The sequence below is a fragment of the Halobellus sp. EA9 genome (assembly GCF_051195055.1).
In the GTDB taxonomy this organism is placed as follows: Archaea; Halobacteriota; Halobacteria; order Halobacteriales; family Haloferacaceae; genus Haloquadratum; species Haloquadratum rubicundus.
Map to the genome: position 1 here is coordinate 57672 of NZ_JBNTJW010000009.1, position 55311 is coordinate 112982.

At 58.5% G+C, this 55311-nt stretch carries 61 protein-coding genes and 1 pseudogene (2 of these 62 running past the window's edge); 11 read left to right on the forward strand and 51 right to left on the reverse strand.

What is annotated here, in order from left to right; translation table 11 throughout:
- The 14 genes and pseudogenes from ACQUQ0_RS12565 to ACQUQ0_RS12630 form a co-directional block, all read right to left on the reverse strand.
- Nucleotides 1-58, reverse strand: partial view of a hypothetical protein gene (locus ACQUQ0_RS12565; RefSeq protein ID WP_435185498.1) — the 5' end (the start) only. It extends 1103 nt beyond the left edge of the window; 58 of the gene's 1161 nt are visible here — the first part of the coding sequence; the start codon lies at nt 56-58; the stop codon falls past the left edge of the window.
- A gap of 170 nt (nt 59-228) precedes the next feature.
- Nucleotides 229-765: a hypothetical protein gene (locus ACQUQ0_RS12570; protein ID WP_435185499.1), complete on the reverse strand. Its 537-nt coding sequence runs from the start codon at nt 763-765 to the stop codon at nt 229-231.
- Nucleotides 762-917, reverse strand: coding sequence for a hypothetical protein (locus ACQUQ0_RS12575; RefSeq protein ID WP_435185501.1), 156 nt, complete (start codon nt 915-917; stop codon nt 762-764). The genes ACQUQ0_RS12570 and ACQUQ0_RS12575 overlap by 4 nt, the downstream gene beginning before the upstream one ends.
- Nucleotides 917-1468, reverse strand: a pseudogene (locus tag ACQUQ0_RS12580) (DUF6166 domain-containing protein); the annotation flags it as partial. The pseudogene ACQUQ0_RS12580 and the gene ACQUQ0_RS12575, both read right to left, overlap by 1 nt.
- A gap of 145 nt (nt 1469-1613) precedes the next feature.
- Entirely contained in the window at nt 1614-2027 is a 414-nt protein-coding gene (locus ACQUQ0_RS12585) for a putative toxin-antitoxin system toxin component, PIN family (protein WP_042661788.1), read from the reverse strand.
- Nucleotides 2024-2287 (reverse strand): AbrB/MazE/SpoVT family DNA-binding domain-containing protein, encoded by a 264-nt coding sequence (locus ACQUQ0_RS12590; protein ID WP_435066195.1) that lies wholly within the window; start codon nt 2285-2287, stop codon nt 2024-2026. Before ACQUQ0_RS12590 ends, ACQUQ0_RS12585 begins: the two co-directional genes overlap by 4 nt.
- A gap of 100 nt (nt 2288-2387) precedes the next feature.
- Nucleotides 2388-2753 (reverse strand): DUF7568 family protein, encoded by a 366-nt coding sequence (locus ACQUQ0_RS12595; RefSeq protein WP_435185502.1) that lies wholly within the window; start codon nt 2751-2753, stop codon nt 2388-2390.
- A 2-nt stretch (nt 2754-2755) separates the two neighbouring features.
- A complete protein-coding gene (locus ACQUQ0_RS12600; protein ID WP_435185504.1) occupies nt 2756-3055 on the reverse strand; it encodes a hypothetical protein in 300 nt (99 codons plus the stop codon).
- Nucleotides 3056-3108: 53 nt separating this feature from the next.
- Entirely contained in the window at nt 3109-3330 is a 222-nt protein-coding gene (locus ACQUQ0_RS12605; RefSeq protein WP_435185506.1) for a hypothetical protein, read from the reverse strand.
- Nucleotides 3331-3379: 49 nt separating this feature from the next.
- Complete coding sequence (locus tag ACQUQ0_RS12610) at nt 3380-3658, reverse strand: DUF7389 domain-containing protein (RefSeq protein ID WP_435185507.1); 279 nt, start codon at nt 3656-3658, stop codon at nt 3380-3382.
- Between the two features lie 22 nt (nt 3659-3680).
- Nucleotides 3681-4082, reverse strand: coding sequence for a DUF6166 domain-containing protein (locus tag ACQUQ0_RS12615; protein WP_435185509.1), 402 nt, complete (start codon nt 4080-4082; stop codon nt 3681-3683).
- A 79-nt stretch (nt 4083-4161) separates the two neighbouring features.
- Nucleotides 4162-4557, reverse strand: coding sequence for a DUF7567 family protein (locus ACQUQ0_RS12620; RefSeq protein WP_435185511.1), 396 nt, complete (start codon nt 4555-4557; stop codon nt 4162-4164).
- A gap of 78 nt (nt 4558-4635) precedes the next feature.
- Nucleotides 4636-5001 (reverse strand): DUF7568 family protein, encoded by a 366-nt coding sequence (locus tag ACQUQ0_RS12625; RefSeq protein ID WP_435185512.1) that lies wholly within the window; start codon nt 4999-5001, stop codon nt 4636-4638.
- A gap of 3 nt (nt 5002-5004) precedes the next feature.
- Nucleotides 5005-5496, reverse strand: coding sequence for a hypothetical protein (locus ACQUQ0_RS12630; protein ID WP_435185658.1), 492 nt, complete (start codon nt 5494-5496; stop codon nt 5005-5007).
- A 214-nt stretch (nt 5497-5710) separates the two neighbouring features.
- On the opposite strand from ACQUQ0_RS12630, the gene ACQUQ0_RS12635 reads away from it, so the two are divergent.
- The 4 genes from ACQUQ0_RS12635 to ACQUQ0_RS12650 are packed head-to-tail and all read left to right on the forward strand — an operon-like array spanning nt 5711 to nt 10100.
- Complete coding sequence (locus tag ACQUQ0_RS12635) at nt 5711-6556, forward strand: hypothetical protein (protein ID WP_435185515.1); 846 nt, start codon at nt 5711-5713, stop codon at nt 6554-6556.
- Nucleotides 6557-6568: 12 nt separating this feature from the next.
- Nucleotides 6569-7123 (forward strand): hypothetical protein, encoded by a 555-nt coding sequence (locus tag ACQUQ0_RS12640; RefSeq protein WP_435185516.1) that lies wholly within the window; start codon nt 6569-6571, stop codon nt 7121-7123.
- A 6-nt stretch (nt 7124-7129) separates the two neighbouring features.
- Nucleotides 7130-8038 (forward strand): hypothetical protein, encoded by a 909-nt coding sequence (locus ACQUQ0_RS12645; RefSeq protein ID WP_435185517.1) that lies wholly within the window; start codon nt 7130-7132, stop codon nt 8036-8038.
- Entirely contained in the window at nt 8031-10100 is a 2070-nt protein-coding gene (locus ACQUQ0_RS12650; RefSeq protein ID WP_435185519.1) for a hypothetical protein, read from the forward strand. The genes ACQUQ0_RS12645 and ACQUQ0_RS12650 overlap by 8 nt, the downstream gene beginning before the upstream one ends.
- Here the strand turns inward: ACQUQ0_RS12650 and ACQUQ0_RS12655 are convergent.
- The 7 genes from ACQUQ0_RS12655 to ACQUQ0_RS12685 all read right to left on the reverse strand — a co-directional run bounded on the left by ACQUQ0_RS12655 (nt 10097) and on the right by ACQUQ0_RS12685 (nt 15179).
- The gene (locus ACQUQ0_RS12655) at nt 10097-10522 is read right to left on the reverse strand and encodes a hypothetical protein (protein ID WP_435185520.1); all 426 of its coding nucleotides are present in this window, start codon (nt 10520-10522) and stop codon (nt 10097-10099) included. The two genes, ACQUQ0_RS12650 and ACQUQ0_RS12655, sit on opposite strands and share 4 nt — an antisense overlap.
- 74 nt (nt 10523-10596) lie before the next feature.
- Complete coding sequence (locus tag ACQUQ0_RS12660; protein WP_435185523.1) at nt 10597-11259, reverse strand: DUF6735 family protein; 663 nt, start codon at nt 11257-11259, stop codon at nt 10597-10599.
- A 68-nt stretch (nt 11260-11327) separates the two neighbouring features.
- Nucleotides 11328-11708 carry a hypothetical protein gene (locus ACQUQ0_RS12665; RefSeq protein ID WP_435185525.1) on the reverse strand — a complete coding sequence of 127 codons (381 nt, stop codon included), beginning with the start codon at nt 11706-11708 and terminating at the stop codon, nt 11328-11330.
- A 106-nt stretch (nt 11709-11814) separates the two neighbouring features.
- Complete coding sequence (locus ACQUQ0_RS12670; RefSeq protein WP_435185527.1) at nt 11815-12003, reverse strand: hypothetical protein; 189 nt, start codon at nt 12001-12003, stop codon at nt 11815-11817.
- Nucleotides 12004-12143: 140 nt separating this feature from the next.
- Entirely contained in the window at nt 12144-13031 is an 888-nt protein-coding gene (locus tag ACQUQ0_RS12675) for a hypothetical protein (protein ID WP_435185529.1), read from the reverse strand.
- Between the two features lie 100 nt (nt 13032-13131).
- Nucleotides 13132-14058 (reverse strand): transcription initiation factor IIB, encoded by a 927-nt coding sequence (locus ACQUQ0_RS12680; RefSeq protein WP_435185531.1) that lies wholly within the window; start codon nt 14056-14058, stop codon nt 13132-13134.
- 224 nt (nt 14059-14282) lie between these two features.
- Entirely contained in the window at nt 14283-15179 is an 897-nt protein-coding gene (locus ACQUQ0_RS12685; protein ID WP_435185533.1) for a DNA-binding protein, read from the reverse strand.
- 950 nt (nt 15180-16129) lie between these two features.
- On the opposite strand from ACQUQ0_RS12685, the gene ACQUQ0_RS12690 reads away from it, so the two are divergent.
- Complete coding sequence (locus tag ACQUQ0_RS12690; protein WP_435185660.1) at nt 16130-17461, forward strand: PQQ-binding-like beta-propeller repeat protein; 1332 nt, start codon at nt 16130-16132, stop codon at nt 17459-17461.
- 381 nt (nt 17462-17842) lie between these two features.
- Here ACQUQ0_RS12690 and ACQUQ0_RS12695 read toward each other — a convergent pair whose 3' ends face one another.
- The 20 genes from ACQUQ0_RS12695 to xseA all read right to left on the reverse strand — a co-directional run bounded on the left by ACQUQ0_RS12695 (nt 17843) and on the right by xseA (nt 39185).
- Nucleotides 17843-18598, reverse strand: coding sequence for a hypothetical protein (locus ACQUQ0_RS12695; protein ID WP_435185535.1), 756 nt, complete (start codon nt 18596-18598; stop codon nt 17843-17845).
- Between the two features lie 135 nt (nt 18599-18733).
- A complete protein-coding gene (locus ACQUQ0_RS12700; RefSeq protein ID WP_435185536.1) occupies nt 18734-19582 on the reverse strand; it encodes a DUF7260 family protein in 849 nt (282 codons plus the stop codon).
- 370 nt (nt 19583-19952) lie between these two features.
- Nucleotides 19953-20483: a hypothetical protein gene (locus tag ACQUQ0_RS12705; protein ID WP_435185538.1), complete on the reverse strand. Its 531-nt coding sequence runs from the start codon at nt 20481-20483 to the stop codon at nt 19953-19955.
- A 9-nt stretch (nt 20484-20492) separates the two neighbouring features.
- Nucleotides 20493-21200 carry a DUF7437 domain-containing protein gene (locus ACQUQ0_RS12710; protein WP_435185539.1) on the reverse strand — a complete coding sequence of 236 codons (708 nt, stop codon included), beginning with the start codon at nt 21198-21200 and terminating at the stop codon, nt 20493-20495.
- Nucleotides 21201-21316: 116 nt separating this feature from the next.
- On the reverse strand, nt 21317-21640 hold the full coding sequence (locus ACQUQ0_RS12715; RefSeq protein ID WP_435185541.1) for a DUF7558 family protein: 324 nt from the start codon (nt 21638-21640) through the stop codon (nt 21317-21319).
- Nucleotides 21640-21930 carry a hypothetical protein gene (locus tag ACQUQ0_RS12720; protein WP_435185543.1) on the reverse strand — a complete coding sequence of 97 codons (291 nt, stop codon included), beginning with the start codon at nt 21928-21930 and terminating at the stop codon, nt 21640-21642. Before ACQUQ0_RS12720 ends, ACQUQ0_RS12715 begins: the two co-directional genes overlap by 1 nt.
- Before the next feature lie 73 nt (nt 21931-22003).
- Nucleotides 22004-22549 carry a hypothetical protein gene (locus tag ACQUQ0_RS12725; RefSeq protein ID WP_435185545.1) on the reverse strand — a complete coding sequence of 182 codons (546 nt, stop codon included), beginning with the start codon at nt 22547-22549 and terminating at the stop codon, nt 22004-22006.
- A gap of 181 nt (nt 22550-22730) precedes the next feature.
- On the reverse strand, nt 22731-23171 hold the full coding sequence (locus ACQUQ0_RS12730; protein ID WP_435185547.1) for a hypothetical protein: 441 nt from the start codon (nt 23169-23171) through the stop codon (nt 22731-22733).
- Between the two features lie 541 nt (nt 23172-23712).
- On the reverse strand, nt 23713-25224 hold the full coding sequence (locus ACQUQ0_RS12735; RefSeq protein ID WP_435185548.1) for a primase-associated protein: 1512 nt from the start codon (nt 25222-25224) through the stop codon (nt 23713-23715).
- Entirely contained in the window at nt 25221-26105 is an 885-nt protein-coding gene (locus ACQUQ0_RS12740) for a DNA primase (RefSeq protein ID WP_435185549.1), read from the reverse strand. Before ACQUQ0_RS12740 ends, ACQUQ0_RS12735 begins: the two co-directional genes overlap by 4 nt.
- The gene (locus ACQUQ0_RS12745) at nt 26102-29929 is read right to left on the reverse strand and encodes an ATP-binding protein (protein WP_435185550.1); all 3828 of its coding nucleotides are present in this window, start codon (nt 29927-29929) and stop codon (nt 26102-26104) included. The genes ACQUQ0_RS12740 and ACQUQ0_RS12745 overlap by 4 nt, the downstream gene beginning before the upstream one ends.
- Nucleotides 29922-32153, reverse strand: a complete 2232-nt coding sequence (locus tag ACQUQ0_RS12750) for a VirB4 family type IV secretion system protein (protein WP_435185551.1) — start codon at nt 32151-32153, stop codon at nt 29922-29924. Before ACQUQ0_RS12750 ends, ACQUQ0_RS12745 begins: the two co-directional genes overlap by 8 nt.
- On the reverse strand, nt 32146-33267 hold the full coding sequence (locus ACQUQ0_RS12755) for a hypothetical protein (protein ID WP_435185553.1): 1122 nt from the start codon (nt 33265-33267) through the stop codon (nt 32146-32148). The genes ACQUQ0_RS12750 and ACQUQ0_RS12755 overlap by 8 nt, the downstream gene beginning before the upstream one ends.
- A 2-nt stretch (nt 33268-33269) precedes the next feature.
- Nucleotides 33270-34385 (reverse strand): hypothetical protein, encoded by a 1116-nt coding sequence (locus tag ACQUQ0_RS12760; protein ID WP_435185555.1) that lies wholly within the window; start codon nt 34383-34385, stop codon nt 33270-33272.
- A 2-nt stretch (nt 34386-34387) separates the two neighbouring features.
- On the reverse strand, nt 34388-35224 hold the full coding sequence (locus tag ACQUQ0_RS12765) for a hypothetical protein (protein ID WP_435185557.1): 837 nt from the start codon (nt 35222-35224) through the stop codon (nt 34388-34390).
- 3 nt (nt 35225-35227) lie between these two features.
- Nucleotides 35228-36964, reverse strand: coding sequence for a hypothetical protein (locus ACQUQ0_RS12770; RefSeq protein ID WP_435185559.1), 1737 nt, complete (start codon nt 36962-36964; stop codon nt 35228-35230).
- A gap of 29 nt (nt 36965-36993) precedes the next feature.
- Complete coding sequence (locus ACQUQ0_RS12775; RefSeq protein WP_435185561.1) at nt 36994-37413, reverse strand: hypothetical protein; 420 nt, start codon at nt 37411-37413, stop codon at nt 36994-36996.
- A 5-nt stretch (nt 37414-37418) separates the two neighbouring features.
- Nucleotides 37419-37697: a hypothetical protein gene (locus tag ACQUQ0_RS12780; RefSeq protein WP_435185562.1), complete on the reverse strand. Its 279-nt coding sequence runs from the start codon at nt 37695-37697 to the stop codon at nt 37419-37421.
- A gap of 250 nt (nt 37698-37947) precedes the next feature.
- Nucleotides 37948-38130 (reverse strand): exodeoxyribonuclease VII small subunit, encoded by a 183-nt coding sequence (gene xseB / locus ACQUQ0_RS12785; protein ID WP_435185563.1) that lies wholly within the window; start codon nt 38128-38130, stop codon nt 37948-37950.
- 2 nt (nt 38131-38132) lie between these two features.
- Complete coding sequence (gene xseA / locus ACQUQ0_RS12790) at nt 38133-39185, reverse strand: exodeoxyribonuclease VII large subunit (protein WP_435185565.1); 1053 nt, start codon at nt 39183-39185, stop codon at nt 38133-38135.
- Between the two features lie 288 nt (nt 39186-39473).
- On the opposite strand from xseA, the gene ACQUQ0_RS12795 reads away from it, so the two are divergent.
- Nucleotides 39474-40139, forward strand: coding sequence for a helix-turn-helix domain-containing protein (locus ACQUQ0_RS12795; protein ID WP_435185566.1), 666 nt, complete (start codon nt 39474-39476; stop codon nt 40137-40139).
- A 647-nt stretch (nt 40140-40786) separates the two neighbouring features.
- Here the strand turns inward: ACQUQ0_RS12795 and ACQUQ0_RS12800 are convergent.
- The 7 genes from ACQUQ0_RS12800 to ACQUQ0_RS12830 form a co-directional block, all read right to left on the reverse strand.
- On the reverse strand, nt 40787-41461 hold the full coding sequence (locus ACQUQ0_RS12800; protein ID WP_435185567.1) for an ABC transporter permease: 675 nt from the start codon (nt 41459-41461) through the stop codon (nt 40787-40789).
- Nucleotides 41462-41463: 2 nt separating this feature from the next.
- Complete coding sequence (locus ACQUQ0_RS12805) at nt 41464-42471, reverse strand: ABC transporter ATP-binding protein (RefSeq protein WP_435185569.1); 1008 nt, start codon at nt 42469-42471, stop codon at nt 41464-41466.
- The gene (locus tag ACQUQ0_RS12810) at nt 42468-43151 is read right to left on the reverse strand and encodes an ABC transporter permease (protein ID WP_435185571.1); all 684 of its coding nucleotides are present in this window, start codon (nt 43149-43151) and stop codon (nt 42468-42470) included. Before ACQUQ0_RS12810 ends, ACQUQ0_RS12805 begins: the two co-directional genes overlap by 4 nt.
- A gap of 1 nt (nt 43152) precedes the next feature.
- Nucleotides 43153-44145, reverse strand: a complete 993-nt coding sequence (locus ACQUQ0_RS12815) for a glycine betaine ABC transporter substrate-binding protein (protein ID WP_435185573.1) — start codon at nt 44143-44145, stop codon at nt 43153-43155.
- Between the two features lie 276 nt (nt 44146-44421).
- On the reverse strand, nt 44422-45195 hold the full coding sequence (locus ACQUQ0_RS12820; RefSeq protein WP_435185574.1) for an SDR family oxidoreductase: 774 nt from the start codon (nt 45193-45195) through the stop codon (nt 44422-44424).
- 158 nt (nt 45196-45353) lie between these two features.
- On the reverse strand, nt 45354-46262 hold the full coding sequence (locus ACQUQ0_RS12825) for a type I 3-dehydroquinate dehydratase (RefSeq protein WP_435185576.1): 909 nt from the start codon (nt 46260-46262) through the stop codon (nt 45354-45356).
- A 596-nt stretch (nt 46263-46858) separates the two neighbouring features.
- Entirely contained in the window at nt 46859-47623 is a 765-nt protein-coding gene (locus ACQUQ0_RS12830) for an IclR family transcriptional regulator (protein ID WP_435185578.1), read from the reverse strand.
- Between the two features lie 196 nt (nt 47624-47819).
- Between ACQUQ0_RS12830 and ACQUQ0_RS12835 the strand changes: the two genes are divergently transcribed.
- From ACQUQ0_RS12835 to ACQUQ0_RS12850, 4 genes are all read left to right on the forward strand, one after another.
- Nucleotides 47820-48659 carry a fumarylacetoacetate hydrolase family protein gene (locus tag ACQUQ0_RS12835; RefSeq protein ID WP_435185580.1) on the forward strand — a complete coding sequence of 280 codons (840 nt, stop codon included), beginning with the start codon at nt 47820-47822 and terminating at the stop codon, nt 48657-48659.
- Between the two features lie 106 nt (nt 48660-48765).
- On the forward strand, nt 48766-49731 hold the full coding sequence (locus ACQUQ0_RS12840; protein ID WP_435185582.1) for a C-terminal binding protein: 966 nt from the start codon (nt 48766-48768) through the stop codon (nt 49729-49731).
- 176 nt (nt 49732-49907) lie between these two features.
- Complete coding sequence (locus tag ACQUQ0_RS12845) at nt 49908-51050, forward strand: aromatic ring-hydroxylating oxygenase subunit alpha (RefSeq protein ID WP_435185584.1); 1143 nt, start codon at nt 49908-49910, stop codon at nt 51048-51050.
- Between the two features lie 123 nt (nt 51051-51173).
- Complete coding sequence (locus tag ACQUQ0_RS12850) at nt 51174-51416, forward strand: hypothetical protein (RefSeq protein WP_435185586.1); 243 nt, start codon at nt 51174-51176, stop codon at nt 51414-51416.
- 73 nt (nt 51417-51489) lie between these two features.
- On the opposite strand, the gene ACQUQ0_RS12855 is transcribed toward ACQUQ0_RS12850, so the two are convergent.
- A complete protein-coding gene (locus tag ACQUQ0_RS12855; RefSeq protein WP_435185588.1) occupies nt 51490-52272 on the reverse strand; it encodes an SDR family NAD(P)-dependent oxidoreductase in 783 nt (260 codons plus the stop codon).
- Nucleotides 52273-52390: 118 nt separating this feature from the next.
- Between ACQUQ0_RS12855 and ACQUQ0_RS12860 the strand changes: the two genes are divergently transcribed.
- Nucleotides 52391-53572 (forward strand): MFS transporter, encoded by a 1182-nt coding sequence (locus ACQUQ0_RS12860; protein ID WP_435185590.1) that lies wholly within the window; start codon nt 52391-52393, stop codon nt 53570-53572.
- A 1-nt stretch (nt 53573) separates the two neighbouring features.
- On the opposite strand, the gene ACQUQ0_RS12865 is transcribed toward ACQUQ0_RS12860, so the two are convergent.
- Together ACQUQ0_RS12865 and ACQUQ0_RS12870 are read right to left on the reverse strand one after the other, a co-directional pair.
- Nucleotides 53574-54617 (reverse strand): alcohol dehydrogenase family protein, encoded by a 1044-nt coding sequence (locus ACQUQ0_RS12865; protein ID WP_435185591.1) that lies wholly within the window; start codon nt 54615-54617, stop codon nt 53574-53576.
- 307 nt (nt 54618-54924) lie between these two features.
- Nucleotides 54925-55311 carry the 3' end of a phage integrase SAM-like domain-containing protein gene (locus ACQUQ0_RS12870; RefSeq protein WP_435185592.1) on the reverse strand. Its footprint extends 864 nt past the window's final position, so the window shows 387 of its 1251 coding nt (coding positions 865-1251); its start codon lies beyond the right edge, outside the window; it ends in the stop codon at nt 54925-54927.

A 55311-nucleotide genomic window follows, 5' to 3' on the forward strand; every position in this document is an offset into this window, starting at 1 on the left:
CTGTATCGGTTCGTCCGTCGACGCCAGCGAACACGGTTCTGGATTCTGGATCTTTCATTGCAGTCACCTCGAAATCGAATTCGTCACCCGCGCCGGCGCTCTCATCACGCGCCCTGCGCCCCCTCTCACGGGCGCAAAAACAACCTCTTAACCAACATCTTGTCCAAGAATCCAGCGTTGTTGGTTAATTATCTGGACGGTCCCGACACCTGGCTTCGGCTCTTCAATTCACTCGTCGGCTTCGCGTCGACGGCGCACCTGTTCAGGATTCGGCACCCACGGATGTGCGTCCCAGCAGTGAAGGGCGTGCTCTCGTGCTGTACCGAACAGCGCCTCGCACGATCCACATTCGTAGGCCGTCTCGGGCCAGCGTTCTGTGACGAACATCGCCGTCACCGTCGACCTAACTGGATCTGGTGCGGCCGACCGCTGAACGTAATCATAGCCAATCACTGTCCGTCGACGAAGCGCCGACTGCGCCAGCCGTTCGGGCCGGTCTGCTGGGAGATACACCCAGCGGACGAACGCTGCTTCTGAGTCCTTCGCCGAGGGTTGGAGAATGAACCACCGGTTGTGCTCGTCGCGGAACAGATACCGCTCAGTGCCCCGGTTCTGGAGATAGAGCGGATCACCATGGCCGGGAATCAGCCGAAGTCCCACGGACGGCGAGATCGGGGCGAGGAGTCGCTCTTCCAGCGTGAGCGAGCGGGACTCTCCGGCCGAATTCTCGGTCTCGAAGTCGTCAAGCGTCGCTTCGTCAGTCATGATTCGCTGGGATTCGTCTCGCCGGTGTCTTCCCCGCCTGTTCGCTCATGCCGGTCGTTGTATCGCTCAAGTTCTCGACCGATACGCTCCAGCGCTGTGATGGCGCGTTCGATGAGCTGGTACGTTGCTCGCGAAAGTCGGATGTTTTCCATCAGATGTCCTCCTCTGGCTCGACGAGATCGTTACTCTCAGCGACGAGTGCCTGAACGGCTGAGGCAGGGTCGTTCTCGACCGGAAGTGTTTGATGGCCAAGCGGGGCGGGATACGCCCGGTCGCCCTGCGCGCAAAGTATGATCAACCACTCCTCGCTCCCTTCGGCGAGGACGACGTAGTGGTCGATATCCCGGCGTTGGAAGACTGTCCGATCTGTCCGGCTCACCGCACTCCAGTTCGCCGGCAGTGACGATGACGGCGTCCCACCATCTGGCGTGAGTGCTCGGTACTCTTCGAATTCGGCGAGTGCCGCCTCGATATCCTCCCCGGTGAGATGCCAGCAGTCGGCCGGGCCATCGCACGCGAGTTGACTCACCACCTCGTTGCGGAACTGGATGTAATGCTGGTGGGCGACGCGTTCGTCGTTAGTGTAATCGAGGAGGAGCGCACAGGCGAGCTGTGCCGGGCCGCTTCCGGTGTAGCCCCAGTCGAAGCCCGCTGGGCTGTGTCGCACGAGGCCAAGGCTCCGATCCGGGGTGAGGCGCTCGTGGATTGGTGGTCGAATCTGTCTCCATCGGTTGAACGCGGGCGTTCGGATGCCCCGCACCCCTCTCGGGGGGTCGAAAAACCATACTGGATGAGCACACTCGAGGAGAGCCCTCGTGTACGACCTATTTTCGGGAAGCCACAGGGGATTACTCGGTCGTGAGGCGGTCGTAGAACGTTCGGGGCTCGACAATATCGATCCCACGGAACGAGTCGAGATCGAGTAGATGGCGGTCGCCGGAGACGATGTAGTCGACGTTGCCCGCTACGGCAGCTTCGAGGAACTTGTCATCGTCAGGATCAGCCTCGACCGCTGTGATCTCTTCATCCGGGTCGACGAACTCCGCGAAATAGCGGATCGTTTCGACCTCCTGTTGGACGTCTTCTTCGTCCATGTGGAACTTCTCCGGGTATTTGAGCAGGGTGTCTCGAAATTCCGTGAGCGTCGCGACGGAGACGACGATCTGATACTCGCTGCTAAACCCCTTGACGACTATCTCGTGGGGGACGCCAGTTGCGATAACGCTCGAAATGAGAACGTTCGTATCGAGAACCGCTCTCATTCATCGGCGCCCCGCGCATCATGCACCAGCTCGTTGACCTCGTCCATCGAGAGGTCGACCGTCTCAGCACGCTCTTCGACCCGCTGCTGGAACTCCTCGACGGAGGGGAGTTCGAGTTTCTTCAGTACAAGGCCGTAGTCCGTCGGGACGACCATCAGCTTCGTGCCCTTTTCGAGGCCGAACTGTTTGCGTAGCCGACTTGGGATGGTGATCTGTCCCTTCGACGTCACCGTCGTGACTTCAGGGTCGTCAGTACTCATGAGTGGCTCTATGTAAGAATTCCTTACGCAGCGTCTTGAACCCACCGGTCAGGTCGATTCCACTGCGTCTTCCATCGTCGTTTGGTTCCCTTGTCGAGAATCACCGCTCGGGGCCGTAGACGATTACTGAGCGGCTTTCATAACCGCACACCCGACACTCGAACCACCGTTGAATCTTCGCACCGTCAGCACTCTTCTGGCCGACGACGACCTCGTCGTTCGGACACTCTGGGCAGCGGAGCTCTGGCTGGGGGCGCTTTTCGAGTTCGTCCCGAAGCCACGTGGTGTCCTTTGTCGCGAATCCGCGCGACCACACGGGGTAGCCCTCGACGAGAATCGCGGCCCGCCACTTGTGGACGTACGAATCCGGCGCACGGTGCAGGACTGCTCGGGCGTTGCTCCCTCTGTTTCGGTACGCCAGGGTCGGAGTACGGCCCTCTCGGGTCCGGTTGGTGAGTCGTGTCATAGTTACTCCTCGAAGAGACAGCGAGCGGCTGCATCGTCGCCAGCGAGGGTCTGCTGATCCTCGTCCGTATCAGCGAAGAGTGTTGACTGATCTCCCTCGGATGTTTGCTCAACTTCGGGTCGATCGTCTACGCCGAATTCACCCGCCTCGGGCTGGTCAAGACGCGAATCCCGGTCACGATGATCCACGTCAGCGCCGAAGTCCTCGAGTGAGGTCTCGACGCTTGTTTCAGTTACTTCGAGTTGGCCATCGTCGCCGAACGCAGTCTGTCGGTGAATCTCGATCTCTGGTCGCTCGCTCATCTGGATTGAGCCTCCACCCACCGAGGCTCCGACAGACACCTCCGAGTGCTGCGTCAATCGTCTTCTGCGCGAATTTCGCTGGCCCGATCTTTGAGATGGCGAAGAATCTGGACCCGTTGCTGATTCGCGTTCTCGTAGGCGACGCAGGCTCGCAGCGTCTCCATATCGTTGATCGTCACGATACCAGCGTTGATCAGTCGCGTATTCGGGGGTTCGAGCCGTTGTTCTGGCGAAACCTCGCTTGCGTCAGTCGATTGACCGTCAGGATTGCTCACTGATGATCGCCTCCGCTACTGCTGAGGCGACAAAAAACAGCCCCCGCCGTTACCCGTCTTCTTCCTCGGGTTGGATCTGGCGGGCGTCCTCAGCGAGATCGTGGATGTACTCCCGAAGAATCTCCATGTCCTCGCGAGCGTCCTCGAGGGTCTTGCCCTTCGCTTTGGCCACGATTTTGTCCTGATCGCGGGTGCCAGTCCCGCGAGTAAGCTTCACGGTAAGGGAAACGCCGACGTCACTACGTTCGACGTATTCCGTTCGTGTCGCCTGTTCAGTGGCTTCGGTCGATTCATCATCCGCACGAGATGGTTGGGTGTGTTCTGACATGGATTCTTTCGGTGATTGGTATTCAGATGGACGGTGCAACCGGCTCGCCGGGTGTTTCGTGAAGGATTGCGTCGATATCGGATCCGGTGAGTCGCCAGCTTCCAGCAGACCCAGCACAGTCCAGCTGGCTCACGACCTCGGTTTTGAACTCCTGGTAGTGGTCGAGGGCCAACGCCTCGTCTCTCGTGTAGTCGAGGAGGAGTGCGAGCGCGAGTTGCGCTGGACCACTACCACCATATCCCCATTCGAATCCCGAGGGACTGTGATTCACCAGTGCGAGACTCCGCTCTGGCGTGAGCCGTTCTTGGCCGGGACATTTCTCAACGATAGCCTGCCCGCTCTGCCGATACCCGACGTAGGCGATGTCGCAGTCGCTCGCTGGGCGTGTCTGTTCAATCGAGTGTGTGTCGCTAGGTCTACTCATCGGTCTGTTCGGGAGCTACTCGTTCGAGCACCCCCGCACCCCTCAGGGGGTGAAAAACAGTCACAGGGACTGCTTGCCCCTACGCGAGATGGGAGATCTCGGCTGGTTCGTCGACCTCATCGAATTCACCACGCTCGACTGGCTGCCAGTCATCGCCGGGTGCTGGACTCCACCAGTCGACCTCGTAGGCACCCGGTGCGCCGAGGATCTTCACCCGCGCCGACCCATCGGGTAGGTCGCGACGGAGCTTCTCGTCGACGTGGAGGTTCCACGTTGAGTGGGTGTCGAAGCAGGCGAGGACGGCCTCCTCGTAGCCGCGCGTCTCTCGGGATTCCTGGAGTTCGACCTGGGTGTTGCAGTTCTTGCAGAACACACCTTCGAACGGAATGTGACTGAATACCTCGTGCCCGCAGACGGGACACCAGAGGAACTCGAACAGTGCTTCGCTGTGACGGTCGATGATTTCCAGACACATCTGTGGATCTGGCCCGATTGAGACGGGCCACCCATCCCGGCCCAGAAATAAACGCCATCGCAGATCCGCACCAATCAATCAGCGCTCGGCGCCGTACACGATTCTCGAGGATGCTTCGTACCCACATCTCCGACACTCGAACCAACGCTGAACCTTCGCGCCGTCAGCCGTTTTTCCGCCGATTGCCACATCGCTGTTCAGACACTCGGGACAACTCAGTTCGGGCGTTGGCCGTTCTCGGAGCTCGTCACGGAACGATTTCGCGTCTTTCGTCTCGTACCCCCGCGACCATACCGGGTAGCCGTCGACGAGGATTACGCCACGCCACTTGTAGCGGTACGAATCCGGTGTTCGGTGTAAGACCGCCCGAGCGCCGGTCTCGGTATTCCGGTATGCGAGTGTGGGCGTGCGGCTCTCGCGCTTCCAATTTGTGATCCGGGACATCTGTTAGAAGTGGACGTCGGCGGGCACGATCCAGAGCTCCTCGCTCTCCTCCAGCACTCGATCCAGCTGCTCACGGTGACGGATCCCGTTCGCATATTCGTTGTACAGGAAGATCGTTGGCCCGTCGTAGGCGCCGACCTGGTGGAAGGCGTGCCGAGCGAGATCTTCGTCGCGCATGATCTCCTCATCGGAAAGTTCGTCAAGTGCTTCCCTCACCCGTTCGAGATTCCGCTCGAACTCCTCTTTCGTCGCCTCCCAGCCACGCTCGAGGAGATCCTGGCCGTCATCGGAGTCGACAGGAGCCGCCGTCGGGAGCTCACCCCATCGCGCCTTCCCCGCAACGGACGTGTTCTCCTCATCAAAACAGACGTAGTAGTCGAAGACGGCGCCGGTATGTGGGTCCGCGCCGACCAGGCGGTCGAACACCGTCTTTCCGGTGGATAGTGCTTCGCCTTCTGTCGATGCTTCTACCAGACTGTAAATGACCATGTGCATCTCGAACACCTCGAAGCGCCGACGCACCGGGAGTCGTTGCTCGCTCGCTCCTGCTGCGCCGGCACCCATCGCCGGCGCTCGAAAAACATCTCCAAAAGAGGTGCTCACTGGCTATCGTTCTAATACCAGATAGGAGGATGGGCAACTCAGTGGGCCCAAGTTATGACAGGAACTATTACTTGTCCACCAACATCTACGTCATAAACAGCTCACTATGGGTACTTTCTCTTCTATTCGGTCTATTCCATTTTCTGAATTCCTCATCTTTGGTCGATCCGAGACTAAGATTTTTGCCATCGTAGCTAGCGAGACAGTCTTCCTCGGGGCCACCTTCTTCGTCGCCACGCCTCCGTTCCTACCGATCCCCTTCAGTGACAGTGCAGCACTCCTTATAACAGGGCTTCTCACCGTTGTTCTCGCCGCTGCACTCTACGTCCTGCTTTCAGGCCTCGGATACCAGACCTACTCAGCCAAGTTCCATAGCCCCGCCCACATCCTCAAATGCTGGGCAGCACACCTCGCTCTCTCAACCGTCGTCATCTACATCGGCTACCTGCTCCTCGTCTACCCGTACACAGGAAGCATCGTCCCCCAGCCAGTCGACATCGGTATCGGAGCCGTATTCTCGACCGGTTACGCCATCTCGATAGCCGGGATCATCTACGGCGAGGACTATTTCTCCGACAACACCAACACGAAACCGGAAGACATCGACCAGTTCCTCACAGCAGCAGAAGACCTCAAAGAAAAACCGGAGCCAGAGATAGTCGACGAACCCGGCCAGCTGATTCAGGCAGGTGACTCACTTCTTACAGGCCTCCAGACATCCAACCTGGAAGGAACCGGAGACCTCGCTTCAGATCTACAGGACTGGCTGGAGACGTTCAAGCAGCGGGAACTACAGGGGCAGAAAAAGATGGTAGGGGACCTCCCCAACAGCGATGCCCAGTTCTCCGTATGGGAGGACCGGTACAATGCTTTCCAAGACCTCGAAGAAGAGCTTAGGGAAATGGATAACTCGGCTTCACGTAGGGTAGTATTATCTGTTATGGGTAAATAATCGTAGCATAACATGGAAAAGTACGCTGAAGATCGGGAATTTGGGCCTCCGGATAAGAAACCTCACAACGAGGGAATCTGCCTATTCAGCGATTCCAAAAGCTGCTACGGAGACGATCTAGAATCTATTCTAAACGAGATCACTCCCAAGATATCAGGCTACGAGGAGACTATCGTCGCAGATCCTCACGGAGAAGGCCTTGACTTGATGCGGGACGACCCTGTAGAGGCGGAAACAACGATCCTCAAGAGCAGTCTCTGGCTTGTCCACCACGAATGCATCATAGAAGACGATCTCAAGGACGACTTCAGACGTGCGATAAACGCCACACCTCCTCGAACCCATGTCTGTATCCTGATCGATGCCCCGGAATCAGAGCATAAAGAGATCGAGGAAGACCTCGATGAGGTGACGGACAGTCAGAATGTCTTCACGGTCAAATCGAAGCCTGTCCTCAGGAACAGTATCAGGCAGTACCTCGATATGAGCGCGAATCCGAAGAGAGGAAAAGAAGAGGTCATTGAATGGAACAACAACGTCTGTGATCTAATCGATGCAAGGAGCTGATCCCGGATGGTGAACGAAACACTCGCCCTGAAACGGATCGGAGAATGGGCGGACTTGTCCGGCGAAGAGTTCCATCTCTACCTGGATATCGCTGCGGATGTGCAAAGCGAGAAATTAGACGAACAGGAAGGTTCGGAGCGGCTTTCTGGAGAGCAGTATTTCGATTTCCTGAACGAACAGGTTCTACCTGACGAGCGTGTTATCGACGAGCTTGAGTTAGCAGGTCTTTCCGAAGAGAAACTGCAGAGATTCCGGGACGGCCAAGTGCCGATTCTAGAGCTGTACTCGGAACAGTACAAACTTAACTACGGCCTGGATCAGGTTGCGGACTTCGTGATGATGCTGAAGTTCGTCCGGGATTATATGAAGCTGACCGGGGAGGATAGTGTTGCGCCTCGGAACCGGCTTCAGTATCTGCTGTACCTGGTGAACCTTGAGCTGTCACAGGAGGATACTCTTCCAAACAGGTCAAATCGGACGGCTCTCGGAAACCTGGAGCACACTGGCTACCGATACAACTTTTCGAAGGGAAGCGGCCCGTATTCCCAGAAACTGTACCGGGACAAGAACCGGCTTTTCGCCCAGTCTCTGCTTCATGAAGAGGTGATGGAGGAGCCGGTTTCGGAGGGTGATGAACCCTATGAGATCTCGTTAGGAGTGAACGGTGAACGGTTGATAGCCAAGTACGGAAAGAAGTTGGATAATCTTGACAGTGTTTTACTGAAAGAATGGGATCTCCAGCAGAGAGACGTGATCAGAGAGCACGGTACGAAATCGATGGAGGAGCTGAAGGAACTGGTCAGGTCCATGCCCCAGTTCCAAGCCACCCCGAAGAACGAGGAATTGTTGAAGGCACGTCAACGGGACTTCGATGAGCCTGTGGATCCGATTCAGGAGTTGATGCTGAATGTCTAGTGAAGACCAGATCATCAAGGACATCTTGAACGAGGTAGAGAACGAGCCCAAGTTCACCGAAGAGGACAAAGAGGAATGCCGCCAGCTCCTTGAAAACCACTACAAGGACGTTTCTCTCGACGAGGAACTGCTTCATCTTGATAAAGCATCGGTACAGGATTTCGAGGCAGTAGAGAACAAGGAGATCCCCTTCGGGGAGCAGGGAACGGTGTTGTATGGAGAGAATCTGACGGGGAAAACCAGTTTCATTGAGGCCTTAGAATACAATCTGATCGGACTCCCTGATAGCGATCCGAAGAGGTCAGAGTTCGAGCTCACAAACTTGATCAGCAACGGGAAGTCCACCGCTCACACCAACACATACTGGAACGTCAACGGAGACAAGTACAAAATCTACCGCACACTGAAGTGGGAGGGCAATTCGCTTACCGGCTACCCTCGAGTTACGAAGTCTCCTGAAGAGGGCGGTGAGGAGGAAGACCGGCGAGATAGTCAGGCCAAGGTTTCCGATCTTCTCGGGATTCTACCGTTAGAAGAGCGTCTCAGTGAACGCAGATGGGATCTCTATCGGATCATGGGGCTCTTCTTCATCACCTCCAAGGACTGGCGGCTGTTCATGGACTGGAACAAGGCCTCCGATATGCTGGACATCCTCTTCCGGGTGAATCTTACCAACGTCATCAACGCCAGCGAGAACCGGATGGAGGAGCAGTACAGTGTCTCCGAGGAAGCCAGGCAGGCCTCGATGTACGTCGAGGACCGCAGGAAAGAGCTCAAGCAGGAAAAGAGAGAACTGGATGACCTGGAGAATCAACGGGATCGAATCAGTACGACACTCACCGATAAGCAGGATCAGTTAGAGTCGGTTCGACGCGCTCTCCGTGAGGAGACTGAGGAAGGTGTGGACACCGACGAGCTTCAGTCCCAGAAGAGTTCTTTGGAGTCGAAAGAGGCTAATCTCCAACGGCAGCTCACGGACAAGGTCAATGAGTTAGCGAAAGTTCGCCGCCTCATTAACCGGTACGAAGATACGGATCTGAAGGAGGATATGGACGTTGTCGGGGACGAGGTCCGGAATTTGATGAGCGTCCCTGAGAAGTGTCCTATCTGTACTAACAAGGTGGAGAGCGAGGACCGTGCCCGTCTTCTGGAAGATCATCACTGTCCTCTGTGTCACAAGGAGGTCCCGGATAAGCGGCTGCGAGTGGAGAAGGAGCACCAAGCTGAAGAATCTATTACGGCGATCCAGGAAAAGCAGCAGGAGCGACTGGAAGATCTGGAAGGTCAAAAAGAGGATATCCAGTTCGAGATTGAGTCTCTGGAAGAACGGATTGAGGCCACGAACGAGCAAATTGAACAGTTGGAGGAGACGCTTGAGGAGGGTGAGGTGGCTGATCTTATCGATGAGCGTGAGGAGCTTGACCGAGAGGTCAGAGAACGGAAGGAGAAGCTGACGACGATCCAGGCCGAGATCGAAACGAAGGAAGACCGAATAGAGGAGTTGGAGGAAGAGGTCGAGGAGCTGGAAATGCTGTACGAGGAGTACGAGCAGAATAACCGGAAACGGCAGATGCTTTCCAGCTTCAATACGATCGTCCAGAGAAAACGGGACCAAGAGCAGCGGAGGCTGAAGAACAAGTTGTCCGATGTAATGCTTGAGTTGACGGACTACTTCACTGATGGAACGTTCAGTGATGTCGACGATGTTGTGTTTCAGGACAAGGGGAAGTACACTTACGAGGTCCACCTGGAGGACGGCACTGTTCTTGATTCAACTGATCCTCAGGGAAGTACGTCGGAGGTTGTGCTTCACGCTCTCCTGTTCCACACAGCAATTTTGAAAGAGCTGAGCCAGTCGGATCGGAATCTGCCTCTTCGGCTGTTCGTTATTGACTCTGCCTTCGGGAAGGAGCAGGACAAGTACAATACGAGGGCGATAGCGAACTTCCTAAGCGAGCTTTCGAATATCTTGTCGGATTACCAGGTCATCATTTCGATGGCGGAGATCGGTATTGACACGAGTCCTTTCGAGGAGAATTACCGGTTTGAGCGGTTCGACTAAATTGCTTCATCGGCTTCTTTAACGGTGATGGTTAGGTCGCCCGACGCGTAGTCGGCCTCGAAGTCGACGGTGAACGCGTTTGACTCGTAGGCAGCGTGGTAGGCGCGGTGACGTTCGAGCGAGCCAGTCGCCTTGAAGTGGAAGAACGCGGCCGCCGTGTAGGGCTTGCTTTGGGTTTCGATCTGCGTCTCGACGGAAGCGGGAAGCGCGATCTGAGGCGTCTCCGTGTCGATACTCGCAGCAAACTCCTTTGCTTCCTCGACGGTTGCTTGCGAATGTCCCGGTGTCTTGCCGGTGAACACGTTCACCGGGGTTTCCGTCTCGTCGGTGAACAGGACGTTCTCGAAGGTGCACGTCCCGAGGACAGCCTCGGGACCCAACTCGCAATCGTGGAACGGATCGTCGTCTGGTAGCTTGGCCATCAAATCACGAGCCTACAGAGAGGCTCACCCATTCCGGCCCCTGAAAAACAGCAGTTGCTACGAAGCAGATCCAACTAGGAGTGGTTCAGGCTCGCCTTCTCGAAGGGTGATTCCCCGGTCGGAATGAGCAGCTCCTGTCGATCTGCGACTCGCTCGGCCAGCTTCCGTTTTAGGTACTGCCTCGCCGTCGACGGCGTGAAGACGCCTTTGTCGAGCATGTCGCCGACGACGTCTTTGAGGGCCGCGAACTGTCCCTGTAGGTGGCCGTCGCCGACCGGCTCGCCGTCGTACCAGCGCACCGTCGCGAGCGCGCCATTCCCGACGGTCTCTCCCTGTTCGACTGTCTCCGAGTCGTACTGGAGGCCGAACCATAGTGTCCGATACGCAGTTACCTCGAAGGTCGGCGATACCACGAAGAACGCCTCGTGATGAAGGTAGTCGAGGTGGTCCGCGACTATCTCGTCGAGGGTGAGCCCGGTGGCGCGGGGCTTCGGCTCGACGACCGTCGACGGTCGAACCTCGCCGGCGAGGTAGCCGTCGACGGCATCTGCCTCGAGGCCATCGGCCAGTTCCGCCAGCAGCTGTTTCGCCCACTTGGAGTCGGTGTCGTCGCCACCGAACGGCGACTCAGCCGAGATTCGGTGCTTGAGCTTGAGATTCGCTGCACCCCAATGAGAGTAGTGGAGCGTGTACTGTCCGTCAGTTCGTTCGTACGCAACGAGTGCGCGGTGGCCCATTGAACAATCACCTCGCAGGACGACCCACGACTGGATCGCCCCGCACCCCTCCCGGGGGACGAACAACGCTACTCGTCGATCGGTTCGGGGGAACTGAGGTCCGCGTACAGCACCTCACCGTCGCGGATGACGTACCGTTTCGCCAGCACGGGAAATCGGCACTTGGTAAATCCGGCTGTCTGGATGTCGAATTCTTCGTCCGGTTCGAGATACTCCGCGAGCGACCGGAGGAACTCGTGGGTGACGATGCCACCGTCGTAATCAGGAAGACCGTTCTCACGGGCCTCGTACACTTCGAAGCTGTCGTAGCCCCAGATAAGGAGTTCGCCGTCGTCGTCCACTTCCCAGTTGAGCGTCCCGAAGCAGTGGTTCTCACAGAGCTGGCGGACGGCCTGTGGGTCTGTTACGAGCGCGCCGGTCGATGTCGTTGCGGCTTGGAGTGTTGCCATGGGTTGTTCTCGGGAGCGATCTCGCGCCCCCGCACCCCTTCAGGGGGCGAACAACTGCTCACGCTGTGACAGCCACAGGACACTGCACTGCCGACGCGTCGTGCTGTCAGGATTCTCCGTGGACGTCACCGTTCGATGTCGTATTCGGTTGGGTGAGAACATCCACCTGCTCGAGGAGCGTCGTCGCGGTGCTAATTCGCTCTCGATCAGCGGGCTCCAATTGGTCGATATCGATACTGGTGAGGCTGCTGAGCGCGCGGTGGAGTCGATAGCCGGGGGTGTCTCGTGGGTCCATCTGTGCGCCTCCGCCAATTTGCGGCGCGAAAAACACCGGCGAGCTGTCAGCAGGGCAGTCCGGGGGTAATCACGAACTGGCCTCCAGTTAACCAACAGAACGAATCGATATCAGGGTCGTTGGTTAAACTGACTCCGTCTCTATTGATCGGCTTCGGGTTCGGGCCCATAGCGAGGTGTCCCGCACCGCTGACACTCCCACATGGGCTGCCCGGTCCACTCGTCATCGGGGACGGTCTCGAATTCGCGGAATCGATGCTTAGTCTCCCGATCACACTCCCGACACTTGAGGTGAGTTCTGGTTGGGCGCTCGCGTCGTGGCTGTTCGGTATCGGTCTTGTCAACGGATTCTTGGAGCGCAATCGTTGGCACCAGCCAGAGGTCGTCGTCTGCGTCCTCACGTAGGCTTGCAAGATGATCTTCGGAGTGAACCCCACTCCCGGTTTCGTCGTAGAGGAACGTCGTGTGCTCGCCGTCGTGACAGGAATGCGTCATCTCTGTCCACACTGTCCGCTGACGAGCAGACGCGAGCAGCTGAGTACCACATTCAGACGTGACCCGTGTCGCCGAGGGGAGCGAGGGCCACTGGTCGACAAGCTGTGGGGCCGGTTCCTCGTCGAGATCATAGATTAGCTTGCAGTCATCGACGACTGGGTCATCATCTGCCTTCGCGAGGAGGGTCGCCGCAGCAGATCCCTTCCCGACGGCGCCGTAGAACGTCGACGCCTCAACGATTATGTGGATGACGTGGAGGAGAGTCGTTTCGGCAGTCGATGTGTCCTGATCGTCGGCTGCTTCGAGATGATTCGTGAGACAGAACCGGCACTTCGACTGGCCAGCGGGGATTGACGCTCCACAGGAAGCGCACTCGGTCTCATCTGCTGTCGGGTCGTCTGGATAGTCCGCGTCGACGCCACCAGAGCGTTGCCGCCGGGGCTCACCACTACTACTGGCGAGTTGGTCGTCGGGAACGTGGGTCGCTTCGCCGAGCGGTCGGAGGGCTTTGTAGTCGGCGTACTGGTCGGTCATAGAGTGATCTGGCCGTATCATGCTTCGTCTTCGGGTTTAAACAATGGCTCTCACATCAATCAGCCTACAGACATACAACCGAAAATCAGCAGTGTGGGCGTTATACAGCCAGTTCGTCCAGTGTGTCGCGGTGGGTCCGCACGGTGACCACCGAGACGTTCGCAACGTCAGCGACGTCCGACTGGGTGAGCCATCGTCCGTCTTCGCGTCCGGCCTTGTACAGACAGGCTGCGGCGAACCCGGATGGCCGAACTCCCGTGGTTGCTCCGGTCGATTCGGATGCCTCCGCCAACTGTCGAGCCCGCTGCCGGATCTGATCGGAGACGTCGAGCTCCGAGGCCAACCGCGGAACGAACGCACTCGGCGTCACGGGTTGGGCTGGCAGGCCAAGTTCCGTATTCAGCGTCGTGTAAGCGTTCGTCACCCGCGATTGCTCGACGCGCGCCGACTCGGTGATGTCGTCGAGCGTTCGCGGTCGCCCGTTACACCGACACGCCCCGTAGACACTCGCGGCGGCCATCGCCTCGATCGACCGGCCCTGCAGGAGGTCCTCGTTCTGAGCGCTGCGGAAGAGCTGGCAGGCCTGGTCACGGGTCGTCTCGGATAGTTCGAGCGCACTACTGATCCGGCGGACTTCACTAAGCCCGTGTGCGAGGTTGCGTTCAGCTTTCGACTGAAACCGCCCACGCGTCTGTTCACGGCGCATCCGGGCGAGCCGCCGTCGCTTCTGTCCTGAGAGTTCGTTCCCGTTCGCATCGGTTCCGCGGCCGATCTCCGTCGACAACCCTCGATCGTGTCGTGTCGCCGTCAACGGAGCGCCCGTGCGCTCCCGTTCGTCTTCGTCGAACCCTCGCCACTCTGGCCCGTGGTCGATCCGCTGTTCATCGATGACGAGGCCACAGTCCTCGCAGATCGTTTCGACCGCGTTGGTGGTGACTCGGCCATCGCACCCGGGACACTGATTCGACTCCGCGTCGGTCTGGACGTCTTCGTCGAACGCCGTCTCGTAGATGTCTCTGGTTGCCATAGATGCACACGAGGGAATGCACGCACATCGCGTCTCTCGGAGTGCCCTCATCCATCAGGGGACACATACACACCACAGGGGACGGTGGTGATACCGATGGACTGCGGTGGCGAAAGCCCGGCCGCGCAACGGCGCCTTGGCGCCGTGAGCTGCCCGGACCGTGGAGGTGGTGGGAGGTGGCGGTGACCGCGTACACACCAGCAAAAAAGGGGAGCGACGACCGGCTATTCCCACCACCGATCGCGCTCTGGGAACTGAATCGTAGTCCACCCGGTAACGGCCAGTGAGACTCGTCCATCGTACCAGTTCCGGGCCGCTTTGTGAATACGCACCTGCTCACCCTCCTCAATCCACGGCGCATCTGATTTCTCCCAGATCGTCACCTTCGTTTTCCCACTGTCGTCCGCGATCAGCCCGACTTGAGCGATGGCCGGCGAGTCCGCATCCCAGAGTACCTCGACCGCGCCCTCGATGCTCACCTCTTTGCGATTGACCTCCTCGATCTTTCCGATGGGAATCACCGTCCCAGGTGCTGTCTGCAACTCCTCGAACACCCCGACGACTGCACTCGTCAGGTCTTTCCCACTGACGACGGCTTCACCCAGCCGCCGGCTAATCGCTGCCCGCGACCAGCCATCCAACTTCTCGGCCAACCGCATCGACTGTTTGTTCACTGCTGCCAACTGCTCCTGCGTGAGCTCTGCACGGGGATCGTCTCGCTCCGGGTCCGCTATTGGATTCACGCTCGCCGCCCGCTTCTGGAACTCCACACGCCGCTCAGCGCCCCGCTTCGCTGCGATGTCTCGCGTCCGCTTCGCGCGTCCCTCCTGCGTGCCCAGCTCGGCCTGGGCACTGATGCGCTCCAGTTCGGCTTCCCGCGCCCGAATGCGCTCCTCCTGTTCGAGGGTGACGCCGTGAATCCGCTCGTTGCTCGTGTCCGCGATCCCGTCCGGGTGGTTCGCATCCACCTTCGCCTGCGTCTCCTGCTCGACCGCCGCCTCGAACTCCGGCGTCTCGTCGACGACTGGGAAGCCGTCCTCATCGACCGCCTGACCGCCCGCTTTCTCGAATGCCTGTTCATCGACCGAAACGACCTTTCCGCTAGCGTTGTTACTAGACATTGGAATCACACCAGATTCCGAAAGCGCTCACGCGCCGACTCCGCGATGCTCCAACATCGCGGTTTTCCGACGACAACGACCGACAGACCCATCTGCGCGCTCTCGCTCGCGCCTTCGCGAGCGCCCTACCGGGCGCGAGCGAGAGCGCGCCTGCATAAGGTGCCCCCAACCAGCACCGCGCGCCGACCCGCCCGGAGCGAGCGGCCAGCGCATTCCCCGTTTCGCCCGCGACGCAACCACGTCCGTCGCGGGTCGGAGAGTCCCGGAAGCCTCCGGAAGTCCGGGACCGAAACGGGAGAAGCGCTGGCGCCGAGGGCACATTCACTTTAGCCCGGAACGGCGACCGAGCGCACGCGAGGGAGCCGCACGCCCGGAATGGTCGGTCGCGAGCGACGCGGAGGGCGGAATGCGGCGAGCGGTGCGAGCCGTATCGTACACACCGGCCAGCCGAGAGAGACTAATGCCAGCTCAATAAACCGCAGCTGCGTCGTTCTGTTAACTGCCGAATTCCGGCCAAAACAACGCTCAAGAAGAGTGGTACTGGAAGCGCTGCAACTGGAAAAGCGAGCGACCAGCGGATCGACATCCACTCCGCGGACACGGAGCGTCCGCTCGCTGGTGTCACGGCGACACCACGGCGGCACCTTGTGGGTCTGTGCGCTATTCGTTGGGCTCTACCGTGGCCCCGTCGACGGGGTACCACTGGTGGTCGTCCCACTGGAACCGCACGGACTGTGCCGTCAGCCTGACGTCGGTGTTCGTCGCCTGTTCGAGCAGCGTCCGCGACGCGACGAGGTCGGCGTCGCACTCAAAGCCACGAGGACCCTCGATACTGAGTCTCAGAAACCCCCATCAACAATGAGTACACCATCCATTAGGACGTCACCGATGGACAAACAGGCGTTTAAGCGACCACCAAACCAATAGCTGTATTGAACAACGGCATAGATATGCGCCGCCGTACTATCCTCGCGTCGACCGGTGGACTCCTCACGGGCGGCCTGGCTGGCTGTCTGGCTAGCCCGGGCAGTGGAACCGATGCTCAGGGAGAGCAAACGCCGGCGACTGACGATTCCATCCCTGCGGGTACGTGGCCCCAGATCGGCTACGACGCCCGGAACACACGTCACACACCGCAGGCGCGTGGCCCCCGTGACGATGGGACGATTGCGTGGGAGCAGCTCGGCGATCGGCCGGTGTATCCACCGGTCGTTGCCGACGCTCTCTATCTTACCGAGGCGTGGACTGGTGGCACAGCGTTCGCGCTGGCGCCGGATGACGGGGCAGAGCAATGGTCAAACAGCGACCTCCCACCGATACGCTGGGCTCCGGCACTTCACGAGAACCGACTGCTCGTCATTACCCGCACGGAGGAAAACGTCGTTCGGCTCCACGCGCTGGATATCACGACTGGTGAGCAGGAGTGGGTTCAAGAGGACGGAATCACCGCATCAAGCGGAAAACGACCACCGATCAGCCCGACTGTCCGGGATGATACAGTCTATATTGGATCAAATCGAGGCATTATCGCGTGCGATGCGACGACAGGGGACGTCGAGTGGACGGCCACACTCGGCCCACACGTCGTCGAGACCAAGGACGGGCCAACGTGGCGGACTGACTGGGCGCAGCCAGCGGTGACCGCTGAGCGGGCGGTCACGTTCGATATGAACGAGAGCTACCGAGCGACCCGAGAAGTGTATGCAGTGGACACCCGGTCCGGTGACCAGGAGTGGACGGCCGAATTAGAGGTTGGTGCCGACTGGACGCTCAAAGGACACGTCGTCGCCGGCGATGAGCGCGTCTACGTATCCGCCTTGAAACCCCACGTCGCGCCCCTTGATGATGACTCGGAGTGGGCAGGGGCGGAGCGGTTGTTCGCTCTTGAGGCCACTTCGGGTGAGGTCGTATGGGACTGGGAACTCCCGAAGAAGACGCTTAGCCCGCCGGCATACGCGGACGGGACGCTGTACGTGGGCGAGTGGTATCCTGATGCCGACACTGGACGGTTGCACGCCCTTGACGTGAGCGACGGGGGCAACAGATGGACCTACGAGACCGAAAAGGGAGCTGTCCTATCGCCAACTGTCGCAGAGGAGACAGTCTATATCAGTCAGGGCGAGGAGCTTGCAGCCGTCGCCCGGGCGGACGGGACACGTCGCTGGCGACTGGAGATCGGTGAGCGGACTGGCCCACCGGTTGTCGTCGGGGAGGCGACATATATTCAGACGAACCCGGGGCATAATTACCAGAGCCGACTGCTCGCGGTTCGTGAACCGTAATGTAATGTCCAAACTGCTCACCGGAAGGCGGAATGCGGCGCGCGGGGCGGGCCGTGACGGACACGGCAAACTAGGGGACCCCCGGCGACCAGAGATCCCTCCGGAGTGACCTCCCTCGCCCCATTTCTGAAACGACGCCCTCCACAGGCGGACACAACGGAGCCTGGCCCTGAAACCGAGAGCGTCATCCACGAGAAACGCTCGTACGACATTCACGGGTCCGGTGGGATCCGGCGGAGGGCTCCCACGGAGTCGTCGCACTAAGCGCTGCGTCGAAACGAGGTCGGGCCAGCGATCGCCGCGAAAGCGCACAACATCTGGCGGGCCGCACGCCAGAGCCCGCACCAGGCGCAGGGATTGCGCGTAACGCGTCGCGAGAATTCACTGGTGACGCTGGTGGTCGGCTAGCCGGTCTCTGAGCGCCCGAATCCCGTGCCGCTCGGCCCGCAGGCCCGCCTCGAGATACCGGACCGCGCGTCGCAAGTGCTCGTCCGAGGTGCCGAAAGACGGAAGCGGCGGCGTGTACGGCAGCACGGCGTCGAGAATGGCTCCGTTCGACAGCGGCGGCTCGTCGTAGAGTTGGTCTACCAACGGCCCGACGCGGCGGTCGATTTCCGGTTCCGGAATTGAGTCGGTCCACTCGCCGTTCCCGCTGCAGGCGTTCGCCTCGTAGGCGTCGATCGCGTCGGCAGGATATCCCAGGAACTGTCCGACTGCTCGGGGGCGATTCATCCAGTTGTCCGCGCGCTTCTCGGGTGATTCGGAGACCGGGTCAGGGAGCCGCTCGAATCGTTCGGCGGTTACGGCAATGTAGTAGGCTGCACGCAGCGTCGAGCCGTTCCCTGTCGACGAGCGGGGAAAGCGAACCGAGAACGGCAGGCCACATTCGCGGAGTAACTGCCCTATGAACTCCCCGCGGGCGAACTCCTCCGGCCGGGTTCGTAGGTCGGCGACACCGCGTTGAGAGACGAGTTCCCGGGTCGAAACCAGTCGGCACGCCGGGCGTTCACCCAGCAACACCAGGGCGAACTGCCAGCGGCGCACCGGGCCGAACAGGTCGGTAGGCGGATCGTGGAGGGCTTGCGCGACAACCCGGCGCTGGTCGCGGTTCAGTTTCTCGATAGGGGCGGCAGGCATATGCGGGCGAAGACAGGCCTCGCACTTGAGTGGGCCTGCTGTTGGTCCGGTACTGGACTCGCTCGCGCTGCCAGTTGGTCCGCTGACCGAGAGTTACGAATCGAAAAGTATCCCACGTGCGATCCACGTATTGCATCAAGGCCGGCGTGAGACGGTCTGGACGATCCGACGTTCGATCTCTCGGAGCCGCGAGAGACAGTCGAGCGTATCATCCAAGACCGGAAACGTCCACGACCGCGGGCCATAGAGATACTCCTGAAGCTGGATGCCTTCACGGGAGGGTCTCTCGTGGAGTTGCTGCTGGCGATCCTTGAGGAGGGCTTCACAATCGGCTTTCAGACGCTGCAAACGGCCCTCAGCACCCAGGACATCGTCAAAGGAGCGCTGGCTGAGCGGGGTCGTTGTGAGACGTTCGGTTGTGGCCGAGACGTCTCGCAAACGCTGACGAGCATCGGTGAGCGCATCGTGTTCGCGGTCGAGCGTCCGGCGAAAGGCCGCGCGGTCTTGCCGCGCAGCGTCACTTGCCTGGATGAGTGCCGCCTGCAGTTGTGGCGTGAGAACGTCGTTGCTCTCGACGATTCCGGCTAAGTCCGGACCGAACTCCGCGGCCATATGCTCCTCACGTGGTTCGTCGTACTCTTCCTCGTAATGGGCGACTGCCATTACGGTCTCACGGTAGGCGGCCCGAACGTCTTCGAGCGAGGCAGCGGTATCGGTCCTGGAGGGCTCGAAACACGCTCCGGTAGTGACAGGCGGCGACTCGATCGCTGTTGCCTCAAGCGCCGCGATGCGGGTGCTGAATTCCTTGAAGGCTGTTTGCTCTGCGGTGGTCCGCTCGCGTTCCTCCGTCACCGCCGACACGGCATCCGGAATGCGTGTCACACACGCCAGAACCGCAAGCGCCGAATCACGGCTGACCGCCGCTCCCGACACGGAGACAGACAGCGAGGGGACAGCCCAGAGTACCACGACTGTGAGCACCACCCGCTTGAGCCCCCCAGGCACGGCACGCCGTAGTGACGTCGACTGCTCGTCCGCACGCTGGCATTCATCTGTGGTATTCCTTAGCATATTTGGTAGTAGAACTAACGACGGTGCGCAGTAAGATAGTTCCGGAGGGTAGTCCATCCCTTGCAATGACGATTGGGTGACCTTCCGTCGATCGGTATCTCCACGTTCTGAACTACCACAAACTCAAGGCCCACAGCGGTGACCTGGTGTACGAAGCAAACGAATTGGAATCTCGCGCGATCGCGGGATGCCGAGCAACGGGAGAGCAAGTTCTCCCGAACTAACGGGCGGCTTGCCGCCCGTGAACGGCCGAGGACTTTACGGATGACAGTCACCAGTTGGCTTAGATTAGCCGCAGTGAGTCTCCGGGGTCGTCCCCAATGATATCCGCCAAGCCGTAGACTGTGATCGAGTCCGTGTACTCCTGTGCTCGAACTGCATTTTCGATCCCTGTCTTGGCTGGCTGGTCGTCAGTGAGCACAATAACACCCGTCGTCGAGCGATCTCTGACGTACTGAATGGCCAGCCCTGCCAAAATTCCATCCGTCTTTTCGACCTCGTGCTCAGCCTGGTCGGTTTCGCTCGCGATGGTTCGTCTGGCGATATCACTCGCGGCGACAGCGTCCCCATCGGTCGGTGATGGTGCATCGATGATTTCGGCCCAGCCTTCGTCAAGTGCCGTCCGGACGCGGTCCGTCTCTGGGCCACCGAGTTCACCGATCACACGCCGCGGGAGTTTGCAGACGACGCCAGCGTTCTGAACTGCACTTCGGAACCGCCGATATTGAGGATTCGAGGGACGGCCAATCGCGAAGAATATATTCGCGTCGACGAGGACGTCCTTGTCGGCAGAGAATGGAACGTCGGTACCCATCCGACGGACTCACCTGTCGGTGTCCGACGATCGTGTCGGGGCGTTTTCCACGGTATCGAGATTCGGGAGGTCCATCTCGTCGTGTACGTCCGGGAAAAGATACTCAAAGAACGGATCGTGTTCCCGGCCGACAGTCAGTGCGGGTTTGAGCGCGTAGATGATCATCATTGCCTCCGTCTCGCGCACGTCGATATCGCCGGCGACCATTCGCTGGGTGGTCTTCCCGGCGAAGTGGAGTCCGGCGCCGCGCAACGCGGCAATGAGCTTCCCGAGGCCGTACCGGTCCACGAAGTACTCGACGTCCTCATCGATTTCCTGGAGGGCGAGGGCGTGGATGACGGTCGGTGTGATGACGATCGGGACGTACTGTTCGACGATGATGACCGGGTCGGCGGTCAGCTGCTGGGGGCGCGTCGAGTCATCGCGGTCGACGAGACCGAGGTCGACCAGCCGATCGACGTACTCGTAGGTAGTCGATTTCGAGAGATCGAGCGCCTCCATAATTTCGGGAGGAGCGACCGGGCCCCAGTAGCAGATGTAGACGTAAACGCGGGCCAGTGCTGGGCGGTTGAGCAGTTCCACGACTGTTTCGAGTCGGGGCGCGTTCTCGGCCAGCGTCTCCGGTTCGAGCGTTTCTTCGTTTAGTACGTCGATTGGTGGCGGGTTCAGCGTGCCGATTCCACCATCCGGACGAATGTGATCGCGATCAGGAGTCATAGCAATTAGTTCGAAGTCTGTGTACTTCACACTATCGGTGTGGCGAGTGATACGCTGTTTATCTGATTCGAACGGTCGCCGAGAAACCACTCAATGGACTCTACCGAGTTGAACGGCTACTCGACGACGTGTGATTCGAGATCGCGCGTCCAGTACGTCGCGGGCCCGTCAGGACTACATCGCTCGCAAAGTTGCAGCGGCCCCTTGAGATGCCCCAGTTCGATCCGAACTCGCGTCAGTGCGGCGAGCGTGTCGACGACCAGCCCACAGCCGTCACAGGCGACGTGATCGCGCTCGTCGGGATCCGGCCGCGTCTGAATCGCGCAGTCGACGCAAATCGGGTGGGTGACCCGTTCGTCCTGGCCCCAGGTGTGGGCCTCGCCAGTCTCAGTACCGGGCGGGGCGTCGCAGAACGCACAGCCGACGAGGGTTTGCTGCATCACTCGCCCTCCGCGTCGGCGTCGCGGCCAGCCGTCCAGCCACGGTGGAAGACGGCCAGCTGCGTCGATGAGTCAAACGCGGTACCGCTCGGCTCGTGAACCAGAACTTGGTCTTCAGGAACCGGAGTGACGACGGCCGCGTCGACGAGGTCGCTGACCAGGCGCTGGGCCGTCGTGTCGTCGATGTCCGCCGTGTCGACGCTGATGGCGTCGCGGTCCTGGGCGAGTTGTTCCTTCTCGAACCGTTCGTAGTCGCGACTCGTGTCGTCGTGCGGATCGGGACCAGGCATAGTGAGTCACGCAGCGCACGCTGTTGCGCGCTGCACGCCTCCTGGCGCAGATAAACAGTCAGGGCCGACAGTATCAGTTCGGTCGCGGGTCTCGATAGCCGATGACGGCGACGTCGTCGATGAACAGGACGCCCTTTATGAAGTCGAGCTTGGTCAGACTGTGCTGGTAGAGGTTATGCCGCCCGAGATAGTTCACCGGCACCACCAGACAGCCGAACTCGATCTTCGGCCGGCCGTCCTTCTGGGTGCGGTACCCCTTCTGGAACTTGAGGAGGTCGTCGCTGACGTTCTTCCGCTCGCTCTTCTCAACCTCGATGGCGATGCGGGCGTCGGCGTCGTAGAGGTCGACGCTGTAGTTAAACCCCTGGTGCGACCAGAGCTTACAGTTTGGGTTGTAGCCGCCGGCGGCGTCCCCTTCGTACTCGTACTGCGAGAGCCCGTCGGCGATCGCGGCATCGAACCCACCGACCTCCGTGTGCTTCGTCGAGCCGTCGAAGACGCTGGCCGGGACGGCCTCGACGGCCGACCGAATCGACACCAGCGCATCGTCCGGAAACGCCTCGGACGAAGTTTGGGTGCGGCGCGCGCTCAGTTTGGTGACCTCCTCGACGACGACCATACTCGCTCTCGAGGAGTAGCGGCCCGATAAAACCCGTCGCGACCGCCGTTCGTGCGGGCCGGCCGCTAGGGTTCACTCACTCGAGGAGTCGGGCGGTGGGTGGAGGCAAGGGAGTGATCCGGTCTCAGCGTTAACCAACACTGTGTCGGTATCGGTTCGGAATGTTGGTTAAGTCTAGCTGCTACGGCGTTCGGAGCTCTCGAACTGGCTTCACGACGAAGGTGTCTGGCTCGCTGGTTGCTCCTTCACCTAATCGCTCCGCCGACGTCGAAGGCGACTGCGTGAGCTGGGTGATGAGCTCGTCGCGAACAGTTCGTCGAGAGACGGTGGTCTCGTGCCAGCCCTGCCGGTCGTCGAAGTGCCGTTTCTGGAACTGCTCGCCGACGTCGTCGTCGGCGACGTACTGCGTCCGTGTCGACCACCCGACCTGCCTGGAGATGAAGACGGCCCCCACGGTCTCGTGGGTGAGTTCGACGAGAGCACACTCCACGAGGGCGACGACCGACGCGTGATCCCGGTCGGTTGGGACCGCCATCTCGAGGTCCGCCCACGGGGCCTGACTGTCGGGGTTGGTTTCTGCGTGATGCGCTGCTCGTGTCTTGCTGCGTCGTTCCGAAGCCATCGTCTATCGGGGGCGCGTGACGCGCCCCGCCACCCCCTCGCGGGGGCAACAGACACCACCGAAACGCACCCCGTCATCCTATGCGCTAATTCTGACACTTCTGTAGTTCCGCTACCCCTGTGATGGCCCCTCGGCCGGAGAGAGCCAGCGGCGTTTGCACCGGTGTACCCTAGTCTTTCTTTGGACGATCCTCGAAGGTACAGACGAACCGATACCGAGCGCAAATCGATCGAGAGCCCCGTCGCGCATATCTCCGACCGTTACAATGTCCTTGACGAAACGACGATCGGGACGAGAGAGCGAAAATGTGCGTGACGGGCTGATGAAACCCCCTGAAAACTGCTGATTTGAGTAACCTTGGGAGCATAAGCAGACCGGGATGGGTGGCACGGAGAGACAGCTCATTCTCTGTTGCACTCCGGATTCGACTCAATCCTGTCGAAATAGTGCTGTAGACAGTCTGAAGAGTGCGTGACGGATTCAAATCTCTCCACTTCTGTACTCGTGCTAGATGTATTGTAATTCTGGTAGGTAACAGGACTCAGAATTCGCTAGCCGCTGACTTCGTCTCATCCAGTTGGTCGTACATCTCGTCTGGGAAGGGAAGACTACCCCAGATTGAGTAGGGGCACTGGTCTTGGCCGATGCAGTAGCGCTGCAGATCGTCGTTGTCGCAGTTCATCGGCAATGGGGTGTCACCATCGATCGTGTTCGAGAACTCATAGCGAACCTGGTACTCGGTCTCCTGCTCGTCGTACCACGGCCACCGAGAGAAGACGTCCTTGAGATCCGCGACGATTTCGTCGAGGCTGCTGTCCTGGTATTGCGGGAGCCACATCACCATCCGCACGAAATTATAGAGGTCCTTCCGAACGGGCTTCTTTTCGTGGAGCCGCTCCTCCATATTGGCCATACAGGGAAGTTCGAACAGGTCCTCAATTGACTCCACGCTGAGTGATGTACTCCCACGTGAAGCGTCTCGAATCCGATACTGATTCGTGGTTTCCCGCTGTCGAATGGTAAGATTCCGGTGGTCGCGCTGGGATGCGAGGAGGTTCCCGAGGCTGCGGGGACTCGAGATCCGATTACACAGATCCTGCTTCCAGCTGACCTCCGGATCGTACGCATCGACCGCAGCATACAGTGCCTTCGCGGAGTGGAACTCTCCGAGGGCTGCGGTCTCGTCGGGCGCGTCTCGAATCGCGTCCCGTAGCACACGGATGGTCCGCTCTCCGGCATCCCAGTCGCGCCAGATCCGTTCGTGGTGGCCCGTCTCAATGAAGCGGTCGATGCGCTCTGTGATCGCCGACTCATTCGTCGTCAACCACGTGAGCTGCTCCTCCGAGAGATTCTCTTCTTGGACGTGGAGCAGCCGCTTGAACGCACGTCTGGCATACTCGCGATACTTCTTATCGAAGTCGCCGACCGGCACGTAGAGCCGGTTGTTTTTGACGCGAGTGAGTAGCTCTCCCGTGTCTCCTGTGTCGGTGTCAGCGTAGACGAGACAATCTCGTGACGCCGCTGCCATTGGAATTTCGAGGTACAATCCGTCACCGAACTCTGGCATTTCTGTGATGCCGGTACAGACCCGACCGGGATGCGGTCCGTCCGCGCCGGCGTCTTTCGCGTAGAGTACCTCTGCGACATCCTGTTGGAGCTTCCCGTCACTGAACTCTCGAAGAAGTGAGGCGAGGTTGTTGACGTACAGCTCGCGGATATCGTAGAGGACCTGTATTTTCCGCGGTGGGACATCCTCGAATTTCGGATGAGCTTTGACGCAGATCGCGCTCAGTGTCGCCAGCACAGCGAGTGTTCCGGGCTCATCGACGAACGGCTCCTCTGTGGCGCTGGTTCTGACGTCCTCTTTAAACGCGGCCGTCCCGAATCGTTCGAGATCGGTCAACAGGTCTTCGGGCTGATCCTCGCCGTTGACGACGTACCGATTGTAGCCCCGCGTGAACAGCTGGTTGATGCGCGTCGTTCCGTATTCGAGCGGGAGCGTCGCAACACGATAGGCAGTGCGCTCGTCTTCAACGGGCGTCGACTGGCTCACGAGTGGATCACCGCCGGCGTGGCGGAGTGAATATCGAAATTCGGGCTCTCGATCGGCGTGACGATCCGACACACATCGGTATGCAACGAGTATGGTAATCGGGCGACTCGGCGACGGTCGGCCGTCACGACCGGGTCGATGGGGATCCCGTAGGTCTCTTGAAGGAGGTCGTTCAGTACCTCCCGACTCTTGGCGTCGTATCGATGCGCAGCATCGGTATCGAGGAGATAGACGTGGACTCCCTGGCCGCTGTACACCACCATCGTCTCCTCGGCGTTGAAATCGTCCTCAAAGATGTCTCGCACCTCGAACCCGTACTCGATAGCACGGTCGATATCCGCGAAGGCATACGGATACCCGGCTGGATCCGCACCGAGAATTCCTGCCGCCTCAAGTAACGCCTCGGTATCTTGTGCAGTCCCCTCATCCGATACAGCTTGGGCTGCTCGTTCTTGGGCAATCGTTTTCGCATCGATATCGACGAGCAACACCCACGGCCGTTCCCAGTGATTGAGGGCGTAGTAGACCGCATCGGGACGGGGGTCTGACTTGTCAAGCAGATCGGGATCGGCGAGTGCGAACTCACTCCGACCGAGCGGGTCGTTCCGTGCCGGATGGCGAATGAACTCAAGGACATCGGTGAATTCCTGAAATGCCGGTGTGGTACGATCCCCTGACGCGGTCGTCTGCCAGGTATCCCGCCGGATGAAATCTTTATCTGGGACACCGTCTTTCCGAACTGGATGCGGCTCTTGAAACGCGAGTGCATACTGCTTCGGCCCCTGCGCCGTAATGAACGGTGGTAGCTGGTCGACGTACTCGGGGAACTCGTCGGCGTAGTAGCTGTAGATCTCCTCGCGAGTTGCTCGTCGCCAGCTCATACGTTGTTGAATTCCTGATCCAGTTTGTTGAAGCTCCGAATCGTCGTCATACCAGCCGCATCGAGTGCTTCGACTGCCTCCCGAATATCTGAGAAGCGACGGGCTGCACGCCCGCTCACGCTGTGGTCGATTCGATCTGCCTCAGCAAGTCGATCAAGTACGTCGACGGCTGTCTCGCGCCTGTTGAACGCCCAGACTGCCTTCGCATCTACCTGGCTCAACTTATCGTAGTCCTCGATCGGAGCGTGTTTATTGTTACTCGGCAGTTCTACTTCGCCGGCCCAGACGAGAGTTCCCTCCTCATCGAGGGCGGCCACATCAAACACTGTCTCGTCATCGTATTCGTAGTAGGGTTTGACCTGCGCGACAGTATCCTGTGTTTCCAACCATAGCTCGAGCAGCTTGACTCCGACCTTGTGTGGAGTTTTCTCGCCGATGTCTCCCTGTCCGGGCCCGACCTTGAGTTTCTGGCCGAGCAGCTCACGGCCCGCTGGGAGGACGGTGTAGTACTTCCGGCTACAGGCGCGCCCCTCTTCCAACAGGTTCTGATCGATCAGCCGCTGGATATCAAGATTATCAAAATCATCCTTGAACAGACTCATCTTATTCAGGAGTGTGTAGCTCGATGCGTCCCTGTTCATCACATTGAGCACCCGAGACAGGAATCGAACGTCGTTATAGGTGAGTCCGCGTCGTCTGAGTTCGTCATCGGGGACGGTCACGCCACCGGCTTGGACTGGCGCCGGACTGCTGTCATCGGGGGCTGTCGTCGCTTCATTCGCGTTTGACTGGTCTGGCTCCGACAGGTCCGCATTTCCAAACCCCGAGGCGGCGGTGTCCGTCTCTACTGCTCTGTCTTCGGTTTCATCTTCATCGTCGTCCGCGGCTTCATCACTTGTCGCCTCCTTGATAAATGACGATCCGGTCAAATCATCACCGCTAGCCGACTCGGTAGCCGACGCTTCGTCGTTTGGACGACTTCCCCACCCATCGTCCTCTGCTGTCGCTGTCGTCTCCGTGGTACTACTAAGCCCGTACTGAGCCTGAGTTCGCTCCATCATCCGTGGTCGGGACACGGACTCGAAATGGTCTTCCTGTGGCTCTGTGAGCGGCTGATCGCTTTCTGGATGCCCCGGCGCAATCGGGAGCGGCTTCAGTGAAAACGGGGCCGGACCAGTTTTACCGAACGACGGGTTCGGGAGCTGTACGATCCACTCGCCGCTCGGGAGCCTGTTGATCCGGTTGCGGAGTTCGGTCGGACTGAGATCTTCGTGGGCAAGCGACTCCGCGAGATCACGGTCGATCGAGATGTTGCCGATGAGCTTCGTCTTGATGTTGTTCAGCACCTCGTCGTACGCCCGCTCGTTCCGGTTCCGCACCTGTTCGGGGAACTGCATCACGAGCCCCATACTCAGGCCGAACGACCGACCCTGCGGCAGGAGCTGCTCGGAGACGAGTTTCGTTGATGCGACCGGGGCCGCTTCCTCGATGATGAGGTTCGTGAGCTTCTCGTAGTCGGTCTGGCCGTCGCGCCGGCGCACTTGCACGGCATCCCAGAGGTTGCTCAACAGCAGGAGTGTGAGAGCTCGCTGGGCCTCCGGGCGGATATCTCCAAGGTCGAACAGAATCGTGACATCCCTATCGAGGAACTTGCGGAAGTCGAAGTGGTTGTCGACGTCTTCGTCGGCGCCGTTCTGCTCGGGAGTGTGGCTGAAGATTCGCCGGAGACGGGTATCTTCGGTGATCTGGGCGAGACGGTTCCCGACGGCGCCCATCGATGACTGGAACTGATTTTTGTCCTTCGCGAAGTGGCGACTCAGCGCTTCCTCGATGTGCTGGTTATCAGCTGAAACGGGCGGGAGTGTTTTTTCGCGCTGCATCCGGAGCGCAGCGGCGAAGAGATCGTCGATCCCGAATACATCACTTCCGTACTCCTCGTCGAACAGCGCCATAATCAGGTAGCTGAGGATCTCGTTCGCAACGAATGCTCGACCGTACTCCTCCCGGCCGATGAACATCTGGAGGATGTCGTGGAAGTGGTTGACCTTGTCCTGAATCGCGTCCTCGCGGTTGCGTCCCGCCTCCAGGGCGGGGCGAATGTCAAAGAAGGAGAACGCGGGGATGATATCCGGAACGCGGAAGTGGTAGACGTCTTCCAGGCCTTCAAACCGCTCATAGTGGCAGCGCAGATAGTTATCGCACATCCCGTCGCCCTTCGGGTCGACAAGGACGACGGGGCCACCAGTCGTCTCCCGGAGCGAGAGCGCGTCGTTGATGATCGCCTTCGACTTCCCACCGCCAGTCGACGCAAATCGGCCGTAGTGCGTCGTCAACAGATCCGGCGGGATCCGGATTGGGTCCGATCGTGGTTCACCGTTCTCGTCGAGGGCGTGGCCGATGGCCATCCCCTCCTGGAATTGCTGAATCAGATCCGGGTTCGGCGACGGCAGGGGGTTCCGACTCTGCTGTTCAGCTCGGGTTCCCCGTGTCCCCTCGACCGTCAACTGTTCGGAGGACGGGACGAGAACGAAGTTCGCGAGCTCCGTTCCACAGAGGACCAGCTCGGGGCGGGTCTTCCCCCGGCCTGTCGTCAGATCGCGGTTGAGGAGACGCTGTAGGGCGGTCTGTGCCTTCTTCTCCTTCGTTTTCTCACGGAAGCCGCTGTCTCGGAGGCGTTGCCCCTCAACCTCGTAGAACGGTCCATCAAGCGGGTCGAACACGGGGAGGAGCGAGTCCATCCGAGCATCGAGATCGTCGCGAGTGTCGTCGGTAGGGATGCCGACCGCACGGATATGGGCCGTGAACGACCGTTTGGCGTTCTTCGCGTCGATGTACTCGATTCGTTTCTCGACGGACTCGCTGAGCTGTCGGTCGTCTTGATCGCTCCGCTGATCCTCGACCTCAAGTAACGGCCCGAAGAGCTTCTGGAACCACGTGTCCCGGCCGTCGACAAGGTCCTGTTTCCGCATCTCCGCGTCGGACTGCCAACTGGTCCGTCGTTGGAAGACGACTTGGAACGCGGTCGGTGCTGTCGCTTCCATCAGGTGGTCGACAAGCGATGAGAGCGCTGCGCCCGGTTCGTCAACGGACGAGAGGTTGCCGTTCGTTTCCTCTGCCGTGAACGGCCTTAGCGAGGTCATCCAGTCCTGCTTCCGCGACGCGGAGCCAGACCACCGGACACCGAGCGGCGAGACAGCGTCTTGTGCTGGGCGAGCCAGAATCGTTCCCCCCGGTGTCATCGTCGGCTTCTCGATGGCCCGTCGCTCCTCTTCGTCGTCCGGAAGCGCATCGGGCGGCGCGAGTTCGAGGGCCGAGTTCCCGACAGTAACGTGATGATCAGGGACTGACGTGGATGCCGTACCGCCGTCGACAACGGGGTTCGCTTCGGCCGACTCGGAGTCAGTTGATTCCTCGTCGGCGATGTCGTACTGTTCTGCCGGCCCAAACTCGTACTGCAGCCGCCCAGTCTCGTAGTGGTTGACGAATTCCTCCGGTGTAAATTCGACTGGTTGAATGAGCCGGGCGGCAACGTCGACGTCGACGCGCTCGATGTCGAAGGTGGCCGGATAGATGGAGCGGAGGCGTTTCTTGAGCGTATCGAGGTGTGAATCGGCCCCATAGAAGAACTCGACCGGCTCATCCGGGCCATCGCTTACGGCGAGGAACTCGAATCGCGGTGGCGTCTCACTATGGAGCGGGTTCAGCTTCGCCCCGAGGCTCGACGAACTGGGCGTGGTCAGTTTGTGGAGGCTGTCGAGAACTCGCGGGATACTTTCCGGATCGAGTCGCTCGGACGTCGGCGTGACGCGTAGGTATTCAGTCATTGTCCGGCACCTCATTGTTGGTTGCTTCTGTCGTCCCGCCGTCTGGCTCGGCTTCGACGGCGTCTGATTCGTCGTTCGGTTCGATCGTCCCGTTCGTTATTCGCTGCTCGAGCTCTTCCTGGAACTCCTCCATCTCGGTATCGACGGCGTCGTCGCCGGCACCGGGCAATGAGGACCGAACTTGGGAAGTCGGATCGAAGTCGATGACCTGCTTCTCTTTGGGCATCGCTTTGACCTGGATGCCGCGCCACTCGCCGTCGACGCCCACCAGGGCCTCGGAGAAGCCGGCATCCTCGTTGCCCGGCACAGCGTCCTGAACGAACCGCATCTGCGCGTAGTTCAGCCCGAACTCGTCGGCCCACTCCTCGTCCATCCCATCGAGGCGGTGGAACTGCTTGACTGCACACTGATCGAGGATTGCCTCGCTCTCGGCGTGCTCAAAGAACTCGTCGACGGTCTGGGTGACCAGCCGAATCGAGAGGTCGTGGTGCCGGTGGTGGCGGAACACCGTTTCGAGGAACGCCAGGCTCGCGGCGTCCTGCATGATGTACCGCGCCTCGTCGATGTAGAACACGACCTCCTTGTCCGAGACTTTCGCGCGCTCGTAGACCAGCGAGATGAGGAGCTGCATCGTCAGTGCCGTGCTGCTGTCGACGCTGCCCTCCTGCTGGGCGAGGTCGAGGTAGATCACCTTCTCGTCGCGGATATCGAAGTCGGATTCTTGGCCGAGGTTGGCGTGGCGACCGCCGTCCTCGAAGGGGCGGAGCTGATCGAGCAGCCACGTCGCATCCTCCTTGATCTTCCTCGCTTCCTCGTCGGATCGGACGACGAACTCCTCGGGGTCGTCGACCATCTCTTCGAAGACGTCCATCATATCTTGAATCGTCGGGCTCGGGTTGCTATGCGTGGAGATGTCGTCGGTGATGCCGTTTCGCTTGTACGCCCGCTTGAGCCCGAGTTCCAGCGTCGTCCGGCGGTCGCCCAGCGAGATACCGCGGAGCGCGAAGAAGTTCGTCAGGAAGCTCATCGCGTCGTCGAGCTTCTCATTGAACGGACTCGCGTCCTCACCCATCGCGCGCTGGACGTGCTCGGGCGTCTCCCGAATCTCCAAGGGGTTCAGCCCGAGCGTCCCACCGACGGTGATCCGCTTGGCGTCCAGGGCTTCCGAGACACCGGCCCAGTTGTTCAGCGGCTCGAGGATGATGCCGATACGGTCCTTGCTCTGCTCGATGGAGCGGATGAAGTTCTGCTTCGAACTGAACGACTTCCCCGAGCCGGTGTCGCCGACGGTGAACATCGCGTAGCCGTTATCCCGCGCGAACGGGTCGATGACGAGCGGGCTCTGGTTGTCCTTGTGGATGCCGAACTCGACGCCGCCTTCCTCGAGGATCGTTGCGTTGTGCGGCGAAGACAGTAACGCACCGACGGCGCCGCCGAGCGCAATCGACGTCCGCCCGAACTCGTTGTCGCCGATGGGCGCGGCGGACTGGAGGGCGAGATCCTGGCGACAGATCGCCGTCTTCGGCGTGAGGTTCGCCGGATCGTCGCGGAGCGCGCTCTTGACCGTCTGGACAGCGTCTCTGAGCTCGTCTTTCTCGTCGGCCCGGACGGTGATGAACATCCCCTGGTCGAAGACGTTTGCGCCGTTCTCGACGGCCTTGTACGTCGCTGCGGCCTCGTTGGCGCGCTCTTGGAGATAGGCGCTTCGGATACTCTGTTCGAGGTCAGCATCGACCTGGAGGTCGTCAGCGATGTCTTGCAGTTCGTTCCGGGCCCGCTCCTGATTTTTCGGCGTGATGTGGGCCGTCAGATCGAACTGGACATCGGTCATCTCGAAGAGGTCGCTCAGATACCCGTCGTTGGGATAGTCGGCATAGTTAGCGATATACAGTGTCGTCGTCCACTGCTCGCCGACCCGTGCGGCTCGCGTTTCCCACTCGACAGCTCCGGGCGCGGTGACGGTCTTGTGCGACTCGGAGATGTCGTCGAGGAGCTTGCGTTCGGCCTCGCCTTCTTCGAGTGTCTCCTCGTCGAGGACATCGGTGAAGTCCACGTCTGGTTCATCATCCGCAGTGAAGCGATCCCAGAGGTACTTACTGCCGACGCCAAGGCCGAGACCCGCTGCAAGGGCAAGCACTGCACTCTCTGCTGGCGTCAAATTCTGGAGCCACCCGGCGACGGAGCCAAGCGCACCACCACCGGTCTGGAGGATCACATTACGCATCGTGTGGGTCCTCCCGGCGCGAGTGGCCGATGATCGATTGGTCGCGAACGACACGTTCTGCCTCGTCGTAGTCGTGTTCACGGCCGTTCCAGAAGTCCATATTCAGGACGAACAGCTCGACCGTGCTGAGTCGACGTGCGGACCACCCTGACGCCTGCTGGATGAACTCGGATCGCACATCGTTGACGCGACTGTCGAGCTTCTCGAACATCTGCGCACGACGTTCGACGTCGGTGAGGTCCTCACGGCGGGTCACGAACGGGTTGAACAGGAACCCGATGACCGGGAACTGGGTCAGCTTCTCGGCGGGGGTGCCCTCGTCGCGGAAGCGGTCGTACACTTCTATCGGGCTGACTTCAACGCCGATGTAGTACCGGACCTGCTGAATACCCCGTTCACGCATCTCCTTCGGCCGTGTTTCCCGATATTCTTCGAGAAGTTCCCGGAGAATCGGGTTCTCCGTGACGTCTTCGTCAGTGAGTCGATCTTCGATGGTTTCGGTGATCTGCTCGACCGGGAAGGAACGGGTTGTGGCGTGGAGTTTGAGCTTCGAGTCCAGTTCTTTGTTGGCGAACTCTTCGCCAGCATCCTGGAGCTGTGCCCAGTCGTCGGACATCGCGAAGTCCATATTTGCCGGATCGATCTCGATGAATGCCTCCATCGCGCCGTCTTCACGCTGGATGGCACCAGCGCCCGGCCACGCTCGCTTGATGTTCGTGAGGTCCTGTGTCCGCTCGTCCGGCTTGAACGGCGTGTAGTTCGCGAGTCCGCCTTCGTTCCGCTCTGACTCGTTGGTACTCGTGTCGGCGTCGGCGGGCGCACTGAACGTGACCTGAGGCCGTTTGAGGTACCGATAGACGTCTTTGGTCCACGTCCAGGCGTTCTGGTGGGTTGGTGAGACGTAGATGACGGCGACGCCAAAGCCAAGCCCGCCAGCAACGAACGGGAGGGCCAGTGATTCGATCCCGGTGAGCCCTGCGATAAACAGCCCAATAATGGGGAAGGCGATGAGCATGCCGACATCTCCTTCCTCGATATTGAGATACGGGATGCGACTCTCCTCGCCGAACTGATCCATAATGCGCCGTGCGGCCGCGTCTTGATCTGCTGACATTGTTAGTGGATTCCTCGATCAAACTCCATCCCACGGTCGTCACTCGCCGATTCCGCTGTCGCTCCACCTGGGTCATTCTCTGTCCGACGATACGACGGCGTGCCGCCATCGTTTCCTCTATGTCCACCGCGGGCAGCCGCTTTTTGCGCGACGGCGTGGCCAGCGGCGGCCTTCGGCCCCCACCGAGCGGCGGTCGTCGCGACGCCGGCGCCACCGACGTAGGCTCCAGCGGCGACACCGCCAACGAGTGCTGCGCCTTTCGTTGCACCGCCGACGACTTTGGCCGTCAACGGGGTCGCGTATTTGAACGTCTTCCACGTGATGTAGAGGGCAACCAGCGGGAGGGACGCAGCGACGAGATATTTGAGGAACGCAGTTCCTGGTGTGAGCGTCCCACCGCCGTAGATCAAATCGTATCCCTTGAGGACCATCGCTGCCGGGAGCGGGAGGACAGCCAACGGGACAAACCGTTTGCAGAACCCCATCGCGATATCGGATACGACCGGAATATTTCCGTAGGCCAGTGCAAATGCAATCGGCATTCCGTACAGGTAGACATAGAGCAGAATCATCCGGATGTAGAACAGCGCCTCCAGCGCCCACATCGAGATTCCACCAATCACGGCGAACAATAGCCCCAGTCCGGGGTTTGTGATGGCTGCGCCCAAGAACTGAAGCATTGCCGAGGCTACGGAGGAAAGCTCCGGCATTAGTGCAATGGTGAACCCGTCGACGAGGTAGAGTGCGAGAGTTCCAACCCAATACCACGTAATGATTAGAAAAGCACCGACCCAGGCCGTCTTCTTCGTTTTTCGGGCTTCGTAGGTACTTCCAATATTGAAGATCCGAACCGTGTGACGGCCCTGAACACTCATCACGAGGAGCAAGAGGGCAACCAGCATAATTTCGCCGCCGATGAGAGCATCGTGAATCGCTGGCCAGGGTGCGTTGGTTGGTTCACCGAAGACAAATGCTCCGTTCGTCTCTGGGGCCGGGGTTCCGAACATTCCCTCAGTCAGAGTCTCATACCCCGATCTGAGACCGTCCATGAACAGCCCGATGAACCAATCAACGACGCCTTTGATACCCTCAAGAACGACGTCAATGAGATCAACCATCGTCAGGCCTCCGTGATCGTGACCTCACAGTCTGTCATCTCGTCAGACCCGGAATACCGGACATTGTAGGTACTCGTGACCCGATTGCCACTGACCTGAGTCTCGACGATAACCGTGAACTGCCCGCTGTTACCATCTGGGGAACACCCCATTCCGTCTTCACTCTCTGAACCGAACGGGAACGAATTACTGAACAGGTCGACCGTCTCACCAGGGGAGACTACTACCCGGTCGGTTTCGTGCATTCCACTGCCTCTGGGGTTCTCAATTGGATTGGGAACGTCCCCGGAGAAGATTAGTTCAGTTATCGCTTCCGGACCACTTCCTGTGTTCTCTACTGTAACGAATGCCTCGCCATTCTTGATCCGGTCCGTCTCGCTCTCGCCATAGACTTCGTCCCACGGCTTATCTGGATTATTCCGATAGAGTCCAACATCCTGTATCTGGATCTCTGGACGCAGTTCAGTCGTGGTCTCGACTACTGTCCCCTCACCCTTCAACGCGAGTACCCGGTACTCACCGGGCGCATACGCGGTGCCAATCTCGAATGAGACCTGTTGAGCACCCGCAGCTACGTCACGCTTCCCGAATAACTCGCCGTTCGGTTGGATGAGGTTGACTTGGTCGACGTCGGCCTCTTCGGAGAGTTCGACGACGAGTGTTGTCCCCTCGACAGCGATACGCGTGAGTGGGCCGTTGCTATCTGGAGAAGTCGTTCCGTCACCAGGCGTCCCAGAACCGCCATTGTCGTTCAGACAGCCAGCGACGCTTACGAGCGCAGCACCTGCGACTGTTCTGAGGGCGGTTCGCCGACTGATGTGTGGGTGGTTTCTAGTCATGGACTATGGGTTCCGTTGGAAGATGTCTTCTGGACCGAGCATTCGGAGGAGCCGCTTCCCTGCGTAGAACATCACAAGAAACGGGATGAGCTGCCAGCCGACCTCGAAAATGAACGCGAACCAACCGTCGATGGTGCCGAGCGGATGCCACCGAGCAGTTGCCGTCGCACTCACATACGCGGGGTCGTGCCCGAGCCACGAGCCTGGGTGGTACCGAGCCGTGTAGATACCCGGCTCGTTGATTGTCACAATCGCTACCCCGGAGGCGTTGGTCTCAACACGTTGCTCCGCGACGGTGATGTACCCGTTGCGAGTGGTCCCACCGATTGGATATTGTCGGTCGGGATCGCTGAGCACGATTGGTGCGCCGGTCTCGTTGTCCCGAAGTTCGATGCGAAGCGTGGCCTGGCTTTCGTTCTGCTGGAGCACCTCAACAGTCAGATTACTGCGCCGGAGCTGCCGCTCTGAGCCAGCGTCAGGTGCCACAATCGAGGCATTCACGCCCCGTACGATCCCCGCTACCTGGAGCGCGTCGCGGTCGACGTTCTCCGCGCGAACCGCAACACCGTACGTCGTCGTGTACGACTGGTTGACGATGTCGATGTTGATGTTCTCACCGATGGTGCCGACTGGCGACGGGCGGTCAGTCCCCCAGGTCTCGATGATCTCTGGGCCATCGCGAACTGGTTCAGCCCTCGGGCCGATCCGCGATGGATATGCATAGACGTACACGGGAATCGCGTCAGACTCGACAGTGGCGCTGTCGGTCCGGTTCGACCTGACGAGTGTATCCCAGTTGGTGTTCCGAGCGGTGTAGAACCGCCAGACGCCACGCACTCGTGCACTTCCATTCTCTGTCAGCGTGTACCCCTGCCACGGCCGGGACTGGAAGATAGCCACACCGGCGTCACCATTGGGATACTCGGCGTAGTAGGGGTACGCCGAGAGGTCGTAGATCTCGACGGCGATCGAGTCCGAGACGTTGAGCGATTCGGTTCGGTACGTGACCTCGACATCGGTCTCGTCGCCTCGGTCGATTCGCGTGGTCTTCTTCAACCGGACGCTGATCTCGGCTTCAAGCGTGAGGTTTGCACTCCAGTCATCCTCGATCTGGTAGTCGAGGGCCGGCGTGTGCGAGCCGTCACGTTCGACGATGGTTTCGCCGTCCTTCTTCAATCGAACCTCCTTGACCTCGTTATTCGCGAGCGACCACTCGATGGTCGTGTTCCCTGAAGAGCTTCCGTTCGGGACGCGAACGCGATAGTCGACGAACCCTCGCATCGTGCCGTTCGGCGCGATATAGAGCGGGGTTTCACCCGACTCCAAGTGACCTCGCGTCGACGGCTGCACTGCGAACACCGTGGCGTGGGCGTCCTCGATAAATACCCCGTCTTCGAGCGACGCGTGGCGCGGATGCACGGACGTATCCGACCCACCGGCTTCGAGATCAGCGAAATCGTTTCGCGTCCACGTTGCAGCTGTCGCCGGCGGGCGCGTGAACGTGATGTCTGTCCCGTTTGCGAGTTGGTGCATCGCGGTCCGGCTCTCGCCGTAGCGCTGCTGGTACTCCTCCTGGCTGATGTAGTTGTCCGCGTCGCGAGACCACAGCGTCGCTGATTCATTCTCTGTGAGCCCATTCCCCTCCGTGCCTGGCCGTGGCGGGCTTGCAGTAACGAGACCCGTGACTAGGCTCGTCACGAACAGGGCGGCCATTAGCACGGAGAGCTCTCGTTGTGTCATAGGGGGCTCGCGACGGGGGTGATAGTCGTCTACCAGGGGGCGAGGTCGACGCACTGCGCCAGTGGGAGGTTCATCATCGACCCAGCGACAGTGTAGAGTGGTCCGAGGGCGACGAGGACGACCGCAGACTTCATCGCGGAGCGCTTGTGGCGCTTGAGTCCCTTCTTCTGGTCGGGCGTGATCGTGAACATCTCGATGAGGGAGTCGGCCTGCCACACGACTGCGAGGCCGACAATACCCAACGCCGTGGTCAGCTGGAAGAAGCCCTCGATCATGCTGGGGAGGTTGTCTGCGCTACAGACGGCGTTGGTCTGTGCTGCCACGGGGTCGACCACGAACAGGCTGAAGAGGATCACGCCGATGGCGCCCCGTCGCGTTATCGTACCGACAGCTGTTAGCTTAGGATCGGCTCCAGTTTCAGCGGGAGAGTAGTTGGTCTCCGGTGACATCTTGATTACGTCTCGTCCCGTCCTTTGGTCGTTGATCGAGACTGCTGCTCATCGACTAATGCTTGCAACTCCGCGAAACGGTCCGTGTCGTTAGTGATCTCGTCCAAGCTATAGCCCTTTGCACGCGCTTGCTCGAGGAGCGCTCGGAGTTCGGTCGCGTCGATATCTCGAAGCTCCATCTCCTCGCGCAGCGCTTGGCGGTAGAGGGCCGAGGCGTTGATATGGTCGTGCCACGCGAGGAACAACTGGTCGATGTCTTCGATGGTGACTGATCGCGTGATCATATTTGCGGGGACTCGGTTGCACCGATTGGCTGACGGTGCGTACGTGCAGCCAAAGCGGGGGATAATAAACCGCTTCTGTCGTTGAATATGAATTAACGCGAAATAAATCCATTTTATCCAACAAGAAGTTCATAATCGAATATCTACGATAGAGCGGACACTCATCAGTAAAAAATTTCGACATCGTAAACGCACGCGATGGGGATCGCAGAAATCCAGTTCAGAGGGCTTGAAGCACGGCCATTGGGAATCACTCGATTTCGATGACCTTTCCGTCCCCCTCCTGAAGTCGATCCCGGATTTCGGCCAGCAGTTCTTGGCCCTCATCGTAGAGTTCACGGCCCTCCTCAATCGACATCTCCTCCGCATCGAGCTGGTCGATAATCTCCTCGACGCGATCCATCCGGCGTTTGATGTCGGAATCCTTCGGCATTCTCAGATCACTCCTAACCAGAGTGCGGTGATGAGCAATAGCAGCAAGAGGAGGACAGCAATCGCGGCCTTGTAGTAGACCGGCGGAAGGCCCTCGGGAGCGGTCGCCTCCTCGATTGCCTCGGCCAGTTCCTGTTCGTGTTCGTGCTCCTGCTCGAAGGTCTCGTAGGCGGCCTCCAGCTGGTGCTCCAGCGGCTCGATCTCACTGGCGAGGAAGTCATTCCGGGACTTCGCGATATACTCGCCGGCGGCGGTCGGCGTGATCGCGGCCATATCCGCAACCCGATCCGCGATCAGCCGGTCGTCAGTATGGCCGATGGCAGTTACGATCGGCGTGTTCGCGGTGAAGATCGCTTCCGCGACCCGTTCGGTATTGAATGCTTGGAGGTTCGAATCGCTCCCGCCACCGCGGCCGACGATGATCGCATCGACGTCCTCTGACTGGTCCAGATGGTGAATCCCGTTCGCGATGGACGTCGGTGCCTCCGACCCCTGGACGGTCGCATCCTTGACCAGGATATCGACGGTAGGGTCCTGGTCGTGGATCGCGCTCTGGATGTCGTAGCGAGCGTCGCCCCGGAGGGAGGTCACGACACCGACTCGCTCTGGGAACGCCGGCGGACGTTGTTTCTGCTCGTCGTCGAACCAGCCACGCTCTTCGAGTTCGCTTCGCAGTCGCTCGACGGCGGCCGCCTGGTCGCCGTCGCCGACGACGATCACCTCCCACGGCTTGAGGTCGATTTTCCCGCCCTCCGTCCAGTAATCGATATCACCCTCGAGGATGACTTCGGTCCCGTCCTCGAGCTCGGCATCCATATTCCGGTAGCGGTTCGCCCAGATCATACAGGGGAGCTCCGCGTCGCCGTCAGTGAGGGTGAAATAGAGCGCCGTACTGTTCTGATGGAGATCCGTGACTTCGCCAATACAGCGGACACCGTCGAGGGCAGGCGCATCCTCGATGACCGACACAATCCGGTCGTTCAGCTGTGACACGCTGAGGACTTCGCCTGTCTCAGGGTCGACCGCCCGCCGTTTAGTATCCGGTGCGTCCGCCATATACGTCTAATAACGTTTGAGCAAGAAACTCAAAAAGCTACGTCCGAGTGACGGGTCTCCTATGACACCCCAACTACAGGTCGCGAGACTGGATACTCTTCCGGTCGTTGGCTTCAGCCCGCTCCGCGGTGTCGTCTAGCAGTTCGACGATCGCATTCTGTTCGCGTCATCAATCGAGGAGGGTACGTAGTAGACTGGCGCTGGATGGTGAAGATACTGCACTCGCCGAGCGATTGATACACTGCCGTCGCTAAGGGTACTCTATCGGATTGAGCCAGAATAGCCGCTATGAGTGATCTTACAGCTACCATTCGAGTCCAATCACCGGATCTCGCTTTGACCGAGACAGTCGCGAATACTGACGCGGCGACCATCAAACCAGTATCAAGCGCTGGGACGGCTCCAAACCTCGGTGCGTATCTGTTTACCGTCCGGACGGACGATTTCGAGCAGTTCGAAACAGCTCTGGAACGCGACCACACGATCGATTCGTTCGAGCGCGTCGTCGAACGCGGGCCTGAAGCCGTATACAGTTTCCAGTACGACTCCGAGGCCACGGTGTTTTCGGCGGCGATTTCCGCGGTCAACGGGGTGTCCCTTGATTGGACCAACGATGATACAGTGTGGATTGTTCGGGTGTGGCTTCCGGATCGAGAAGCTCTCGAATCTCTGTGGGACTACGCGGTCGAACACGATGTCGAATTCACGCTTGATCGCGTGTATGATTATGCGGGGATCGACGAGGCCGATTCAGCACTAACTAAAGACCAACGAGAGATCCTGCTTCTGGCTTTGGAGATGGGATACTTTGAGGAACCCCGAACAGCGACGCTGAGCGAGGTCGCAGCTGAACTTGGGATCTCACAACCCGCGGCCGGTGGGCGACTGCGACGAGGTCTTCGACGGCTCGTCGAATCTGCGGTTGCAGCACCAGCCGAGAAACTGAGAGACTAACGATCGGAGCCTCTCCGAATACCAGTATAAATACGGCTTATACAGATAAGAAGTGGGCTCTCAGTCGTGGCGAGGCTACAACTAAGTAGCAATGCATACCAAACCGCCGACGATAACTCGAGTTGAACATACTGAGAACGACTTCCCCGACCACTGTATGCCTGGGATGCCCTCTGACACATTGGTAGTGATTGGCCGCCGGACTCTCAAACTACTTACTCGCTACGAGTAACGGGAGAGGTTTCTTTTATAATATCCTCCTGACGGGGTGTAATATGGAGGACTTTTGATCGTAGGGAGACCAGTAGACCAGTAGTCAGTGAGGTAATACAAATGGTGCGGAAGTAGTGAAAATTTATATCCTATGTGAATTGATATTTCAAACAATTATTGTATAGATTGATAGATACTAGGTATGGAGTCGCCTCAGCATCGATGGAGAAGTAATGAACGCATTCGATGAAACCGAAATTTAGGGTATAGACCACGCTATTACGGATAAATCGATCTAAGAGCGCCTTTGCTAGACTGTAGATAAGTCTTTTTTAACGTGATTGTGGATCATCGACAGTTTATATTTGAAGAAATCCTCTAAGAAATATATTCTACTATAAAATCCGAGTTGAAAGAGACAAGTGAGTGTAGATTCAGGCTGCGACGTCGGGAGCACCGCCCTCGGTATCGCTCGTGTCTCCCAGCCGATTCTCGATCGCACCCAGCGAGATGTCCAGGGTAATAGCCAGCAGCGCGCCGGGGATCGCGCCGGCGAGTATCTGGGGGTTGTTGAACAGTTTGATGCCGGTGATGACCCAATCGCCGAGCCCACCGGCACCGATGAAGAACGCGAGGTAGGCGTTCCCAACATTGATCACGGCGCTCGTTCTGATACCAGCGAAGATTATGGGCATCGCCAGTGGAAGTTGTACCTTCCGCAGCATCTGATTGTCAGTCATTCCCACACCGCGAGCCGCCCGGAGAATGTCGTCCTCAACCTGCTCAATCCCGGTGATCGTGTTCAGGAGGATGGGTAACAGCCCGTAGATCCACATCGCGAAGATGCCGGCTCGCATACCGATTCCGATGATCGGGAAAACGAGTGCGATGACGGCCAGCGGAGGAATCGTGTGGAAGATGTTTCCGATCTGCAGTGCGTACCCTTTGAACGTCTCGTTGCGCGTCGCGATGATACCGACCGGAACAGCGACCGCGATGGCAGCGGTCTCCGCGACGACGACCATAAATATGTGCTCTTTGAGTAATTGAATAAATGTCGTAAAGTTGCCGAAGAGATAGTCGGCGGCAGCGACAAAGATACTACTCATTATTATGAGAGCCTCTCTTTTAGATCCGATTCGGTGATGACACCGATCACTTCGCCACCCTTGGTGACTGGGACCGAACTGGCGTTACCCTGATACAGTTTTGTCAGGGCGACGTGGGTCGTCTCCGTGCTGTCGACAGTCGCTATGTCCTCACCGTCTGGGGGGAAGTCGTAGCCGTGATCCTCTGCGGCGAGTTCCGAGACGGATTTGCCCGTGACGCTGTTTTCGGTGTTCATTACGTCGGTGACGCTGACGAATTTCAGTTCCTTGAGGAACTGGTCGGAGCCGAGGAAGTCCCTGACGAACTGATTGGCGGGATTCGTGAGGATCTCTTTGGGCGTGTCGTACTGGACGATTCCGCCTTCGTTGTAGATGGCGATTCGATCGCCCATTTTGAGCGCTTCGTCAATGTCGTGGGTGACGAAGAGGATGGTTGTGTCGATCTGTTCTTGGAGGTCGAGGAACTCGTTTTGGAGTTTCTCGCGGGTGATCGGATCCAGTGCCCCGAAGGGCTCGTCCATAAGCATTACTTCCGGATCGGCAGCCAACGCCCGGGCGACGCCGATCCGCTGACGTTGGCCACCTGAGAGCTCACCCGGAAATTGGTCACGGTAGGTGTCTGCTGGCATTTCCACCAGATTCAGTAACTCGTCGACGCGATCGTCGATCCTTGCCTGGTCCCAGCCCAGCAGCTTCGGAACAATACCGACGTTCTCTGCGACAGTCATATGATCGAACAGGCCGATCTCCTGGATGACATATCCGAAGCGACGACGGAGGTCAATCTTGTCGATGTCTTGAATATCTTGGCCATCGAACGAGATCGTTCCCTCCGTCAGTTCGATCAGTCGATTCACGAGTTCGAGCGTCGTCGTTTTCCCACAGCCCGACGGCCCCACGAACACGGTAGTGGTTCCCCGTTCGACATCGAAGGAGATGTCTTCGATGGCGACCGTTCCGTCGCCATATATTTTTGTTACGTTGTTGAATTCCAGTATTGGGTCACTCATACTGCTACCTCCCAGATTACGTCCGTCACGCGAGCACGGTTGATATCCTCGCCATTGCGAAGACGCAACAGCTGTTCGGCGACGCCAAAGCCGTAGTCGAGCGTCAGTGCCATCGCTGATAGGACGATAGTCGTGACGACCATCTTCGCGATGTCACGCGTTCGGATGCCGTCGAAGATGAAGTCGCCCAGACCGCCGGCACCGATGAACGCTCCGATGGCTGCCACGCCGACGATGATCACGACGGCGTTGCGTAGTCCCGACATAATGACCGGAAGCGCGTTGGGAAGCTGAACGTAGCGGAGTTGTTCCCACTTCGTCATACCCATCCCACGTCCGACCTTGATGGAGGCCTCGTCGACCTCCGTCAGCCCGACGTAGGTGTTCCGAATGAGGGGGAGTTGCGAGTACAGGACCAGCGAAAAGATAACCGGTGGCGCGCCGATTCCGAGCACGGGGATGAGTAGGCCGAACAGCGCGATGCTCGGGACCGTCATCGAGATGCCAGCCAGCCATAGCACGATCGACGCGGCGCGGTCGTTGAACGTGATGAGCGTCCCGATGCTGATGCCGATGACGATGGCAATGGCTATCGAAATACCAACGATTCTCGCGTGTTGGATGGTCAAATCCAGCAGATCACGCCACCGAGCCAGTACGAAGCCGAGGTAGTCGACCATACTAGATCACGTCGTTTGCCTTGAGGAACTTTTCGGCAGCGGTCGCCGCCGTTGTGTCCGTGTTAGAGATCTTCAGGACGTTCTCTTGGACGGCTTGGGTCGTCAGGACGTCCGATACCGCGTTGATCGCCGACTCGACTGTCGGATTGTTCTCGACAATGTCCGATCGGATGACAGGCCAGATGATCGACGTCGAGAAGTACCCCTTGTCATCTTCGAGCGTCTTGAGACCGTACTGGTAGATCTGGGGCTGAGTCTTCCACCCGACAGTCGCGACGGCGTCGCCCGAGTTCAGGATCTGGTAATTCAGTCCACCGTATCCGACCTTTTTGACGTTCACCTTGTCCCACCTTTCCTGTGGGATGTTGTATTCTTCTAGCAGGTTCGGCAGCCCGTCCTGTCGCTGGGCGAATTCGGCATAGGTGACGAACGTGAAGTCGGTGCTGTCGTTCCGGACATAGCTCGCGAAGTCGGAGATGGTCTCGATGTTGTGCTTTTTCGCCCACTCCGGTCTGACTACGATGGTCCAGACGGCGTTTGCCTGACTCGGTTTCAGTAGCGTCAGGTTGGGATGTTCCTCCTCGAAGAGGGTAGTGAGTTTCTGGATCATCTTCTCACGGGTGGGTACGACGGACTTCTTCCCGTGAATCTGGTTCCATTGAGTATTCGAGTACGTCCAGTAGTGGTCGATGGAGCCATTTGTCAACGCTCGCCAGACCTGGGCGGTGCCGCCAAGCCCGGTCTCGTCGACCACGTCGGCGTTCTCGGCGTTAGCTCGGATGGATTGCATCGAAAGCGCACCGAAGAACTCCTGTTCAGTGAACCGCTTGGATCCAACCTTTACTGAGACCTGCTGTGGACCGCTCTCGGTGCTTCCCCCGCCCGAATCTGTGTTATTGTTGCCATTTCCACCGGTACATCCGGCGAGACCGGTTACTCCAACAGTTCCAACGATTGCTCCACTCCGTAGTAGTGCGCGTCTTGTTGACCTCATTGCTAACACCCTTCAGTCCAAGATGTATACAGTAGTACTTATAATTTTTGGTCAGTTTTTGATTATCTATTCAATTTGCCATAGATCAGGCCGACAGTACTACCCTCAGTGTGCGACGGGAACAAACCGAATCGTCTACCGACGGTTATCTCAGGGAAAGACAATCAGATGCATAACCGGTGTAGCCTTGGCACACGGTCTTTATTAGCAAGAGGAATATCTTGGCCGCGCGAATTGTATCAGTCGAGGGCCCCCGTAGTCTTTGGATTCAATCGTTCACCGAGTGTTCTTAACACCCCCGTCGACGACTAGCGATGACGCATTAACATAACTGGCGAGGTCGCTCGCCAAGAAGAGCGCGGCTTTCGCGATCTCTTCGGGACGACCTTGACGTTCCAGTGGAATCGTATCGAGTCTCTCTTGTCGCTTTTCTTCTTCCAAGTGCTCGTAATCCTTCACGATCTGTGCGGTTTGGATCATTCCAGGATGAATCGCATTGACCCGGATATCAGGACCCAGAGCGTCAGCCATTGCGTACGTCATAACTCTCACAGCCCCTTTCGAAGCACAGTATGCAACGTTACTTTTGGTGCCGACGTCGCCGTTTATGCTGGAGAGATTGATGATGTTCCCACCACCTGTCTCCTGCATCTTCTCAGCTGCGAACTGCGACCCGAAGTACGCTCCCTTCGAGTTGATATCCATCATCTTGCGGTAGTCGCTCTCGGTAACGCTAAACAGATCCTCATTGTGAGCGAATACCCCGGCGTTGTTCACCATCACGTCGATACCACCGTACTCGTCAGCTTGCTTCACGGCCGCCCGGAGATCATCGTTCGAGGTCACGTCGCAATTCACGAAGGATGCTTCCGAGGAGGTTTCCTCAACGATCAGTTCGTGGGTGGGAGTCCCTCCGAGACGCGGTTCTTCTTGAATGTCCGCGACGACGACGTCCGCTCCGTGTTCGGCGAAGGTACGCGCAATCGCCCGCCCGTTGCCGCTCGATGCGCCGGTAACCACAGCTGCCTTCCCACTCAGTAAATCTGGCATCGTCATAGAGTTCGACACCTAATTAATAAATTTTTGTCTTAGTGTCGGAAGTAGTATGTTTGTTCTATCGTCTATCAGTCGCTATCGACGAAGAATTAGCCTGCAAAAAGGAGTTGGGGGGCCGTCCGTTCAGCAGTCGCAGGGGGCCGATACCCGGATCACATCCACGTGAGCTCTTCGGGCTCTTTGGTGGGTTCGACGTTCTTCATCGAGTCGAATATCTCGAGAACGTTCTCCGTGAGCGGCTGCGAGTAGAAGCCCCCAGCATCCTTGGTATTGGCGCTGTAGGACGTCTGCGTGAACGTCAGCATCGAGCCGAAGAACGGCGCTATATATCGCCCCAGGATCCCGTGCTCGCCATGACTCATCATAATGTAGTCCGCGTCGAGATGGCGGTCCATCAGCACACAAGCCTGGAACGTGTCGAGGAGGTCTTCCCAGCTTCGGTCGACACTCACGAGTTTCACCATATCTGCACCGAGATCATCGAAATCTTTAGCAATCTCCAACGCCTCCTGCGGTTGGAGGTGGACGCGGGCGTGAGTCGACGTCTGCACTTCGGCACCCATCTCCTGGAATTCCTCGATTTCGGCTTTTTGTCGTTCCCACGCTTCAGAATCCCTTGGGGGCGCCGTTTCCTGCGGTGGGCCCTCGCTCTTTAGGGAGTAGTCGGCTGCCTCTTCGGAGAACAGTTCGGGCCCGGACGTCGGATCGTACGTGTCCCCAACATAGTCGATGGATTCCGCGCCGGCACGGACTGCCATCCGGAGGATATCTTGACGTTCCTCGTCGGAGATATCAATCGTCTCGCCGGCGAAGTTCCACCGGTAGTATATCGCCATCACCGGCTTGGACGTGCAGTTGAAGATCTGGCTTAGATCTTCTTCATTGAGATACTCCTCCCGGAGTCCGTGCGTTCCGTCACCCATCAGAGTCACGACGAACGAATCCGCGCCTCTGTGCTCGGATTCTTTGATCACGCTGATCGCCTCGGCAGGCGTCTCTTCGTAGACGCCTACACAGGTGAACGGCTGTTCTAGGTCTGTGAAGTTCTTCTGCTCACCCATACCACGAGAGTCAAACTACCACAATAAAAATCTTATGTAAGTTAGCGTATGATTGGCGGTGAGAGGTGACTGATAGACTACTATTTGGACAGCCACGGTATCCTCACTTCCGACTACAACCTACTGACCTCCCTCTACCGCACGTGCAAGTATGTATCTCCCTGTAGAGCTGATCCTCCGCTACAGGCATACAAATTTACCTTTGGTGGATTTTATATGAGTATGAATGATCAACATTTCCGGCTTGGCTATAATGATGGATATCAGAACACGATAAACCGACAAGTGAGAGCCTTTGGTAGTGATTATCAAGCGTATCGGCAATCAAAGAACCGGAAAGTGGCAGTCCGGTTCTAAGGGCAATACGGAGTTCCGCGATTCAGTCGTTCTCGCCCTATGAGCCCCCGGATTCGTTAACCGGGATAGTGTGAATAACAGTAGTACGTTTGTGATTTAAAAGTCTCTGCGTCATTCGCCGTTGAAATAACAGTAGTACATTTGTGATCCAATGATCGATTGGAGGACCTATTGATATTTAAAGTCCACGTGACGTATATCCACAGGTATCTTTCTCACCAAAACGAGGTTCAGATGGCTCACTTGAGCCGCGTCTCAAGTTTCTCGATATGTTCATCGAGGATGTCGGTGAACCGCTCTTCGAATCGTCCTTTCTTCGTCCGGTAGGTGGGACCGGCGATGCTTATGGCGCCAAGTACGGCGCCGCTCGGCTTTTTCGCCGCTTGGCCTATCGCGTACACCCCCTCCTGGTCCTCCCCGCGGTTGAGGGCGTATCCCCGTTCTCGTACTTCGTCCAGTTCGTCCTGCAGCCGTTCACGCGAAGTGATCGTTTTCTCTGTCTGCTCCGGGAGGCCCCAACGATCGAGGATGAATTCCACGCGCTCTTCGGAATAGTTGGCAAGGATCGCTTTGCCCGCCGCGGTGGTGTGGAGATACATCCGCTCTCCGACGGTGAAGTACGTGTCCACCTCGGTCGTGGCGTCGACCTCGGGGCGCAGATATCTGCCCAATCCGTTCTCCTCGACGGTGAAACTCGTCTCGAAGTTGGTCCTCTCATCTAGATCGTTCGTGACCTCGATTGCGTGCCGATACGCCGGATCTCTTGTTTTCGCGTGTTCCCCGAGCTTAGCCAGTTTCAGACCCGGCTGGTAGATATCGCCTTCAGTAGTGAGATACCCCGCCCTTCGCAAGGTGTGTAAATGGTTGCTCGCGGCACTCTCGGAAATGCCCAGCCGATCGGCGATCTGCGACACGCGCGCGCCTTCCAACTCCACCACTGCGTCGACGATTTCGAGAGTCGTTGACGACGACTTCAGGATCCGACCCGATTCTTGCGTTCTCATATGCTAGAAATTGAACTACAACCATATAAAATCCACTTCTGGTAAATGTAAGCGGTCGGAAACTACTTTTCAGTATCGGTGGCTGAGGGTGCCGTCTGATACTCCAGATCTATGAGGATGTGTCCAGGGCTCCGATATCGCTTTCGCGGATATCTACGACAATAGATTTATCACATAAGAATCCAACGGGTGGCGTATGCGTGTTGGTCGGTTTACCGCAGACGGAGAAGACCGTATTGGGCGATTCGAACAGAACGAAGTGATCGACGTGACTCCAGCGGCCGAGTCCTTTGCCGAAGCGCTGGCTCAGACAGAGGCCGTCGCGGAGTGTGATGGTGAGAGCTACGATCTCAACGAGATATCGTATCTCCCGCCGACGACGAGCCGGAATTCCGTCTTCTGTGCGGCGCTTAATTATCAGAAGCACGCCGAAGAATCGGGTCGATCGGTCCCGGAACGACCGTACCTGTTTCTCAAGTTGGCGCGGTCGCTCGTCGGACAACACGAGCCCATTTCGTACCACAACACGGTCACAAGCGAGATCGATTACGAAGGCGAACTGGCGTGCGTGATCGGCAGCCCGTGTCGGCACGTCTCCACTGAAGAAGCACTCGAGTACGTCGCGGGATACACGATTCTGAACGATGTCTCAGCCCGAGACCTCCAGTTGTCCTTCTCCTACGAGAACGACGATATGATCGATTGGTTCGCTGGGAAAGCGATGCAGTCGACGACGCCGATCGGGCCGTATGTGGTCTGTGACGAGATCGACGATCCGCAGAACCTCTCGATCGCGTCGCGGGTCAACGGGGAAACGCTACAAGACGAGAACACGGAGATGATGATCTACTCCGTCGCCGAACTGGTCTCCTACATCTCCTCGCTGGTCGAACTCCAGCCAGGCGACGTGATTGCCACCGGCACCCCGGAAGGAGTCGGCGTGTTCCAGGACATCAGTCTGGAGCCCGGCGACGAGGTCGAGGTTGAGGTCGAGGGAATCGGAACGCTACAAAACACGGTGTCAGAAGCCGAGTAGAACTCCCAGATAGCGGGTTCTCTGATCGAATTCTACGTCAATCGGGGCGATAGAGGACCCCTGCTAGAAAAACTTATATATGGGTGGAGCGGGAACGCTGCTCACGATGTCAGAGAACGTGATACTCACAGGCACTGTTTTACCGGACTCGGACGTCGAGAAAGAAATTGTAGAGGAAGCAGGCGCGAATTTGCGGATCGAAGACGTCTCCTCGAAGGAAGAGCTGATCGAGTCAGCGACGGATCCTATCGGTATTATGACAATCGAGACCGAGATCGACGAATCGGTTATGGACGCGTTCCCCAACCTGGAGTTCATCTCCGTCCACGGAATCGGCGTCGATATGGTGGATGTGGAGGCGGCGACGGACCGTGGGATTCCGGTGTTCAACACGCCGCATTACTGCCTCGAAGAGGTGGCGACACACACGATGAGTCTCATCCTGGCGTGTGAACGGCGGATCTGTCAGTACAACAGCGATGTCAAATCCGGCGGATGGGACTATAAATTGGAGGGCCCAATCACCCGTCTGAGCACCAAAACAGTCGGCGTTGTCGGTCTCGGCGACATCGGTCTGGAGGTCGTAAAGCGCATCAGGGGATTCGGCGTCGATATCGTCGGCTACGATCCGTACGTCTCCGAGGAAGAGATAGACGAATACGGGGTTGAGAAAGTTGATTTCGACAGCCTCTGTGAGAGAGCGGATATCATTACGGTCCACACGCCGCTGACCGAATCGACTCGACACTTGCTCGACGCGTCGGCGTTCGACACGATGCAGTCCGGCGTCACCCTCGTCAACGCCGCTCGCGGTGGAATCATCGATCAGACGGCACTCTATGAAGCCCTAGAGGACGGTACCGTTTCGTACGCCGGATTGGACGTATTGGAGAGCGAACCGCCAGAAGACGACCGTATCCTGAATCTAGACAACGTTGTCATTACACCGCACGCCGCGTGGTACTCGGAGGATGCACTGACGGAACTCCAACGCACAGCGGGGGAGAACGTCGCCACGTTCCTCAACGGCGACGTGCCGGATTACGTGGTGAACCGCGACGTCGTCGCGTAACGACGGTCGTTCCTGAGTCCGGCACTTCTCGCCGGGAAAGTCGAATTTCTTCCAGAGCTCAGTATCCAACCGATCGCCTGAAAGTTAGATACTCTCACCTGCTTTGCGCCATTTAACTTAAACGGGTTATACATATAGGCCAATTCGATTTTATCCTCTCTAACGTATGGCATAATATGACACGGTGGAACAACGGTAGCGGCGAAGTCGGAGCCGTGAGCGCCGATATCACCGACGAAACGAACGCACTTCCCACGAAGTACTTCACCGATCCGGACGTCTTCGAGATGGAGAAAGAGAAGGTCTTCGGGCAGTACTGGGTCTATGCAGGTCACGAGAGCGCGATCCGGGAGCCTGGCGCGTACTTCACACGGACAATCGGTGACAAACAGATCATCGTCACACGCGACCACGACGGCGACGTCCGCGTGTTCTACAACGTCTGCGCGCACCGCGGCTCGAAGATGCTTGAGGACACGCCGATGACAGACCCCGGAACCCTGAATCGGATCACCTGTCCGTACCATCTGTGGGCCTACGAGCTCGACGGCGATCTCGCGAGCACGCCGGAGAGTTTCGAGAAAGCGACCCTAAACCCCGATATCGACGACGACGAAATCCCGGACCTCGATCCGGAGGAGAACGGTCTGATGGAAGTGACCACCGACTCGATCGGCCCGCTCATCTTCGTCAATTTCGCCGACGAACCTCGCCTCTCGCTCGAAGAACAGGCGGGATCGATGAAATCCGATCTCGAGAAGCTACCGATCGGCGATTACCAACTCGCGCGACGGTACGTCTCCGAGATCGAGTGCAACTGGAAGACGTTCGGCAGCAACTACTCGGAGTGCGACCATTGTGCCGCGAACCATCAAGACTGGATCAGCGGGGTCGAAGTCGGGGATTCGGAACTGGAGGTCAACGATTACCACTGGATCCTCCACTACAAATACACTGAGGAGCTGGATGACGAGGTGCGCATCCACGAGGAAGAAGAAGGGAAGTTCTACTACTTCTGGCCGAATTTCACGTTCAACCTCTATGGGACCGCGGACGGTTACGGGACGTACTACGTGGATCCCATCGACGAGGGCCGCATCCAGCTTGTCGCGGATTACTACTTCAAGGACACCGACCTGAGTGAAGATGAAGAGGAACTCATCCGAACGAGCCGGCAACTTCAGGAGGAGGACTTCGAGATCGTCGAACGCCAACACGAGGGCCTCAAAACTGGCGCGCTCGGACAAGGCCAACTCGGACCGAACGAACACAGCGTCCACAAGCTGCATCGGCTCGCACAGGAAGCCTACAACGCCTGATCGGTGCCGGATATGACGCAGAGCGACTCTCACGCAGGCGTCGTCACGTGTCCGACGTGTGAATTACATATCCCGGTATCCGACCCGAACGAGGCGATCGAGGTATACCGACGTCACAAGCGAGTGACCGGTCACGAAGTCGATTGGGAGCGCACCGCCATCGGCATCACAGCCGCGTCGACGGAGCTGGAAGAGGTACTTCGGGACCTCGACGAGGCAGACTCCGAAGGCGTCTCAGCCGGCGTCCTTACTGCGGCACTGTCCGCCAGGGGCGTTTCCATCAGCGAGGTACTCGACGAACTGTATGACCTCCGGATGGACGGCAGGATTCACGAGCCCACGGACGATCACTACAGCGTCCTCTAAGTGGTCCCCTGTACTTTCTGACGCATCGAAGCGACGCAACCTCCGGAAGTAAAAATCGTGACGACGTGATTCCTCACAGCGTGTGATAGCCGCCGTCGACGTGCAGTACTTCGCCGGTCACGTATGACGCTTCATCAGTGCAGAGAAACAGCGCGCTGGAAGCGACTTCAACAGGGTCGCCCCCGCGATCCATCGGAATCGGCTTGACAGTATCACCTTCTTGAATAGCTTGCTCAGCGGCCGCCGGACCCCCTTCGGACATCTGGGTAGGAATGAATCCCGGTGCGATAGCGTTCACCCGGATCTCTTTTTCTGCGAGTTCCAGCGCTGCAGTTCGAGTGATCATTAACACAGCACCCTTTGAGGCGTTGTACTCGGGGAGATTGTAATCGGCCATCGTCGAATTAATTGATGCCGTGTTGAGGATTGCGCCGGGCTCCCCGCGATCAAGCATATCCGCGGCGGCGTGTTTACATCCCAGGAGGACGCCGCGGACATTCACTGCGTGGATCCGATCGATCGATTCCGCAGTGACGTCGAACAGCGGACCGCGTGTCATTATCCCGGCGTTGTTGACCATCACGTCGACACCGCCGTAGTCACGGGCAGCCTCGATAACGGATGCGATCTGCGCGGAGTCAGACACGTCCGTGTGAACGAACGACGCTGTCCCACCGCGATCTTCGATGACCTCGTGGGTCGGAGCTGAGCCGCCATCTGGCGTCTCTTGGACGTCTGCGACCAGCACCGTCGCGCCGGCAGCCCCAAACTGGAGGGCGAGTTGTCTGCCGATGCCCGAGGACCCGCCGGTCACGATGACAGTCTCATCAGTAAAATCGTAGTTGGCGTTTGCCATACGGACCGACACCGGTCAGTGCTTATTAAAGATTGGCTGCGCTTGGCGGATTGAGCGAACGAATCCGGTTATCGCTCGGTAGTTTTTCAATCCCTCCGGCACGAAGAGCACTCGTAGGATGACGAATGAGAGGATGTTTAGGGGTCACGCCGGTCGCCAGTTGGGTCTCCACGCTACCGGACTAATGCTCGCGCTCACCGGGATGCTCGCCATTTCGCCGCTCCTTCCAGTCGTGATGGACACCTTCGAGATTTCTGCCAGCGTTTCGGGCGCTCTTATATCGCTGATGTGGATTAGTAACGCAGTCGTTCAGTATCCTGCCGGACGGTTTGCCGATCAGTTCTCCTCGCCGACGGTGCTCGTCGGGGCTGAAGCAGTCCTCATCACTGGCTTCACCGCACTTGTGGTTGCCGAACAGTTCGTGATTTTCGCTCTCGGCGTGGCCCTAATCGGCGCGGGCTTCGGTGGATTCGAAGCCGCTGGATTAGTTCACATCGGTGCCCTGTTCGACGACAATCAAGGGCGAGCGTTCGGCATCAGGGATGCCGCGGTGAATGCGGGAAGTGCGCTCTCGACGGTTCTTGTGGTCGTGTTCATCAGCTACGCTTCTTGGAAGTTGGCATTCGCCCCAATCGCACTGGGACTTGGCGTGCTAATTCTGCTGACGTCGCTATCCACTCAGAGTCCATATCAAGCGGGCCGTCCACATCTTAATCCACTCGCCGCGCTCCGGTCCGTCACCGACACACAGTCAATCATCATACTCCTCGTGACAGCCTCCACGGTGATGGTTGTCTGGCAGGGTTCGACGAGCTTTCTGCCGACCTTTCTGCACCGCGCGAAGGGGTACTCAACCGTGTATGCGGCGTATTTATTCGCCGCGTTGTTCGCCGTCGGAATTGTGGCTACGCCCGCCGCAGGCTTTCTCGGCGACCGATATGGGTATCTCCGAACTGCAATCGTGAGCACAGTCGGCGGTGCCGTGGGACTCGTTCTGCTCACGCAGGCCCGGACAGATTCCGCCGTGCTCGCTAGCATCGTCCTCTTTTCCATCGGTCTCACATCGTTTTGGCCACTCCTCTACACGTACCTTGCCGAATGGTTTGATCAAGAACGGATTGGTGCGTCGCTGGGGATTCTTCGGACCATCTTTTTCGCCGCTGGAAGTCTGGGACCGCTACTCGTGGGTGTCGTCGCCGATTCGTTCGGGTACGTACCCTCGTTCTGGCTTCTCGGAGCACTGTTCGGTCTCAGCGCAGTCGGACTAGCGTTTACCCGGGCGGTCTCGCCCACGGGGTGAGTTATGGAATCACGACGATACTCCCAACGTAATCGTTCTGGGAGAACCGTCGTTGCGCGTCGCGGATCTCCGAGAGCGGATACGTGTCGGCGAGCACCGGGTCAATCTCTTCATTTTCGATGTAGCGGATGAGATCCTCGAACTCACTTTGGGTACCCATCGTCGAACCGTAGATGTCGATCTGATTCAGATACACCGTCCGGAGATCAATCTCGGTGCTCGGTCCGGCAACGGCCCCGGCAGTCACGAGCCGCCCACCCGGTCGGAGCGTCTCGATAAGCTTCTGGAAAATTCCCCCACCGACGACATCAGCCACGACATCGAGACCGTCTTCGGTCCACGTGTCGATCGCTGCTGTGAATCGTTTCTCGTCGCGGGCGATCGTCGTGTCAGCACCGAGTTCCCGGACGGCTTCCATTTTCTCGGCAGTCGTCATACCGATGACGCGGGCACCGCGGCGCGCTGCGAGCTGGACGAGCCCGGTCCCCACGCCGCCGGAAGCCCCGGTGACGAGTATTTCGTCGTCTGCGCCGACCCCCGCACGGTTCAACATCCGCTCGGCGGTGACGTACGATGTCGGGAACGTCGCGAGCTCGGCGAACGAGAGGCTACTGTCGATCCGATGTGCGTTCTCGGCGGGGACAGCGACGTACTCTGCGTACCCGCCATCCCGCTCGCTCCCAATGAGATCCGCATTTACGAGCGCTTGGAACTCGTTGTCGGTATCGCCGTACAGCGCGTTATCAACTAATACCTTGTCGTCGATTCGGGAGTCGGGTACCTCCGATCCGATGGAAACGATAGTACCTGCGATATCCGCGCCCTGAATGCGGGGGAACTCGAGATCCCCTTTCCAGCCCTCGTCGTCAGTTCCGTACGCTGCCTTCCTAGTCCAGATATCCGTATTGTTCAGGCCGCACGCCTTGACTCTGATCAGCACCTCGTCGGTGTCGGGCTGCGGGATACGAACGTCAGTTCGATATTTCAAATTGGAAAGATCACCGTGTCCTGTCAGGAGAACAGCGTTCATACTCTCTAGTGGCATATACCGTAATGACAGATCCGAATAGAAAAATTTTGTTGATATTTCTCTGGTCGTGTTTATTTCATACGGTGAGTAATTATTTTGTGTAGGACCTGATTCGTGAGTTTTCGGTAGCCTCACTCGTCTGCGTTCCGATCAGAGTTTGACGTTAGGCAAGTTACTAATTGTAACAGAGAATATAGTTTTTCTGGTGATTATCGACGTTGTAGATCTTCTACGTTGAATATTACTCTCGCTTAACTAAACACAACCTATGGTATCACACTCCAATATTGGATTCAGATACATTGTGGCTTGATTGATCTAATCAACCACCAACCGAATCGACTTCATCGAGAGCTTCCGTAGCGACATCGCCTAACTCACCGGCTTCTATATGCGAGTATCGCTCCCGAACCATCTCTTCCGAATTATCTAGGTAACGGGCAGCCACAGTATATCCAAATGCCCGGACGAGAACCTCGCCCATCCCCCGGCGACCGCCGTGTGGTGCGAGATAGTCGTGCTTCGGATGGTCGATATCGATCTCCGCGGCTTCTGTGAGTCGCTGGAGCATTGAGCGGGCACCATCCGTCGTAATCGACGGCGGACGGATGTCCTCGTCGAGTGCCAGCAGGAGGTCGCGGGCGTACTCCCCACGTCGCTCGTCAATTGTCTCCGATGGCTCTCCCCGGTCGGCTAACTCCTCCTGTAC

Coding starts and splice junctions, on each gene's coding strand:
- ACQUQ0_RS12570 (WP_435185499.1), bottom strand. CDS start 765: ATGACTGACGAAGCGACGCTTGACGACTTCGAGACCGAGAATTCGGCC.
- ACQUQ0_RS12575 (WP_435185501.1), bottom strand. CDS start 917: ATGGAAAACATCCGACTTTCGCGAGCAACGTACCAGCTCATCGAACGC.
- ACQUQ0_RS12585 (WP_042661788.1), bottom strand. CDS start 2,027: ATGAGAGCGGTTCTCGATACGAACGTTCTCATTTCGAGCGTTATCGCA.
- ACQUQ0_RS12590 (WP_435066195.1), bottom strand. CDS start 2,287: ATGAGTACTGACGACCCTGAAGTCACGACGGTGACGTCGAAGGGACAG.
- ACQUQ0_RS12595 (WP_435185502.1), bottom strand. CDS start 2,753: ATGACACGACTCACCAACCGGACCCGAGAGGGCCGTACTCCGACCCTG.
- ACQUQ0_RS12600 (WP_435185504.1), bottom strand. CDS start 3,055: ATGAGCGAGCGACCAGAGATCGAGATTCACCGACAGACTGCGTTCGGC.
- ACQUQ0_RS12610 (WP_435185507.1), bottom strand. CDS start 3,658: ATGTCAGAACACACCCAACCATCTCGTGCGGATGATGAATCGACCGAA.
- ACQUQ0_RS12615 (WP_435185509.1), bottom strand. CDS start 4,082: ATGAGTAGACCTAGCGACACACACTCGATTGAACAGACACGCCCAGCG.
- ACQUQ0_RS12620 (WP_435185511.1), bottom strand. CDS start 4,557: ATGTGTCTGGAAATCATCGACCGTCACAGCGAAGCACTGTTCGAGTTC.
- ACQUQ0_RS12625 (WP_435185512.1), bottom strand. CDS start 5,001: ATGTCCCGGATCACAAATTGGAAGCGCGAGAGCCGCACGCCCACACTC.
- ACQUQ0_RS12630 (WP_435185658.1), bottom strand. CDS start 5,496: ATGCACATGGTCATTTACAGTCTGGTAGAAGCATCGACAGAAGGCGAA.
- ACQUQ0_RS12635 (WP_435185515.1), top strand. CDS start 5,711: ATGGGTACTTTCTCTTCTATTCGGTCTATTCCATTTTCTGAATTCCTC.
- ACQUQ0_RS12640 (WP_435185516.1), top strand. CDS start 6,569: ATGGAAAAGTACGCTGAAGATCGGGAATTTGGGCCTCCGGATAAGAAA.
- ACQUQ0_RS12645 (WP_435185517.1), top strand. CDS start 7,130: ATGGTGAACGAAACACTCGCCCTGAAACGGATCGGAGAATGGGCGGAC.
- ACQUQ0_RS12650 (WP_435185519.1), top strand. CDS start 8,031: ATGTCTAGTGAAGACCAGATCATCAAGGACATCTTGAACGAGGTAGAG.
- ACQUQ0_RS12655 (WP_435185520.1), bottom strand. CDS start 10,522: ATGGCCAAGCTACCAGACGACGATCCGTTCCACGATTGCGAGTTGGGT.
- ACQUQ0_RS12660 (WP_435185523.1), bottom strand. CDS start 11,259: ATGGGCCACCGCGCACTCGTTGCGTACGAACGAACTGACGGACAGTAC.
- ACQUQ0_RS12665 (WP_435185525.1), bottom strand. CDS start 11,708: ATGGCAACACTCCAAGCCGCAACGACATCGACCGGCGCGCTCGTAACA.
- ACQUQ0_RS12670 (WP_435185527.1), bottom strand. CDS start 12,003: ATGGACCCACGAGACACCCCCGGCTATCGACTCCACCGCGCGCTCAGC.
- ACQUQ0_RS12675 (WP_435185529.1), bottom strand. CDS start 13,031: ATGACCGACCAGTACGCCGACTACAAAGCCCTCCGACCGCTCGGCGAA.
- ACQUQ0_RS12680 (WP_435185531.1), bottom strand. CDS start 14,058: ATGGCAACCAGAGACATCTACGAGACGGCGTTCGACGAAGACGTCCAG.
- ACQUQ0_RS12685 (WP_435185533.1), bottom strand. CDS start 15,179: ATGTCTAGTAACAACGCTAGCGGAAAGGTCGTTTCGGTCGATGAACAG.
- ACQUQ0_RS12690 (WP_435185660.1), top strand. CDS start 16,130: ATGCGCCGCCGTACTATCCTCGCGTCGACCGGTGGACTCCTCACGGGC.
- ACQUQ0_RS12695 (WP_435185535.1), bottom strand. CDS start 18,598: ATGCCTGCCGCCCCTATCGAGAAACTGAACCGCGACCAGCGCCGGGTT.
- ACQUQ0_RS12705 (WP_435185538.1), bottom strand. CDS start 20,483: ATGGGTACCGACGTTCCATTCTCTGCCGACAAGGACGTCCTCGTCGAC.
- ACQUQ0_RS12710 (WP_435185539.1), bottom strand. CDS start 21,200: ATGACTCCTGATCGCGATCACATTCGTCCGGATGGTGGAATCGGCACG.
- ACQUQ0_RS12715 (WP_435185541.1), bottom strand. CDS start 21,640: ATGCAGCAAACCCTCGTCGGCTGTGCGTTCTGCGACGCCCCGCCCGGT.
- ACQUQ0_RS12720 (WP_435185543.1), bottom strand. CDS start 21,930: ATGCCTGGTCCCGATCCGCACGACGACACGAGTCGCGACTACGAACGG.
- ACQUQ0_RS12725 (WP_435185545.1), bottom strand. CDS start 22,549: ATGGTCGTCGTCGAGGAGGTCACCAAACTGAGCGCGCGCCGCACCCAA.
- ACQUQ0_RS12730 (WP_435185547.1), bottom strand. CDS start 23,171: ATGGCTTCGGAACGACGCAGCAAGACACGAGCAGCGCATCACGCAGAA.
- ACQUQ0_RS12740 (WP_435185549.1), bottom strand. CDS start 26,105: ATGAGCTGGCGACGAGCAACTCGCGAGGAGATCTACAGCTACTACGCC.
- ACQUQ0_RS12745 (WP_435185550.1), bottom strand. CDS start 29,929: ATGACTGAATACCTACGCGTCACGCCGACGTCCGAGCGACTCGATCCG.
- ACQUQ0_RS12750 (WP_435185551.1), bottom strand. CDS start 32,153: ATGCGTAATGTGATCCTCCAGACCGGTGGTGGTGCGCTTGGCTCCGTC.
- ACQUQ0_RS12755 (WP_435185553.1), bottom strand. CDS start 33,267: ATGTCAGCAGATCAAGACGCGGCCGCACGGCGCATTATGGATCAGTTC.
- ACQUQ0_RS12760 (WP_435185555.1), bottom strand. CDS start 34,385: ATGGTTGATCTCATTGACGTCGTTCTTGAGGGTATCAAAGGCGTCGTT.
- ACQUQ0_RS12765 (WP_435185557.1), bottom strand. CDS start 35,224: ATGACTAGAAACCACCCACACATCAGTCGGCGAACCGCCCTCAGAACA.
- ACQUQ0_RS12770 (WP_435185559.1), bottom strand. CDS start 36,964: ATGACACAACGAGAGCTCTCCGTGCTAATGGCCGCCCTGTTCGTGACG.
- ACQUQ0_RS12775 (WP_435185561.1), bottom strand. CDS start 37,413: ATGTCACCGGAGACCAACTACTCTCCCGCTGAAACTGGAGCCGATCCT.
- ACQUQ0_RS12780 (WP_435185562.1), bottom strand. CDS start 37,697: ATGATCACGCGATCAGTCACCATCGAAGACATCGACCAGTTGTTCCTC.
- xseB (WP_435185563.1), bottom strand. CDS start 38,130: ATGCCGAAGGATTCCGACATCAAACGCCGGATGGATCGCGTCGAGGAG.
- xseA (WP_435185565.1), bottom strand. CDS start 39,185: ATGGCGGACGCACCGGATACTAAACGGCGGGCGGTCGACCCTGAGACA.
- ACQUQ0_RS12795 (WP_435185566.1), top strand. CDS start 39,474: ATGAGTGATCTTACAGCTACCATTCGAGTCCAATCACCGGATCTCGCT.
- ACQUQ0_RS12800 (WP_435185567.1), bottom strand. CDS start 41,461: ATGAGTAGTATCTTTGTCGCTGCCGCCGACTATCTCTTCGGCAACTTT.
- ACQUQ0_RS12805 (WP_435185569.1), bottom strand. CDS start 42,471: ATGAGTGACCCAATACTGGAATTCAACAACGTAACAAAAATATATGGC.
- ACQUQ0_RS12810 (WP_435185571.1), bottom strand. CDS start 43,151: ATGGTCGACTACCTCGGCTTCGTACTGGCTCGGTGGCGTGATCTGCTG.
- ACQUQ0_RS12815 (WP_435185573.1), bottom strand. CDS start 44,145: ATGAGGTCAACAAGACGCGCACTACTACGGAGTGGAGCAATCGTTGGA.
- ACQUQ0_RS12820 (WP_435185574.1), bottom strand. CDS start 45,195: ATGCCAGATTTACTGAGTGGGAAGGCAGCTGTGGTTACCGGCGCATCG.
- ACQUQ0_RS12825 (WP_435185576.1), bottom strand. CDS start 46,262: ATGGGTGAGCAGAAGAACTTCACAGACCTAGAACAGCCGTTCACCTGT.
- ACQUQ0_RS12830 (WP_435185578.1), bottom strand. CDS start 47,623: ATGAGAACGCAAGAATCGGGTCGGATCCTGAAGTCGTCGTCAACGACT.
- ACQUQ0_RS12835 (WP_435185580.1), top strand. CDS start 47,820: ATGCGTGTTGGTCGGTTTACCGCAGACGGAGAAGACCGTATTGGGCGA.
- ACQUQ0_RS12840 (WP_435185582.1), top strand. CDS start 48,766: ATGTCAGAGAACGTGATACTCACAGGCACTGTTTTACCGGACTCGGAC.
- ACQUQ0_RS12845 (WP_435185584.1), top strand. CDS start 49,908: ATGACACGGTGGAACAACGGTAGCGGCGAAGTCGGAGCCGTGAGCGCC.
- ACQUQ0_RS12855 (WP_435185588.1), bottom strand. CDS start 52,272: ATGGCAAACGCCAACTACGATTTTACTGATGAGACTGTCATCGTGACC.
- ACQUQ0_RS12860 (WP_435185590.1), top strand. CDS start 52,391: ATGACGAATGAGAGGATGTTTAGGGGTCACGCCGGTCGCCAGTTGGGT.
- ACQUQ0_RS12865 (WP_435185591.1), bottom strand. CDS start 54,617: ATGCCACTAGAGAGTATGAACGCTGTTCTCCTGACAGGACACGGTGAT.